The organism is Janthinobacterium sp. PSRC1-1 (genome assembly GCF_049897525.1).
GTDB lineage: Bacteria > Pseudomonadota > Gammaproteobacteria > Burkholderiales > Burkholderiaceae_D > Janthinobacterium > Janthinobacterium tructae.
In genome coordinates this window covers 1-57,671 of sequence record NZ_JAFCWK010000001.1, presented here as the reverse complement: position 1 = coordinate 57,671, position 57,671 = coordinate 1, and the positions used below count along the sequence as shown (strand labels likewise).

The window sequence follows — 57,671 nt, the reverse complement described above, 5'->3', positions numbered from 1 at the left end:
CTGCGCGTAGTTGCGCAACTGCTCCTGCGACTTGCCTTGCGCGGCCAGCTTCAGGCCACGCTCCAGCGTATCGATGCCCGCCTGGCTGCGCAGGGCCAGGCCCACTTGCAGGAAGGCCGCCAGGTCCATCGCCGCAGGACGCGGCACGGACAGGGCCGGGAACAGGAAGCCGGCGACGACTTCCAGCGCATCGACCGCATCCCACGCCTGCACGAAGGCCGGCGTCAGGCCCGGCACCAGCGCCGCTTCGGACTTGATGCCGACGGCTTGCAGCAGCTCGCGCTTAGATTCCGCGCCAAACAAACGCGTCAGTTCGGCCAGGCCGGCGCCACGCAATTGCTCGGCCGGCACGGACAAGACGCCCGCGATCATCGTTTGCTGCAGCACGCGCGTTTGCGCGTCGACCTTGATCGACACGGCACGCGGAATCGTCAAGGCATCCGCATCAAGCGCGTCGAACACGGGCGCCAGATTCAGCGCCACCCAGGCCTGGCCCCATGCCAGAATCACGGCCGACTCGTCCACGCCATGTTCCGCCGCCAGGTTGCGGATCATCAGCGGGCCGCAGCGGTTGATCACTTCATTGGCCAGCACGGTGGCCAGGATGGCGTTGGCCAGCGGGTGGTCGAGCGCCGAACGCGTTTCCACCAGCAGCGACGGGAAATACGGTTTGAGCACCGGCTCGGCCCAGGTTTCATCCGTCAACGGCAGCGCGGACAGGATGCGCTTGAAGCGGTTCTTCACGTTGGCAATCACCACCGCCAGTTCCGGCGTGGTCAGGCCACGACCGTCGCTCTTGCGGCGTGCCAGTTCGGCCACCGACGGCAGTTGCTCCAGCTCGCGCGACAGGGCGCCCTCTTCTTCCAGGCTGGCGATCAGCGCGGCATAGCCATCCTGCACGGCGCTCTCGCTTTGCGCCTGCAACTCGCGCACCAGCAAATGCGTCTGCTGCGTGTTGTCGCGCAAGACCAGGCGCTCGACGTCGTCCGTCATCGCATACAGCTCGCGATTGCGTTCCGCTTCCGTCAGCTTGCCCGCATTGACTTCCACGTCCAGCCAGATTTTCACGTTCACTTCATGGTCCGAGCAATCCACGCCGGCCGAATTGTCGATCGCATCGGTGAAGATGCGCCCACCCGCCAGCGCGAACTCGATGCGGCCGGCCTGCGTCGCACCCAGATTGCCGCCCTCGGCGACGACCTTCACGCGCAGCTCATTGCCGCTGACGCGGATATGGTCGTTGGCGCGGTCCTTCACCTGGGCGTGCGTCTCGGTCGATGCCTTGATATAGGTGCCGATGCCGCCGTTGTAGAACAGGTCCACCGGCGACTTCAGGATGCGGTGCATCAGTTCTTCCGGCGCCAGCGAGGTCTCGGCAATATCGAGCGCGGCGCGGATCTGCGGCGACAGCTCGATCGTGCGGCTTGAACGCGGATACACGCCGCCGCCGGCCGAGATCAGCTCCTTGTTGTAGTCATCCCACGAAGAGCGCGGCAAGGCGAACAGGCGCGCGCGTTCGTCGAACGACACAGCGACGTCCGGTGTCGGATCGAGGAAGATGTGGCGATGGTCGAAGGCGGCCACCAGTTTCAGCTGGCGCGACAGCAGTACGCCGTTACCGAACACGTCGCCCGACATGTCGCCCACGCCGACCATGGTGATCGGGGTGGTGTTCAAGTCGTGGTCCATTTCATAGAAATGGCGCTTCACGGCTTCGAATGCGCCCTTGGCGGTGATGCCCAGTTTCTTGTGGTCGTAGCCGTTCGAGCCACCCGAGGCAAACGCGTCACCGAGCCAGAAACCGCGCTGCACGGCGATGCCGTTGGCGATGTCCGAGAACGTGGCCGTGCCCTTGTCGGCAGCGACCACCAGGTACGGATCGGCTTCATCGAAGCAGACGGTGTCGACCGGCGGCACGATATTGCCCAGCGAACGGTTGTCCGTCACTTCCAGCAGGCTGGAAATGAACAGGCGGTACACGGCTTCGCCTTCGGCCGCGATGGTTTCGCGCACGGCGTCCTTCGGCATCATCTTGCAGACAAAACCGCCTTTCGCGCCAGCTGGCACGATGACGGCATTTTTGACCATCTGCGCCTTCACCAGGCCCAGCACTTCGGTGCGGTAGTCTTCCATGCGGTCGGACCAGCGCAAGCCGCCACGGGCGACAGGGCCGCCGCGCAGGTGCACGCCTTCGAAGCGGCGCGAGAAGACGAAAATCTCACGGTAAGGACGCGGTTCCGGCACCAGCGCCAGGCTGCTGGTGTCGAACTTGAAGATGATCTTGTCGCCTTGTTGATTGTTCTGGAAGTAGCTGGTGCGCAGGGTGGCGGCCATCAGGTCGGCCAGCGCACCGAGGATTTCCTCGGTATCGGCGTGATTCACCGATGGCAGGCCGGCCTTGATGGTGGCGATCGCCTCCAGGGCGGCCGCGTGCTGCGCGTCGGACAGCGAAGGATCGAAGCGCTGCAGGAAGGCGTCGACCAGGGCTTTCACGTGAGCCGGCTGCTTGCGCAGGCTTTCGGCAATGTAGCGCACCGAGAAGCGGCTGCCCGTCTGGCGCCAGTAGCTGGTGTAGGCGCGCACCAGTTGCACTTCGCGCGTCGACAGGCCGCCTTCGATGACCAGGCCATTCAGGCGGCCATCTTCCGCTTCATCGTTGAACAGGGCGGCAAACAGTTCCTGCGCCACGGCGACGACCGATGGCTGCGCCAGTTTCGCCGCGCTGGCGGCATCGACCGTCAGGCTGGTGACGAAATAGCGCGTGCCGTCCGGAGGCGAAATCGAGAAGGCCTGCTCGCGGTCGATCGCCACGCCCGCGTTATGCAGGGCCGGCAGGATGGCCGACAGCGGCGGCACCTTGTTGGCCGAATGCAGGCGGATGGTGGTGACGGCACCCGTCTCGATGCGCACGGCCACCTGCGATGGATCGGTGTTGCGCAGGATGGTGTCGAGGTCGCGGAAGGCGACGGCCGGCGCGGTGGCGGCCACGTAATCGAGCGGCAAGGTGGCGCACAGCTTGCGCAGGCTGGTGCGCAGGGCCACGTCGGGCACGGCGTCGGCCACGGCGGCAAAGCCGTTATGCCAGCCATCGAGCACGCCCAGCAGCGGCTGTTCGATATCCGTTTCCAGGTCCAGCGGGTAACGGGCGGCATGCGCGATCAGGTAGACGCGCGCCAGGGGACCGTCGGCCACCAGGGTTTGCGTGCTCACGTGCGTGGCGCCGGAACTGGCTTGCAGGGCTTTTGCCAGGCTCGATGCCACGCTGGCGCTGTAGCGCTCGCGCGGCAGGTAGACCAGCACGTTCAGGTGGCGCGCATACACGTCGCGGCGCGCAAAGACCTTGGTGCGCGGCTGCTTGTACAGCGAGACGACGGCGCCGCACACTTGCGCCAGCCAGTCGAGGTCCGCTTCCAGCGCTTCGGTGCGCGGCAAGGACTCAAGGATTTCGCGGAATTTCTCGGCGCGGAAGCCTTGCTGGCGCACGCCGGCCAGGCTCAATACCTTGGCCACGCGGCCGCGCGCAAACGGCAGCGCCGCCAGCGGGGTGGAGTTGCCGGCACGGGTAAACAGGCCGACAAAGCAATGCTCGCCCAGGATCGCGCCTTGCGCATCCATGTCGCGCACGCCGATGAAATCGAGCTGCTGGTCGCGGTGCAACGTGCCTGCCACGTCGGCCTTGACGATGGACAGCGCCGAGTCGCGCTTGGCCAGGGTGTCGAAATCACCGGGAATATTCGCCAGGCAGGTGCCGTAGACCGGGTGCGCCGTATCCTGCAGCACGCCGACGCGGCTCGGGATGTCGCGTTCGAGTTCGCGCACGCCCGGCTTGACGCGGTAATAGGCGTAGCCGAACACTTCAAAGCCGCCGTTGCGGGCCCATTCCAGGAAGGCGGCCACTTCCGCGCCTTCTTCGCCATGCTGGGCGGCAGCCACGGCGACAGCGGCCAGGCGCTCGCCCATGGCGGCGGCATCGCGGCGCACGACAGAGGCGTCACGCGCGACCATCTCCAGGGCGGCGACCAGCGCGGCCAGGGCTTCCGGCGCCAGCTCTTCGTCGAGCAGTACCAGCACATACGATTCGAGCGGGTCGCCCGGCTGGCGTACCGCTTCGACGCTGCCGTCAGCGGCGCGGCGCACGGGCAACACGGTGTTCATCACGCCGCGCACGGCCAGGTGCTGGCGGCGCATGGCCATGACGATGGAGTCGACCAGGTAAGGCATGTCTTCGTTCAGGATCAGCAAGGCGCTCGCCATGCCGCCACGGCCATCGGCATAACGCAGGGTGGCGATCTGGCAGCCGCTGCCGGTGCGCTTGGCCGCTTGCGTGAAACCGTCGACCAGCACGGGCGCCAGGCTGTCGGGCGCGATGTCGGCCAGGTCTTCGGCGTCGAGCGAGTCCAGCCATGCCTGCACCAGTTGTACGACAGGCGCTGCCGCCTTGTTCGCATTGCCAGCCGCGTTAATCAGCTCCAGCGTTTGTGTGCGCAAATCTTGTGGCGTGTGATTCATCTTGCATCTCCATTACGGTAATGTGAATGTCCAACGCTGTCGTTCGGGCTTGTGGCTGGGCGGCAGCGGTGTCAAGAGACGGGGGTCGCCCGTCCAATTCTGTCTGTGCTACGGATAGTCTGTCTCGGATTTTTTCTGTGTTTTTTCTATCGCCTACAAGTCGTACAATCCAGGTAAGTTGAGGATGATTGTCAATTCTTCAAGCGCCGCATGTACTTCCAGCGCCAGTTGCGGGTCGGCCAGGTCGGCCGGCTCCAGATGGTCGCGGTAGTGCTTCTCCACCCACTGTACCAGCCGATGGTACAGCGTTTCCGTCATGATCACGCCCTGGTGCATGGCGCGCGCTTCGGTTTGCGTCAGCGCCACGCGCAAACGCAGGCAGGCAGGCCCGCCGCCGTTGCGCATGCTCTGGCGCAGGTCGAAATGAATCAGTTCGTCGATGGGTCCACCGCTGGCCACCAGGCCTTCCAGATAGCGCGACACGGCGCGGTTTTCCTGGCACTCCTGCGGTATCACCAGCGCCATCTTGCCGCCCTCTTTCGTCAGCAACTGGCTGTTGAACAGATAGCTGGTCACCGCATCCTGGATCGGCACCTGGCCCGTGTCCACGCGCAGTGCGTGCAGTTGCGCACCCGTGGCGGCGACGGCGCGATGCAGCTGCGACAGGCTTTCCCCTTCATCGGCAAATGCCTGCTCGTGATAGAACAGCACATTGCCATTGCCTACGGCGATGACGTCGTTATGGAACACGCCCTGGTCGATCACGTCCGGGTTCTGCTGCACGTACACGGTGCGTTTGGCGTCCAGGCCATGCAATCGCGCCACGGCTTGCGACGCTTCCAGGGTCTGGCGCGCCGGGTAGCGCTTCGGCGACGGCGCGGAAGGATCGAACTCCACCCGGCCATACACGAACAATTCAACGGATGGCGCGCCGTGGCTGGCGCCCAGACGCGTGTGGTTGGCCGCGCCTTCGTCGCCAAAAGCGGGCGTGGACGGCAGCGCGTCATGCACGGCGAAGTGCTGGTCGTCGCTGAAGATGGCGCGCAGGCTGCGCGCCGACTGCGCGTGCTCAAAGGCCCGATGCAGCTTGTTATTCAGGTTGGCGGCCGTGAAATGCACGCGGCCGTCCTGCGTATCGGCCGACGGGCTGACCGTGGCGGCATTCGCCGTCCACATGGGCGAGGCGGAATAGGCGCAGGCCAGAATCACAGGGGATTCCTTGTAGGCGCGCGCCAGCACCTCGGCATCCGTGCCCGTGAAACCGATGGAGCGCAGCAGGCGGAAATTGGGCCGGTCTTGCGGCGGCAGCAACGCTTGCGCAAAGCCGCGCGCGGCCAGCGCACGCATCTTGGCCAGGCCCTGCAAGGCGGCCTGCTTCGGATTCGAAGCGCTTTTCACATTGCTGAACGAGGCCACGTTGCCGAACGACAGTCCGGCATAGTTATGCGATGGCCCGACCAGGCCGTCAAAATTGTATTCGCGCGTGCTGTGCATGGGATTTCCTTAAAAATTCAGGCCGGGCGACAGCTTGGCCGGCATTTCCAGCGCGCTGTTTTCGATCGAGGCGACCGGGTAGGCGCAGTAATCGGCCGCGTAATAGGCGCTCGGACGGTGGTTGCCCGACTTGCCGATGCCGCCGAACGGCGCCGTGCTGGCCGCGCCCGTGGTCGGGCGGTTCCAGTTGATGATGCCGGCGCGCGCACGCGTTTGAAACAGCTGCCACAGCGCCGCATCGTCGGACAGGAGCGCGGCGGCCAGGCCGAATTCGGTGGCGTTGGCAACCTTCAGGGCCGCATCGAAATCGGCCACGCGGATCACCTGCAGCAGCGGGCCGAACCATTCCTCGTCGGGGATGCCGGTAGCAGCGGTGACATCGACGATGCCGGCCGTGACAAAGCCCGCCTCGGGATTCAATTGGCGCATCTGCAGCAGGGTGGTACCACCCTTGGCCACCATGTCCGCCTGCGCCTGCACCAGGCGCGCGGCCACGGCAGCCGACACTACTGGGCCCATGAAAGGCTGCGGCTGCGCGTCGGACGCGCCGATGCCCAGTTTCGCCGCCACTTCCACCAGGCGCGCCACGAAGGCAGACCCCGCTGCGCTATCTTGCACTACCAGGCGGCGCGCGCAGGTGCAGCGCTGGCCGGCCGACACAAAAGCGGAGAAGATCGCGTGGTGCACGGCCGCGTCCACGTCCTGCACATCCCACACGACCAGGGCGTTGTTGCCGCCCATTTCCAGCGCCAGCATCTTGCCCGGCTGGCCGCCGAACTGGCGGTGCAGGCTGATACCCGTCTGGCACGAACCCGTAAACAGCACGCCGTCGAGGTGCGCATTGGCACCCAGCGCCACGCCCGTGTCGCGCCCGCCGTTGACGAGGTTGACGACGCCATTGGGCAAGCCGGCCTGCTGCCACAGCTGCACGGTTTTCACGGCCGTGCGCGGCGCATATTCGCTGGGCTTGAAGACGATGGTGTTACCGGCGATCAGGGCCGGCACGATGTGGCCGTTGGGCAGGTGGCCGGGGAAATTGTAGGGGCCGAAGACGCCGAACACGCCATGCGGACGGTGGCGCAGCACGGCGTCGCCATCGGCGATCTTGCTTTGCGTGATGCCCGTGCGCGCGTGGTAGGACTGCACCGAGATATCGATCTTGTTGGCCATGGTGGCCACTTCCGTGCGCGACTCCCACAAGGGCTTGCCCACTTCTTCCGAGATCAGGAGCGCCAGCGCTTCCGCATGCTCCTTGAGCAGTTCGCGAAAGCGCACGCAGATGGCGATGCGTTCCTCGACGGGCGTATCGGCCCATGCTTCGAACGCCGCGCGGGCGGCCTGGCAAGCCTGTTCGACTTCGCGCTCCGTCGCTTCCAGGCTGGCCCAGGTTTGCTTGCCGTTCGATGGGTCGATGGTGACCAGTTCACGGCCCGTGCCCGGCAGCCAGGCGCCGTTGATGAAGTTCGATGCTGCGGTAGACGAATGAAATACGTTAGACATGGGGATGCTTCCTCGGGTTGAGTGACAAGGTGCGCACGGTATCGCCGTGATGGCAGCGCAGCAAATGCAGTTCAGCGTCATCGAGCGCGATCTTGCCGCCGTGCGGATTGGCGCTGGTGACGATCATGCGGAAATCTTTCAGGTCGGTGTTCGACACCAGGTAAGGCTCGGCCTGGACGGCGTCGCCGCCCACTTCCGGCGCAGCGTCGGCGTCCAGCACGGCCGGCATGCTGTCGCGCATGGCGCGCAACTCGGACACGCGCGCCTGCAGCACGGGACCGGCGTCGAAAATGTCGACATAGCCTTCGAAGTGCAAGCCTTCCTGTTCCAGCAGGCGGCGCGCGGGCGCCGTGCTCAGATGCACCTTGCCGATGACTTCCTGCGCTTCGTCGGGCAGGTAGGCCACGTACATGGGCTGGCGCGGCATCAGTTCGGCGATGAACGATTTTTTACCGAGGCTCGTCAAGTCGTCGACGTGGTGGAAATCCATCTTGAAGAAGTGGCGGCCCAGGCCTTCATAGAACGGCGAGCTGCCGTCCGGCGCCTGGTAGCCGCGCATTTCGGCGATCAGCTTTTCCGTGAACAGGTGCGGGAACTGGGCGATGAACAGGAAGCGGCTTTTCGACAGCAGCTTGCCGTTGTTGCCGCTGCGGTAATCGGGGTGCAAAAACAGCGAACACAGTTCCGTGCTGCCCGTCAGGTCGTTCGACAGGTACAGGGTTTCCATGCGCGTAAACACGTCGAGCTCGCGGCTGGAATGGACCAGAGTGCCGATACGGTAGTTATAGAACGGTTCTTCCAGGCCCACGGCGCCCTTGATGGCGCACACCCCGGCCAGGCGGCCCGTGTCGGTATCCTCCATGACGAACATGTAGTCGCGCTTTTCGGGCGCGATGGTTTCGGCGAACGAGGCGCAGGCGATGGCCAGGCGGTCGCCCAGCATTTTCATGTCCGGCTTGAGGGTGGTCATGCCGGTGCCGACCTGGCTGGCCAAGCCGTACAGGGCGTCCAGGTCAGAAGCGTTGATGGCGCGTACTACTAGCATAATGTTCTCTCGGTTAGATGCGCACGCAAATGACGCTGTCGCCTTCGGCCACGGCCAGCGCTTCGAGCAGCTCGGGCGGCAAGCCGACGGTGTCCTGCGCTTCGAGCGCATCGCAGGTGAAGGTGACGGCGCGGAAGTTGCGCTCCGCGCCCGAAGCGACCGCGTAATGCACTTTCAGGCCCGTGCGGCTGGGAGTGACGCCGGCGACGACGCGGCGCGTGAGCGAACCCGTAAACGAGCGCAGCGCATGCTTGTGCGCCTGCAAAATGGGGCCGCCATCGAAGATGTCGATGTAATCGTCCGCTTCAAAGCCTTCTTCCGTCAGCAAATTGAACGCCAGTTCGCCGCTCGGGTGGATCTGGCCCATGGCCGCCTGCGCGTCGCCCGGCAGCAGCGGCACGTACACGGGGTAGTGCGGCATCAGTTCGACGATCAGGGTGCGGTTGCGCGCGCCGCCGATGACTTTTTCGGCATCGAGGAAATCCATCTGGAAGAACTTGCGGCCCAGCGCATCCCAGAACGGCGACTGGCCGTTGGCGTCCGTGATGCCGGCCAGCGGCACGAAGAAACGGTCGCCGAAACGGTGCGGTGCCAGTACGGCAAACAGCAGCCGCGCGCGCGACAGCAGGGCCGCTTCCAGGCCCGCCTGCTCCATGTTGCGCACGTAAAAGCCGGACAGCTGCGAATACGCCGTCAGCTCCGAACACAGGGTCAGCGCATGCACGCTGTGGCTGATGTTCAGGTCGCGCGAGACTTGCTGGATGACGTCGTTGCGAAAGGAAAAATAGGTGCCGTTCGATCCGGCCGAGGCGAAGATGGCGGCCGTACCAAAGATGCTCTTGTCGAGCAGGGATTCAAGCACGAAGAGATACGACTCTTCGCTGGGGATGTCGACATGGGCGGCAAACGAGGCGATGGAGCGCTCGACGGAGGCGGCGATTTTTTCGCGCGTCCTCGGCAGGGTATGGACACCCGGCATGGTTACCGCGGCCAACGCTTCGAGGGCGGCGATATCCGCAATTTCTACCGGACGGACAACATACATGGGTACTCCTTCAATGCTGACGATACTTGGGCTGAATACCCGGGTAGAACCAAGCCGGCCCGCAGCAAAGCGGCGGGCCGGTGATCAAACAGGGAGCGAGGCTAGCCTCAGGCTTTCAGCATGCCGTCGATGGCGACGCGCAGCAGACGGCCCGCTTCGGCGATCTGTTCGTCCGAGACGATCAGGGCCGGCGCCAGGCGCACCACGTCCATGCCGGCGATCAGCACCATCAAGCCTTGCGCTTCTGCCGCCTTCTGGATGTCTTTCGCGCGGCCCTTCCAGGCATCGCTGACTACCAGGCCCAGCAGCAAACCGCTGCCGCGCACGACGGAGAACACTTGCGGGTAATCCGTGATCAAGCCTTGCAGCATGGCGATGGTGCTGACGCTCGCTTCTTTCACACGCGCCAGGAACGCTGGCGTGTTGATGGTTTCCAGTACGCTCAAGGCCACGGTAGCGGCCAGCGGGTTGCCGCCGTAGGTGGTGCCGTGGGTACCGACGGACAGGGTTTGCGCCAGTTCATGCGTGGTCAGCATGGCGCCGATCGGGTAGCCGTTGCCCAGGGCCTTGGCTGCCGTCAGGACGTCCGGTGTGACGCCGTAGCCCATGTAGGCAAACAACGCGCCAGTGCGGCCCATGCCGCTCTGGACTTCGTCGAAAATCAGCAGGGCGCCCGTCTTGTCGCACAGGGCGCGCAGCTCTTTGAGGAATTCAGGATTGCCCGGCACCACGCCGCCTTCGCCTTGTACCGGCTCGACGATCACGGCGCACACGTCATCGCCGATGGCGGCGCGCGCCGCTTCGATGTCGTTGTAGGCGATGTGGTCGATCGACGGTGGCAGCGGCTCGAAGCCTTCCGTATACTTGGCCTGGCCGCCGACGGAGACCGTGAACAGGGTGCGGCCGTGGAAGGAGCTCAAGCACGAAATGATGCGCGACTTGTGCGCGCCGAATTTGGTGTGCGCGTACTTGCGCGCCAGTTTCAGGGCCGCTTCGTTGGCTTCCGCGCCCGAGTTGCAGAAGAAAGCGCGGTCAGCGAAAGTCGCTTCCGTCAGCGCCAGCGCCAGGCGCAGCACCGGCTCGTTGGTGTAGCCGTTGCCCAAATGCCACAAATTATTGATTTGCTTGGTCAGCACGTCGACCAGCACAGGATGGCAGTGGCCCAGGCTGTTGACGGCGATGCCGGAGGTGAAATCGAGGTAATGCTTGCCGGTCTGGTCCCACAGATCCAGTCCGGAACCGCGCACGGGTACCATCGCTGCAGGGGCGTAGGTAGGAACGAGGACCTGGTCAAAGGTATCCCGGGTGACTGGACGAGCCGTTACGGTCGAATCAAGCTTGGCATTCATAGCATTTCCCCATCAATATGTTAGGTACTCCGCAGCTACGACAGCTACGTGTGTACTGCATTATAAAAAGCGGGATGCTAAAACTCTTTTGAATCTGCGACAAGGATTTTCACAATTCATCACAGCCGGACTTGCCTTGATCAAGCCGGGGGCATGAGCTTTCTTTGCCGCTCTTCGCGCGGGGTATTGCCAAACAGGGTGCCAAACGCCGTGGAAAAGTGCGAACCGGAGGAAAAGCCGCACATCAGGCCTACTTGCACGATGGAATAATGTGTATCGAGCAATAGTTGCCGCGAGCGCTGCAGGCGCAGCTCCAGGTAGTAGCGCGACGGCAAGCTGCCCAGGTATTGCTTGAACAGCCGTTCCAGCTGGCGCCGCGACAGGCCCACCAGGCTGGCGATGTCATCGGTCGACAGCGGCTCCTCGATATTGGCTTCCATCAAGGTGACCGCTTCGGACAATTTCGGCTGCAGCACGCCGAAACGCGCCTGCAAGGCCACGCGCTGGCGTTCTTCCTTGCCGCGCACCTTGTCCACGCACAACGCTTCCTTGACGAGCGCCTGCACGTCGGCGCCAAAGATGGTCTCGATCAGGGTCAGCGAAAAATCGATGCTGGCCGCGCCGCCGCAGCAGGTAATGTGGGGGCCGTCGATGTCGAACAGGTGCGGCGTCAGGATGGCCCGTTCGGCCTTCGCTTCCGCATCGGCGTACAGGGCCCACGGCAAGGCGATGCGCACGCCATCCATGACGCCCGCGTCGGCCAGCCACAGCACGGCCGCGCCCACGCCGCCCCAGAATGGCGCCGAACGGCAGCGTTCGATCACGGCCCGGCACAGCTCGGCGCGCAGCGGCGCCTGCGTTTCATCGGCCACCAGCAGCGCGATATGCCAGTTGCCGCCCTGCTGGGCCACTTGCTCGGGCGTGCGCACGTCCAGTTGCAGCGCGTCCGGCCCCAGCGCCCGCGCGCACAGGCGCAGCGGTTGCACCAGGCCCGCCCAGGTAATCGACTCGGCATCGCCGGCATGGACCAACAGCAGGCGCAGCGGTTTGTCGAGGCCGATACGGGAAAGATTAGCGAAAGACATCGGCGGGGCGGACCAGGGGCAAGGGCTGAGTTGCCCACATGATACCGGAGTTCCGCCCCATCGAACCCTTCACGCAATAACGCCGCTGCCCCGGCGGAAAAAAGCGGGATGGAAGGATATAATCACACCCCATGGGTGAACGATATTTAAAAAGTATCCGGCTGCTGGCCGAATGCATGCAAGGCTTCGAGCGGTTTTCAGGCGACTTCGTGCGCCAGTACGGCTTGACGCATGCGCAATTCGACATCATTGCCACGCTCGGCAACACCTGCGGCATGTCCTACAAGGAGCTGGGCCAGAAAACCCTGATTACCAAGGGCACCTTGACGGGCGTGGTGGACCGGCTGGAGCAAAAGGGGCTGGTGGTACGCGAACGTTGCAACAAAGACAAGCGCTCCTACTTCGTGCGCTTGAGCTGCGAGGGTGAACAGGTGTTCCATGACGTGTTCCCCAAGCTGACAAAGCAGGGACAGCGCTTGTTTGACGGCTATACCGAAGACGATTTCATGCGCTTGGAAACCACCCTGGCCAGCCTGAAACACGCCATCGCCAACGGCCACAGTTGATCATTCACCAAGCACAGACATTCAAACAAGACAAAGGAAACCAAGTTGAAAACCACACTGCTCGACGGCAAAAAGCCCGCTCATTTCGATAAACACATCATCGGCAACCTGCTGCTCAACGCCAGCACGCCGGAACTGGTACGCCAGGAAAAACTGATCATCGGCGTGCGCAACGAAGACGGCGAAATCTACCGCCTGATCGGCGCCACCAAGCACAACAGCTTCATGAACGCCGTCGAGGAACTCTTCGACCTGGGCTTGACGGATGAGCTGGAAGACAGCGACGAGTTGGTTGAAGGCTGTGACGCCATCTTCAGCGAATCGCTGTAGTCGCGCTGTCGTTAGAAAAAAGGCATGCCACCTGCATAGGGGCATGCCTTTTTTCGTTTCCGGGGCATTTGCTTGCCTTTTGCCAAGCTGTTTGCGAAAAGATCACAGTTAAAAAGTTCCGTACGGAAATATTGCGAGTATAATTTTTTCAATGAACAGACTCGACGCCTTTAAAAGCATCGCCGCACAAGCCGCTCGTGGCGAGCTGACCTTTCCTGCCAATGTGAACGCTTCGCTCAAGCTGCAAGAGGCGCTGGCCGATCCCGACTGCCATATCGAGGCCGCTGCCAAGCTGGTGCAAGCCGACCCGCTGCTGGCCGCGCGCACGGTGGCCATCGCCAATTCGGTGGCGTTCAACCGTTCCGGCAACGAAATCACCAGCGTGCGCAATGCCGTACAGCGGCTCGGCGTGCGTACCCTGCAGTCGGTGGTAGCGTCGCTGATCGTGCGCCAGCTGGGCAGCACCATTACCGATCCCGTGCTGCAGGCGAAGGCCAAGCAGCTGTGGGAACATACGGCCCACGTGGCGGCCCTGTCGCAGGTACTGGCTCGCCGCGTCACCAGGGTGGACCCCGATACGGCCCTGTTTGCCGGCATCATGCATGAAGTGGGCGGCTTTTATCTGCTGTCACGCGCAGCCGAATTCCCCGGCATCCTCGACGGCGAACCGGAGGACTGGGTCGAACATGGCGAACAAGCGATCGGCCATGGCGTATTGACCAAACTGAAGGTGCCGGAAGCGGTGATGGGCGCCATCGCTGCGCTGTGGGAAGGCTTGCGCGCCATCCCGCCCGAATCGCTGGGCGACACCTTGCTGCTGGCGAATGACCTGGCGCCGGTCTCGTCCCCCCTCAACGAAAGCCCGGCCGCCATCGCCGTGCGCGCCGCCCGCGCCGCCGGCAGCATCGATTGCGTGATCGGCGATGCGACCCTGTCGAGCATCATGGAAGAATCGGACGATGAAGTGCAGTCGCTGCTGAAGGTGCTCGTGCATTAATCCTGTTTTACCGGCACCGGCGGCATGATCGGCACGCCTGGCGCCGGCTTCGGCACGTCGACGATCAGCACATGCTTGTCCATGGCCTGCGTTCCCTGCTTCTGCTGGGCGACTTGCGTGGCGACCGCCCGGGTACTCAAGAGTGGCTTCGGATGGCGTGGCATGAACATGGCGTACCTGCTGGCAGTGGGAGACGCCGCATCTGTGCGGCGACGCTCCAATTATCAAGCTCCAGACAAAAAAAACCCGCTCGAAAGCGGGTAAAGTCCAAAGCTAGGGATGTCCTGAAAGAGACAGCCCTATCTTATGCGTGCCGCCGTGCCGGCTCCGTGCGCTGGCACACGTAGTGCGTACATTATCCCGGCAGCAGTTGCACGTCCGTTTCCTGCCAGGCGCGCAGCTGCCGCACACGGGCAAACCACGCCTCGATATGCTGGTACTGCGCCAGCGGCAGCCGCACGGCGTCGCGGTACATCAGCGGCGCGGCCACGGCGAAATCGGCCAGGGTCAAGGCATCGCCGCAAAGCCAGTCGCGCTGCGCCAGATGCGCGTCCAGCACCACGGCGCACGCATGCAGATCGCGCTCGCCGCGCGCCTCTTCCAGCGGGTCCGCCGGACCATTGCCCGTCATGCCCTTCCAGGCGCGTTCCCAGGCCAGCACGCTGATGGCCGGCGCGAAATGCTGCGCGGCCCAGAACAGCCAGCGGTTGACGTCGGCGCGCGCTTGCGGCGCCTGTGGATAAATCGTCTGGCCCGGCACCTGCTCGGCCAGGTATTGCATGATGGCGCACGATTCCCACAGCAGGAAATCGCCATCGGCCAGCACGGGCACCTTGCCGTTCGGGTTCAGTTCGGCCAGGCGGCGGCGGTCGTCCGCATTCATCAGGTCGACTTCGGCCAGTTCCAGAGGCAGGCCGAGGTGGATCGCCGTCATCAGGGCACGGCGGGCATTCGAAGACATGGGGTGGTGGTACAGGCGCATGGTGCGTAACTCCGGTGAGTGAGGAAGCCACCATCGTAGAACCAGTCACTGACAGTTTTTGTCAGGAGCGCATCTCACGATTCCGGATCAATCTCATGCGCCTTGCGCCAGGTATCCAACAGCACATGGCGCCGCGTGGGATAGCGCTCCTCGTGCCGCTGCACGTCGGCGATGCGGTCGATGCGGAAATGCCGGTAATCGCCGCGCAGCTCGCACCAGGCGGCCAGCAGGCGCTTGCCTTCAAAAAAGGCCAGGGCAAACGGCCACACCGTGCGCGAGGTGGCGCTGCCATGCTCATCCTGATAGGCCAGCGTGAGCTTCTGTTCGTAGCGGATGGCCTCGCGCACCGGCTGCACGTAGCGGTCGGCCGGCTGCGTGCCATCGGCGGGACTGCCCAGCGGCACCCACAAGCTGGTCTCGGCCATGCTGTCGCGCAGGTCGCGCGGCGAAGCGGCCGCGATCTTCGCCAGGGCATTGCTGGCCGCCTGCGCCAGGCCCGCATCGCCCTGCCGGCGCACCCAGCGCGCGCCCAGCACCAGCGCTTCCAGTTCATCGGGTCCGAACATCAGCGGCGGCAGAAAGGCGCCGCGGCGCAGCACATAGCCGATGCCGGCCTCACCCTGCAGGGGCGCGCCCAGTTCGGCCAGGGTCTGGATGTCGCGGTAAATCGTGCGCTCCGATACCCCCAGTTGCTGCGCCAGCTGGGCCGCCGTGACGGGCACGCGTTTGGCGCGCATGGCGTCCATCAGCAGGAACAAACGGCCGCTGCGGCTCATGGACAAGCCTGCAAAGCCTGGTCGCCCATCACCAGGGCAGACAGGGCCGGCACGTACAGATAGCCGTCGGGCGCCAGGCGCGCCGCGCGCGTCCCCTCCTGCACGCCGGCGATGCCGTAGCAGCGCTGCAGCCGTGCCGCCCCCGGCCACCAGTAGACGGCCGCCTCCTGGTCGGGAAAGCGCTGGCGCACGCCATCGGCCTGCGCCGCCACCTGTCGGAAATCGCGGTAGAAGGCGGGGGCGATGCCCAGCTCCGCGGCAAACGCCGCTTCCAGCGCCGCCACCTGCGCCAGTTGCACGGCCAGCGCCGCAGTGTCACGCTCCAGCTCATCGGCCGGTACGCCCGCCTCGATCAGGCTGCGGCGCATGTGCTGCGGGCCTTCCTGCGCGCGCAGAAAGGCCGACTCCTGCAGTGCCAGCACGGCGGTGTCTGGAATGCTTGTATGTTGCGCGGCCGGGAAAACGTACAGGGCACAGCTGCCGGCACACACGGTATCGATGGCGAGGCGCCATTGCCGCTGGCGCAGGTAGCGCCCCAGCAGCATGGCCGCCTGCGGGTCGCCGCCTGCGCTATTGATGCGCAGCACGGTGGTCGCTGGCGTGGCCAGCTGCCGCAGCTGGTCCACGTCGCCCTCGGCGATGGCACCGCGCAGGGCGATGGTATCGCCGCCTACGCGACGCAATTCCGCGGCACTGCCCAGCGTGCCGATGCCCGCCATGAGGCCCATCACGATCAAACGCTTCATCGTCATCCGTTACAAAAAAAAACGACCACCGCGCGGGTGATCGTTCTTGAATTCGTCATGCAACAAACTGCGCTTACACCACGGTGCGCTTACACCACGGCGCCGTCGGTTTCGTCTTTTTCCTTGACCGGCTTGATCAAGTCTTCGCGCTTGACGCCCAGCCACATGGCGATCGAGGCCGCGACGAACACGGACGAGTAAATACCGAAGCAGATACCGATGGTCAGCGCGAGTGCGAAGTGGTGCAGGGTCTGGCCGCCGAAGACCAGCATCGACAGCACCATCATCTGGGTCGAACCGTGGGTGATGATGGTACGCGAAATGGTGCTGGTGATCGCGCTGTCGATCACTTCATGCACGGAAGCCTTGCGCTGCTTGCGGAAGTTTTCGCGGATACGGTCAAAGATCACCACCGATTCGTTGACCGAGTAACCGAGCACCGCCAGGATCGCCGCCAGCACCGTCAGCGAGAATTCCCACTGGAAGAAGGCAAAGAAGCCCAGGATGATGACCACGTCATGCAAGTTGGCGATAATGGCCGACACGGCGTATTTCCACTCGAAGCGCACGGCCAGGTAAGCCATCACGCCCAGGATCACCACCACCAGCGCGTTCAGACCGTTCTGCGTCAGTTCCTCGCCCACTTGCGGGCCGACGAATTCAACCTTTTGCAGCACAAGCGCTTCGTTGCCGGCAGCGTCCAGGCAGGCAGTCTTGATGACGTGCTCGCCCTTGTCGGTGACGGTATCGATGCCCTTGGTCGTGCCTTGCTCGGCCTTGCACAGCGTTTCAAACACGCGCTGCGAGGTGTTCGCGGCAGTCACGCCCTTTTCCACCGGCAGGCGGATCATCACGTCGCGCGCCGTATCGAAGCTGGTCACGCCCGGCTCTTCATAGCCGAGGCCGATCAGGGTGCCGCGTATGCCCTCAAGGTTGGCCGCTTTCGGGTATTTGACCTCCATCACGGTACCGCCCTTGAATTCCACGGACAGGTGCAAGCCCTTGTGGAACAGGAAGAAGACGGCGGCAAGGAAGGTCACGGCCGAAATCACGTTGAAAATCAACGCATGGCGCATGAAGGGAATATCTTTTTTGATCCGGAAAAATTCCATGAAATCCTCTGAGTTCTATTCTGTGCGTCCGGCGGCTGTGCCACCGGACGCGATCGCTGTTGTCGCTATTGGGTGAGTACGGGCCGCCGCTTATTTGCTCGTGCCCGGCACCCACACCGTGCCGATCGACAAAGTCGTCAGCTTTTTCTTGCGGCCATACCAGAGGTTGACCACGCCACGCGAGACGAAGACGGAGGAGAACATCGAGGTCAGGATGCCCAGGCAATGCACGACGGCAAAGCCGCGCACGGGACCGCTGCCGAAGGCCAGCAGCGCCAGGCCGACGATCAGGGTGGTCACGTTCGAATCGAGAATCGTGGCCCAGGCGCGGTCGAAGCCGGCCGCGATCGCCGCTTGCGGTGTATTGCCGGCGCGCAACTCTTCGCGGATACGTTCATTGATCAGCACGTTGGCGTCAATCGCCATGCCCAGCGCCAGCGCGATCGCGGCGATACCGGGCAAGGTCAAGGTCACCTGGATCATCGACAGCAAGCCGACCAGCAACAGCAGGTTGGTGGCCAGGGCCAGCACGCTGAAGGCGCCGAACAGCATGTAGTAGGCGATCATGAAGATGGCGATGGCGATGAAGCCATACAGGGTCGAATGGAAGCCCTTGGCGATGTTTTCCGCGCCCAGCTGCGGTCCGATCGTGCGTTCCTCGATGACGGTCATCGGTGCCGACAGGGCGCCCGAGCGCAACAGCAAGGCCAGTTCATTCGCGTTTTCCGCGCCGCCCATGCCCGTGATCTGGAAGCGCGAGCCGAGTTCCTGCTGAATGGTCGCCACCGACAGCACTTCCGGCTTGCCCTTTTCAAACAGCACGATGGCCATGCGCTTGCCGACGCGCTCACGCGTCGCTTCGCGCATCTTGCGTCCGCCGTCGCCGTTCAGGTCGATCGACACGGCCGCTTGCTGGTTCTGGTCGAAGCTGGCCGTGGCGCTGGAGATATAGTCGCCCGTCAGGATCACGTCTTTCGACAGGACGACAGGCACGCCCTTGCCAACCGTAAACAGTTCCGAGTTGAACGGAATGGCGCTCGACAGTTCCGTGCCAGGCACGATGCCTTCGTCGACCAGGCGCACTTCCAGCGTCGCCGTGCGGCCGATGATGGCTTTCGCGCGGGCCACGTCCTGCACGCCCGGCAGTTGCACCACGATACGGTCAGAACCTTGCTGCTGGATCAGCGGCTCGGCCACGCCCAGCTCGTTGACGCGCTTGGACAGGGTGGAGATATTCTGTTTCACGCCTTCGTCGATGGTCGCTTTCAGGGCCGCCGGCTTCAGGGTGATGTTCAGTTTCAAATCGCTGCCTTCGCCCGCATCGGCGAAAGCCAGTTCCGTCATCTGGTCGGACAGCACATTTTTGGCTTTCAGGCGCGTATCGGCGTCGCGGAAGTTGATCTGCACGCTGTCGCCCACGCGCTCGATGCCGGCGTGGCGGATATTTTTGTCGCGCAACACGCTACGCGCGGCGGACTGGACGCCCTGGATTTTCTTGTTCAGTACGGCTTTCGCATCGACCTGCATCAGGAAGTGCACGCCGCCGCGCAAGTCCAGGCCCAGGAACATGGGCAAGGCATGCAATTTTTGCATCCACAATGGGGTATTGGCTTGCAGATTGACCGTCACGATATACGCAGGGTCGCTGGCATCCGTATTCAGGTCCTTTTCCAGCACCAGTTTTGCCTTGAACTGGGTATCGGGATCGGCGAAACGCACGCGCACGGAGGCGAGGTTGCCAGCGCCATCCATGGTGACACCTTCCGACTTGACGTTTTCTTTCGTCAATATTTGCTCGACTTGCGTCATCAGCTCGCCCGTCACTTTGACGGTCGACTTGCCGCTGGTTACTTGCAGCGCCGGTGATTCACCGAAATAATTGGGCGCCGTATAGAGTGCGCCCAGCAATAAGGCGACGACGATGATGATGTATTTCCAGGCAGGATAGCGATTCATATTGATTCAGCGTTCAGTGTTGAGCGTCGGAGGCGTCGCGAGGGGCGGCGGGTAGCCGCCCCGGTCATCATTGACTAGGCAATGACAGCGAGGAATTACAGCGCCTTCAGGGTGCCTTTAGGCAGCAGGGTGGTGATGGCGCTCTTTTGCACCGTGATTTCGGTGCCGGTCGCCACTTCGATGGTGACGTAAGCGTCCACTACCTTGACAACACGGCCCAGCATGCCGCCAGCGGTGACGACTTCGTCACCCTTGGCCAGCGCATCCATCATCGCCCGTTGTTCTTTGGCGCGTTTTTGCTGTGGACGGATCATCAGGAAATACATGACCACGAACATCAATACCAGCGGCAGGAAGCTGGTCAGGTTGCCGCCGAAGCCCAGGGCGTCGGTTGGGGCTTGCGCATAAGCGTTGGAAATGAAAAACACGGTGACTCCAGTTCTAATCAGTTTGAAAAAATAGCGCTGTATTCTAGCATTGGCTATACGTCGTAACCCGAATTGCAGGCATGGCAACTTTAAATGGGGCTAAAAAGGCATTATGCAATGCTTTATCGCCCCAGTCCAAGCACCAATCCACAAAACTTCCAGCCTGGCTGCCGCCAGGGCGCAAGCTAAGCTTTTCTTAAGTTCCGCGTGCGCGTTCCGCATGGAATTGCAGGGTAAACGCGTGGAAACGGTCTTCGTCCAGCGCTTCACGCATCTGGCGCATCAAGTCCAGGTAGTAATGCAGGTTGTGGATGGTGTTCAGGCGCGCGCCGAGGATTTCCTTGGAGCGGTGCAAATGGTGCAGGTAGGCGCGCGAAAAGTTGCGGCAGGCGTAGCAGCTGCAGGTTTCGTCGAGCGGCGCCTGGTCTTCCTTGTACTTGGCGTTCTTGATCTTGATGTCGCCAAAACGGGTGAACAGCCAGCCATTGCGGGCGTTACGCGTCGGCATGACGCAGTCGAACATGTCGATGCCGTTCGACACGCCCGCCACCAGGTCTTCCGGCGTGCCCACGCCCATCAGGTAATGCGGCTTGTTGGCCGGCAGGCGCGGGCCCACGTGGGCCAGCATGCGCATCATGTCTTCCTTCGGCTCGCCGACGGACAGGCCGCCGATGGCGATGCCGGGGAAATCGATCTCTTCGAGCTTGGCCAGCGACTCGTCGCGCAGCATTTCGAACATGCCGCCCTGCACGATGCCGAACAGCGCGTTCGGGTTCTCGCCGCGGTGGAACTCGTCCTTCGAGCGCTGCGCCCAGCGCAAGGACATGCGCATCGACTTGGCCGCTTCCTCGAGGGTGGCCGGACGGCCTTCGATTTCGTACGGCGTGCATTCGTCGAACTGCATCACGATGTCGGAATTGAGGACGCGCTGCACCTGCATCGACACTTCCGGCGAGAGGAACAGTTTATCGCCGTTGATCGGCGAATTGAAATGCACGCCCTCTTCCGTGATCTTGCGCATGGCGCCCAGCGAAAACACCTGGAAGCCGCCCGAATCGGTCAGGATCGGCTTGTTCCAGCCCATGAAACCGTGCAAGCCGCCGAATTTCTCCATGACGGTGTTGCCAGGGCGCAACCACAAGTGAAAGGTGTTGCCCAGGATGATCTGCGCATCGATCTCGTTCAGTTCCAGCGGCGACATCGCCTTGACGGTGCCATAAGTGCCCACTGGCATGAAGATCGGCGTCTGCACGACGCCATGGTTGAGTTTCAAGGTGCCGCGGCGTGCCTTGGTCAGGCCGCTCGTGTCGGTCTTGAGTAGTGTAAATTCCAGCATGGTCAGTCTTTCACGGGAGTATCAAGGTTCAGTGCAGCGCGCGATTGCGTGGTCAGCAGCATCGCATCGCCATAGCTGAAGAAACGGTAGTTCTGCGCGATCGCATGCGCGTAGGCGTTGCGGATCGGCGCATAGCCGGCAAAGGCCGACACCAGCATCAGCAGGGTCGACTTCGGCAAATGGAAGTTGGTGATCAGCCGCGTCACCGTTTTAAACGCATAGCCGGGCGTGATGAACAGGGCCGTATCGGCGCTGCCCGCCACCAGTTGGCCGCTTTGCGAGGCCGACTCCAGCGCGCGCAAGCTGGTCGTGCCGACGGCGACCACGTCGCGCCCGGAAAGTTGGGCGGCGCGCACGGCATCGACCGTGTCCTGCGGCATGGTGTACCACTCGGTGTGCATCTTGTGTTCGGCCAGCACTTCCGTGCGCACGGGCTGGAAGGTGCCGGCGCCCACGTGCAGGGTCACATAAGCAAAGTTGACGCCCTTGGCCTTCAATTGATCGAGCAGGGCCTGGTCGAAATGCAGGCCCGCCGTCGGCGCGGCGACGGCGCCGGGCACCTTGTTGAAGACGGTCTGGTAGCGCGTCTCGTCAAATTCGTCCGCATCGTGCTCGATGTAGGGCGGCAGCGGCAAGCGGCCATGCGCCTCGATCAGCTCGAACACGTCGGCCTCGAAGTGCAAAGTAAAGAATTCGCCGGCGCGCTGGCCGACCGTCACGTCAAACGCGTCGGCCAGGCGGATGCGGCAGCCGGGCGGCGGCGACTTCGAGGCGCGCACCTGGGCCAGCACGGTGCGCTCGTCCAAGACACGCTCGACCAGCGCCTCGATCTTGCCGCCGCTTTCCTTCACGCCAAAGAAGCGCGCCTTGAGTACGCGCGTATCGTTCATCACCAGCAGGTCGCCCGCGGCTAGCTGTCCGACGATGTCGGCGAAGCTGCGGTCGACCAGGGTGTCGCCGTCCAGATGCAACAGGCGCGAGGCGCTGCGCTCGGCCAACGGAGTTTGCGCAATGTTTTCTTGCGGCAAATTAAAATCGAAATCGGAAAGCGAATACATGCGTTTTGCTTCAAAAGTACGTCAAAAATGATTAGGAGTGCGCAATGGAACATCTGGCACTATACTGTGCGCCTATACAGGCATTACAATAATCCGCCGCAACAATTTACGACTGCGGTACGCACAGGGTGTGCCGGACAACCCTCTATTTTACGCTAGCGGCACAAAAATCTCCGATATGTCCGAACCCAAGCCCGATCTTCCTCCCGCAGCCAAGCCGGCCGCGAAGCCGAAAGCCGCCAAAAAAGTGGTCAGCACGGAAAGCCGGCTGGCCAAACTGGGCTTGCGCACGGATATGGATCTGGTGCTGCACTTGCCGATGCGCTACGAGGATGAGACGAAAGTCTACACGATACGCGATGCCTGCCTGCGTGGCGGCGAGTCGTGGCAAGTGGAAGGCGTCGTCACCAAATGCGAAGTCAATTTCAAGCCGCGCAAGCAATTGCTGGTGACGATCGCCGACGAAACGGGCAATTTGCTGCTGCGTTTCATGAATTTCTACGGCAGCCAGGTCAAGCAGCTGGCCGAAGGCACGCGGGTGCGCGCGCGTGCCGAACTCAAACACGGCTTTTTCGGCGCCGAGATGGTGCACCCGACGTATAAAGTGGTCAACGAGGGCGCGCCCCTGCCCACGGCGCTGACGCCCGTGTATCCGTCCGGCGAAGGCTTGTCGCAGCACGTGCTGCGGCGCGAGATCGCCGACGCCATGCGCCGCATCGACTGGCACGACACCTTGCCTGACGAGCTGTTGCACCAGATGCAGCTGTCGCCGTTCCGCGCCGCCGTGCACCTGCTGCACTATCCGCCGCAGGACATCGATGAAAGCGCGCTGATGGACCGCTCGCACCCGGCCTGGGTGCGCATGAAATTCGATGAGCTGCTGGCGCAGCAGCTGTCGCTGAAACGCGCCCAGCGCGCGCGCCGCTCGAAAGGCGCGGCGTCCTTGCCCATCGTCGGCAAACTCTCGGCATCCTTTGCCGCCGCCCTGCCCTTCAAGCTGACGGGCGCGCAGGCGCGCGTGCTAGAGGAAATCCGCGCCGACCTGCACCAGCCGTATCCGATGCAGCGCCTGCTGCAAGGCGACGTCGGCAGCGGCAAGACGGTCGTCGCCGCCTTGTCCGCCACGCAGGCGATCGACAGCGGCTACCAGGCCGCGCTGATGGCGCCCACGGAGATCCTGGCCGAGCAGCACTTCCGCAAGATCGCCGCCTGGATGGAGCCGCTGGGCGTGAAGGTGGCCTGGCTGACGGGCAGCCTGAAGAAAAAGGAAAAGACGGCCGCGCTGGCCCTGATCGAATCGGGCGAAGCCCAGCTGGTGATCGGCACGCATGCGCTGATCCAGGACAATGTGCTGTTTGCCAAACTGGGCCTGGTGATCGTCGACGAGCAGCACCGCTTCGGCGTGGGCCAGCGCCTGACCCTGCGCAACAAGGGCGACAGCGCGGCCGTGCCGCACCAGCTGATGATGTCGGCCACGCCGATCCCGCGCACCCTGGCCATGACGTATTACGCCGACCTGGAAGTGTCGGTGATCGACGAGCTGCCGCCCGGACGCAGCCCCATCGTCACGCGCGCCATCGACCAGAACCGGCGCGACGAAGTCATCGCCCGCGTGTATGCGGCCGCGCTGGAAGGCCGGCAAGTGTACTGGGTCTGTCCCCTGATAGAGGAATCGGAAGCGCTGCAGCTGCAGACGGCCACCGACACCTACATGATGCTGGCCGAAGCGCTGCCCGCGCTGCAGGTGGGCCTGGTACACGGCCGCATGAAGCCGGCGGAAAAGCAGGCAGTGATGGACGCCTTCATCGCCGGCCAGATCCACGTGCTGGTGGCCACCACCGTCATCGAGGTGGGCGTCGACGTGCCGAACGCCTCGCTGATGGTGATCGAGCACGCCGAGCGTTTTGGCTTGTCGCAGCTGCACCAGCTGCGCGGCCGCGTGGGGCGCGGCACGGCGGCCAGCGTCTGCCTGCTGCTCTATCAAGGTCCGTTGGGCGGCGTGGCGCGCCAGCGCCTGATGACCATGCGCGAGACGACGGACGGTTTTGAAATCGCCCGCCGCGACCTGGAAATCCGCGGCCCCGGGGAGTTTCTTGGCGCGCGCCAGTCCGGCCAGGCCATGCTGCGCTTCGCCGACCTGGAAACGGATCAATGGCTGGTCGATCAGGCGCGCGACGTGGCGCACGATCTGCTGCACGCCACCACGGCAGCGGCAGCGGCCACCGTGGAAGCGCATCTGGCGCGCTGGCTAGGTGGGAAAGAAGAATTTTTGAAGGTGTAAATCTGGTATTGCTGGCTTTTAGGTGTTGTCGGATTACGCGATAGACGTGGCGCAAGTCGGGTAGGTCGGATTAGCGTAGCGTAATCCGACTTCTGACGTAATCCGACAACATTGTTAGCGCTCCTCACTCCCGTCCAACACCCTCAATCGCCACACCGTCCCCGCCCCAATCCTCTGCGCACAAGCCGTGCTTTACATACCGGTGAAAACTGGAATACGGCCAATCGATAACTTTACCCACCAAACCATGTTTGACAGGGTTGTAATGGATATAATCGACATGGTTGGCGAAGTCGCGCTCGTCGCGCAAGACATGCTCCCAATACCGCTGCTGCCAGACATTTTTAAGATTGCTGTGCTTGCTGAACCATGTCTTGATCAAGCGCCAGCGCGTCATGAAATCGGTATCGCCGGCAGGCAAGGTCCAGATGCAGTGCAGGTGATCGGGCAGGATGACAATGGCCACGATATCGAATGGCCGTTTCTGGCGCACGGCGCGAAAAGCATCCCGCAGCACGTCCACGGCAGTGGCGGTAGCAAAAACGGGCCGGCGACGGGCAGTCACCACCGTGAAGAAAAAGCTGCCGCCTGGCTGGTATGCGCGTCGGTATCGCATGGTTTCAGGGTGATGTCGGATCACGGCCTGCGGCCCCGACGCCGTCGGTATTGTTTATTCTCGGGTGATGTCGGATTACGGCCTGCGGCCTAGACGCCATCGGAATTGTTTATTTTCGGGTGATGTCGGATTACGGCCTGCGGCCTAATCCGACCTACGCAAATACCCTGACGGCAGGTCGGGTAGGTCGGATTAGCGTAGCGTAATCCGACTTCCAGCGTAATCCGACTTTTCGCAAACTACCTTGCGCCCGCGCAGCCTACATGCACATCCAGAAGCGGTTCGCCAGGTCGAGCATGAAGTCGGGCCGCAGATAGGCCAGGAAGACGAGGGCCAGCAGCGCGGCGCCAGCCAGGCGCCACAGCCACGTGCGCCAGCTGGCCATCACGCGGCCACCGCCACGCGCTTGACGGCGCGCTCGTCGATGGGCAGGTTGATCAGCGCGGCCAGCAAACCCAGGCCGATGGTGATCATCCAGACGATGTGGTAACTGCCCTGGTGCTCGTACAGATAGCCGCCCAGCCAGGCGCCCAGAAAACTGCCCACCTGGTGCGAGAAGAACACCATCCCGGCCAGCATCGACAGGTGCTTGACGCCGAAGATGCCGGCGATGATGCCGTTCGTCAGCGGCACCGTCGACAGCCACAGCACGCCCATGCCGGCGGCAAACAGGTACACCGACCACGCCGACAATGGCGCCAGCAGGAACACGGTGATGACCACGGCGCGCGTCACGTAGATGGCCGACAGCAGATAGCGCTTGGCGATCTTGCCGCCGAGTTTGCCCGCGTAATAGGAGCCGACGATGTTGAACAGGCCGATCAGCGCCAGCGCCGTGACGGCGATGTTCGGATTCATCAGGCCCTGGTCCTTCAGGTAGGCCGGCAAATGCACGCCGATGAAGACCAGCTGGAAACCGCAGACGAAATACCCTGCCAGCAGCAGCCAGAACGAGCGGCTGGCGATGGCTTCGCTGAAGGCCGCGCCCACGCTTTGCTGCGGACCGCCGGCGTGCGAGACGGGTGGCTCGCGCAAATAAAAGGCCATCGGGATCATGGCCAGCAGCACCAGCGCGGCCAGCACATAAAAGGCGTTTTGCCAGCCCACGGCGGAGATCAGCTGCTGCTCCACCGGCATCATCAGGAACTGGCCGAAGGAGCCGGCCGCCGACGAAATGCCGAAGGCCCACGAGCGCTGCTCGGGCGGCGCGCTGCGGCCGATGATGCCGCTGATGGCGCCGAAGGCCGTGCAGGCCAGCGCCAGGCCGATGAAGATGCCGGAACCGGCGATGAACAGGGCCGGTTGCATCACGAGCGCCATCCACACCAGGCCCGCCATGTAGCTGATGGCGCCGACGATGACGACGCGCATGGTGCCGAAACGGTCGGCCGCCATGCCGGCGAACGGACCGAAGACGCCCCACATCAGGTTTTGCATGGCCAGCGCCAGCGAATACGTTTCGCGCGTCCAGCCATTCGCTTGCGAGATCGGCTGCATCCAGAAGCCCAGGCCGTGGCGCACGCCCATCGCCAGGGTCAGGACGACGCCGCTGGCGATGAGGACGGTTTTCAGGCTGGGGCGGGATGAGGGCGATGTCATGGGGTTCCTGTTCACGCCTGCTCGGCGCTGTGGTCAGAGCGATACACGAGACCGATCTGGCCACGCATGGTGTCAAGGTTATGCATCAGGGCCACGCTGTCGGCGTGCGGCATGACGGGACTTTCCAGCAGGCCGGCGCGGATGCAGCGCATCGCTTCGATGGCCTCGTGCGCGTAGCCATTGCCCAGGTGCGGTGCGGCGACGACGCGGCGCACGCCATCCATCGTTTCGACGATCAGATGATCGGGTTTGTAAAAACGGTTGGGCAGGCGAATCCGCCCCAGGCTGCCGGAAATGGTCATTTCAGTCGGCGTTTGCGCGCGCAGGCTGCAGGCGCAGGACGAGGTGCCACCGCCCGCGTGCAGCAGGGAAAACACGACCTGCTCATCGACGCCGGTGGCGCCCATTTCAGCGAGCGCCTGTACCTGCGATACCGGACCGAGGAAAAACGCCGCCATCGACAGCGGATAGATGCCCACGTCGAGCAGCGCGCCACCTCCCAGCTCCGGATTGAACATGCGGTGCTCGGGCGGGAAATTGGCGACAAAACCGATATCGGCCTGCACTTGCCGCAGCACGCCGATTTCGCCGCTGGCGATGATGCGCTGCGCTTCCTGCACGGCGGGCAGGAAACGGCTCCACATGGCTTCCATCAAAAACAGTTTTTTATCGCGTGCCAGGTCGACCACGGCCTGCGCTTCGCGCGCGTTCATGGTGAACGGTTTTTCGCACACGACGTGCTTGCCTGCGGCCAGGCACAGCAAGGCGTTTTCCGCATGCAGGGTGTGCGGCGTGGCGATGTAGATCACGTCCACGCCGGGGTCCATGGCCAGCGCCTGGTAGGAACCGTGGCAACGTTCGATGCCGAATTCGGCGCCGAAGGCCTGTGCGCCGGCATCGCTGCGCGAAGCGACCGCCACCAGCTGCGCGCCGGGCGCATCGCGCAAGCCATGGGCCATCGCGCGCGCGATCTTGCCGGTGCCGAGGATGCCCCAGCGGACGGTCTTTTCCATGCTCTACTCTCTTTCTGCGCCAGCTGCCTTGCGCTTCGGGCGGAACACCGCCGCGTCATTGTAAAAATCGTCGTCCTGCCCCTCGCACCAGCCGGGTAAACCCAGCACGGGCAGCGGCGTGAAGTCCGCCGTGGTGAGACCTTGCTGGGCCAGATCCTGCGCCACGCGCTCGTCGAGCCAGGTGCGGCGTGCCGCATCGTCCAGGGTGAAATAGGCGTCACCGGCAAAGATCACGCGCGTGTGCGCCGTGATGGCCTTGCGCGGCACCACCAGTTTTTCCATCAGCGCGTGGCCGAACAGCCAGACTTCGGCGTCGCCGCCCGCGCCAAATTTATCGCGCTGCGCAATGAACGCGCTGCGCCAGTCGTGCCCGCGCAGCGCCGCTTCCAGCGCGCGTCCGGCATCGCTGTCGCGCAGCACCAGCAAGGCGCAATTTTCATCGAAAATCGTCGCGCCATCGCGCGCGGGACCGCGCGATTTTCCGACGCCGGACAGGGCGATCTGCGCCGCCTGCAGCGCGTTCAATTGCCGCTTGATGCGGGGGAAGGTGAGCCACACGAGCGCGTTGAAAAAATCGTGCAGATTGTCGCGCGTGGGCACGCCGCCCGTCGCGCCGATGAACTCTTCATAGGCCACGCCTTCGGGCAGGTCCGCTTGCGGCACGAAGGCCAGCGGCAGGCCGGTGGGATTGCGCAAGTCCAGCGCCCGCGCCCGGGCGTTCAGCGCGGCAATTACCGTATCGCGCTGCAGATCCAGCTGCCGCCGCGCCGGCAGCACCGTGGCAAACCAGGGACGGCTCCAGTCTATCGATGGCAGCATGAACGCTTAGACCATTTTCCAGTTGATCTGCTCGCCCGCGTTGAGCGGAATCACGTGGCTGTCACCCAGCGGCAGCGAAGCCGGCAAGGTCCAGCTTTCGCGGCGCAAGGTGATGCTGTCCGTGTTGCGCGGCACGCCGTAGAAGGCCGGGCCGTGGAAGCTGGCGAACGCTTCCAGTTTATCGAGCGCGCCGGCCCGTTCGAACGCTTCGGCATACATTTCCATCGCGTGCAGGGCCGTGTAGCAACCGGCGCAGCCGCAAGCCATTTCCTTGGCGCCTTGCGCGTGCGGCGCCGAGTCGGTGCCGAGGAAAAAACGCTCGTCGCCGCTGGCGGCGGCCGTCATCAGCGCCAGGCGGTGCTCTTCGCGCTTGAGGATGGGCAGGCAGTAGTAATGCGGACGGATGCCGCCCTTGAAAATCTCGTTGCGGTTGTACAGCAGATGATGCGCCGTGATGGTGGCGGCGATCGGGCCTTCCGCTTCGGCCACGTACTGCGCCGCATCCTTGGTGGTGATGTGTTCGAACACGACGGACAGGGCCGGGAAGGCGCTGCGCAGCGGACGCATCACGCGCTCGATGAAGACGGCTTCGCGGTCGAAGATGTCGATTTCCGGGTCCGTCACTTCGCCGTGCACGAGGAAGGGCATGCCCACTTCCTGCATCACTTCGAGCACCTTGTAGCAATTCTTCAAATCCGTCACGCCCAGGTCGGAATTCGTCGTGGCGCCAGCCGGATACAATTTGACGGCCTGCACGATGCCGCTGTCCTGCGCGCGGCGGATTTCGTCGGGTGAGGTGTTGTTCGTCAGGTACAGCACCATCAGCGGATCGAAGTTCACGCCTTGCGGCACGGCGGCCAGGATGCGCTCGCGGTAGGCGGCGGCATCGGCCGTGGTGGTGACGGGCGGCTTCAGGTTCGGCATGACGATGGCGCGGCCGAACTGGCGCGCGCTGTGCGGCAGCACGCTGGCCATGACGGCGCCATCGCGCAGGTGCAGATGCCAGTCGTCAGGACGGGTGATGGTGATGGAGGATGGAACGGCGGCTGGGGTGTGATCGAGTGTGGACATGGCGGCTGCTCTCAGGCGGTCATTGCGAATAACGCCATTTTACCAGCCGCGGGGCAGCCTTTGCAGGCCAGTCACCCGCCTGGGCGATAAGCAGTTTCAGGTGCCTGATCGCTTGATTGTCAGGCTTGAGTCTCAAGGGTGGCAAGCACGCCGGCCGCGAGCACGGCAATCCTGGCGCCAATCGCGAGGTCATTTTCCTTGTCTGCAAACGCCTGCTGCAAGGACGACAACTCCTGCCGCAGATCCGCCACCATTTGCTGCTCCAGCGAGGCACGAACGCCATCGAGCTGCTGACACAACTGCGCTACGCCAAGCTCAAAAGCACTACCAATATCCTGGAAGACATCCTGCAAGGCTTGGGCCAGCGACGCCCTCAAGCGCGCCATGTGCTCGGGGTCACGTATTTCACCCTTGAAACGGCTACCGATACCGGCACCGATACCGCTGACCTCCAGTTGCAGCTCGGGTAACACCAGGCGCTCCATCGATGCTTGCAAGGTCCGGCGAAAGTGACCTGGATCGAAAGCGGCATCATCGGTATCGAGGGCGCGCAACAATGCGCTGCGCAAGGCAGCCAGCAGTTCCCCGCGGTTGACGACGCGGGCGAAAGCGTGCTCGATATCGGCGGCGCTGGTGCGGCCATACGTCAACACTTGCTCCACAGCATCGGCCGCAGCCATATATGTATAGCTGCTGGTATAGCTGCGATAAACAGTCTCGGTATTGCCCCAGGAAAAGGGGTTATACCAGCGCGAGGTGCTCACTTCATGCGATGAGGTATGGGTTTCCGTTCCCGATTTTTCTTTCAGGTTGGAAAAGTCGGCCATGGCGCCTTTCAATTGCGCCAGCATGGTGTCTCTGGTGCGCCATGCGGCCTGTGTATGCTGGTCAATTTCCCGTGTCAGGCAGGTGACGATATCGGCGATACGGTGCTCACAGGCCTGGCGCTGGCGCTCCAAGGTGGCAAGATCGCCTGTTTGTAGTTGCTGGGCGCGCCGTTGCACCGCATCCGTCAATTCACGCAAACACAGGCCGAGTTCACGCCGTGCGCGCGGCAAGACGTCCTGGCGCTGCTGCTCCAGCAGGTCGTGCTTGTCGAGCCGTGCCTGCTCATATGCGGCCTTGAGCGCATCAAAGTTGGCCAACCGGGCCCAGTCTTCGTTGCTGATGACTGCGCCATTCCAGCATTGCCTTGCCATCGCCTGCATCTGGCCATGCACATGATGCATGTTCTTGTTCCAGCGATGCTCCGGCCAACTGGCAAAGCCATGCGCAAAGGTACTGGCAAAGACGGGCGCACGCAGGCCATGGAGCATGGCCGCCAGTTCGCCACGGCCTTGCGCCTGGCGTTCATTGGCAAGCTTGTCCATTGCCTGCGCCGCACGCCGCGACAGCCGCGACTTGATATTATCTTCGGTGGCGGCGAGCGAGCTGCGGTCATAACCATCATCGAGCAGCACGGAATCATATTGCCCGGCGACCAGTACGATGCGCTTGACACCTTTGCCTGGCAATTGCAGATGCAGCAGATCGGTATCGGACTGATCCAGGAACTGGCTGCAGCGCGACAGGAAAAACACCACGTCACACTGCGCCATGTATTCCTTGGTCTTTTGCGTGCGGCTGATCACCGGATCATTCATGCCCGGCGTGTCGACGAGATCGAGCCCGCGCAGTTCCTCCATGGGCAGTTCAAGGCTGGTGGCCTTGACCAGGGCCGTATAGCGGCCGTTCTCGCCTGCGTAGTCATTGAGCGGCAGCTGTTCCGCATGCGTGGCGACCAGCCGCTCGCTGCCCTTGGCCAGGGTGGCGGCGATATCGACACCACTGTCACGGGCCATGCTGACCAGTTCACGCGCGACCCTGGCGCCATCGTCTTGCGCCACGCCTGCCGCCATGTCAACGATACCTGCCCATTCCTGCGGGCTGTAGTATTCCACCGTCAGCACCGGCGCCGGGCCATGCGCGATGCGCGTCAGATTGGCCGTCTTCGGCGTGGCAGCTTCGGGCAGCACGGGGCGGCCATCAAACAGCAAGGCATTCAGAAAGCTGCTTTTCCCCGCCTTGACCTGGCCGATGATGCCGATGCTTAAATGCTGCCGTGCCTCGTCGAAGCGTGTCATTTGCGTCAGGAAATCCTGGCGCTGCACGCCAAGCGCACTGATTTCGTGCTGAAAATGCGTGCTGCGCCAGGCTTCCAGCGCTGCGCACAGGCCGTTGAGCTGGCGCTCGAAATCCATCAATTGATGATTCATTCAATTCTTCCTGCGATGATTGGTATGGGGGAATACTGATGCAGCACCTTACGGTGCGACTGCGGGTATCCCCACGGCCTCGCGCCACACCGCATAGGCTGGAGGAAAAGGCAGGATCAGCGCGCCGGCCTTTCCGACCTCCAGAATCTCGGATTTTTTCAGCAGTATGCGGTGCAAGCAGCCAGCCTGGCTGCTACGCGTTTCTCCCACATAGGCATTTTTATCTTGAAGATTTTCAGCAGAAGTGAGGATCAACTGTCGTTCACTCAGCATATCGCCAGGTTCAGCAAGTTGCTGCTCAACAACAAACGTGAAATTACTCCAGCCTCTGTTAGTTCCAGATGACGTATTAACAACAGAAACCAAGCAACTCTCAGGCAACGCCGTATCAAACGGCAGGCCCAATACTTTCGCGACCCAGAAAGTCAGCACCAGCAATTCATCCTCGGGCAGCTGCAACAATTCGGCCAGCTCTGACAGCAAAGTCAGCTGCGGTTGCGACAGCGGGCCGTCCAGCCGGCACACGACCAGGACGTCGAGCATGAAGCTGGACGCCAGTTGGTGCTGCTGGACCGCCTGCAAGAATTCGCGCAGGCTATCCCGGTTCAGATCGGCGGCCATCTGCCAGACGGTACTTCGCCGCTCAGCCAGCCCCAGCGAGGTCAGCAACATGTCGAACAAGCGGCCTGCCATCTCGCTGATGGGTTGATCGGCCAACAGCGTCGCGGCCACGGCGCTGGCATGGCACAGGCGCGTATACTCATCGCAGGCAATTGCAAAATGCGGCGGCAAGGGAAACATTTCCACTTTGAGGGCATCGGTATCGCGCAGCAATCGCGGCAAGTCAAAATGATGGGAATTCATGATTTTTCCTGAGGGTGTAACGTATTAAAAAGACAGGATGCGCACGCTGGCCGGGCGGCTGCCCTGGTGCAGCAAGCGCGCGGCATTGCTGGCTTCAGCAGCCGCCGAGTAAGGCTGCAGCAGTGGCAGGTAGCGCTGCGATGTACGCCGCAACAGCGACGGCCGCTGTGTCGCGTCAGCCGGACGGCTGAGCAAGGCAAGATGGCGGCGATGCACTTGCGATGCATAGCCTGGTGCATGCAATGCGCGCAACAGGGACAGCAAGTCGAGCGGGGGAAGGCAGCCCTGTCCCGCACCGGCACCGGCACCGGCCGGCACAGCCATGCCGCTGGCCGGCACCAACGTATGCAAGTGAGCAAAAAAGCGCTGCTGGAACGCCTGCAGCTGCGCCGCCTGCCTGAGCGCCCATTCCAGCGCAAGCTGCATCTCGGCAAGCAGCTCGCCGGCATCATGCTGCGCATCCACCTCGGTGGACAAAGCCAGTATCCGCTTCATCAGGCCCAGCTGGCGGCGGCGCTGCTGTGCTTCATGCGCAAGGTAACGCTCATAACGAAAAAACTGGCTTTTGAAGCACTCGGCAGGACCTATTGCCGGCAGCTCATCGTTCCAGCGCTGCAATTGTTCGCGCACGGCTGACAAGGGATAAGCCTGACTGTCCCGCGTGGACACAGGCACCACGGCGAGCACCGCAATGCCGCGTGCCGATACGGCCTCGCCAATACCCTTCACGACCGCCGCCACGGACTGCGGGTCGCGCTTGTCGGCACGGCTGACGACAATCAGGCATGCCATCTCACGGGGCAGCGACGCCAGGAACACCAGGTCTTGTTCCGAGATGGCGCCAGCTTCGACCGACACGACCCAGATCACGGCCTGCGCCGCACTCAGTTGTGCGTGGGCGATCCTGGCATCGGTACGCGCCTTGAGGACGTTGCCATCGGGTTTGGAATAGCCAGGCACGTCGATCAGGGCCAGCGCAGGCCATGGAAATTCCGGTAGCGCATACAGGGCGCTTTGCAACATCGCCCCTGCATTACTGCCGTACGCTTCCTGCTCACCATGCGTCAGGCTGAGAAACTCCGACTTGCTCAGTTCGACCTTCTGCAACAGGCGATTGAGCCCAAGAATCACGCTTTGCTGATGTCGCAACAGATAGGTCGGCAGCGCGGTGGTCGGGTCGACCTCGACGGCCAGCAATTGCTGGCCAAGCAGGGCGTTGATCAGGCTGGATTTGCCGGCGCTGAACGTACCACCGACGCCGACGGTCTTTCTCCCGGTCAGCATGGGAAAGCTGCACAATTGTTGCAACTGTCCCAACCCTTCTTCCAGTGCCGCGACGATCTGGCTGAAATCAGCCGGCGCGCCATGCCGCGCCAGTTCCATCAAATCGTGCCGGACAAGCTGCTGCAGCGCATCGAACTCGTCATTGATGGCGGCCGCGCCTGCGGCGGCTGGCTCACCAGCGGTGACGCGGCATAACAGACGATATCGCGCTTCGATCTCGTCCGGAGACAACAGCACGCTCATGGCTGCTCGCAGGCGTCGATAATGGACTGGACCGCGTGGCGATCAATCTCATACTGCCGGCGCTTCTGCTGGAACGCCGTATCGCCTTGCGCCAGGTCGGCATCAAGCTTGGCCAGCGCTGCCTGGCGCTGGGCCAGTTGCTGTTCTGCTGCTGCAACAATACCGGCTTTGGCCTGCTGCACATGTGCCTGCAACGTCGTTTGCAAGGCGGTGCGCGCGGCCTGCTGTATTTGCGGGAAGACCTGGTTGAGCAGATGCATGCGGATTTCCTCATGACGCTGCGCCTGAGCAACTTCAGCCTTGCCGCGATTGGCAAAGATCCGCTGCAAGATGTCTATCAAACCCAGCAACAAGGGCTTGAGCACTTTTGCAACCGGAAACCGGCTGGCAAGCAAATCGATGGCTTGATCCGCCACCATGTGTATCATCGCGCGATCAATGCCCGCATCGCTGTCTTTCGCCACCGAAGCGCCGCCAGGAATACGCAGGTCTATATCCAGCACGGCCGGCGTAAAATCGCCGACTCGGTCAAAATAGCGGCGCATGGCCACATCAAATTCGGCCTGGATGCCACTGGTCATGCCCAGGCGGATGGCCTGGTCAATCTGCGCGCTCACGTCACGACCGCCCAATGCGGCAACCGTCCATGCCTCGAGCTGCTCGTGCAAACGATTGCGCACATGCAGGAGGATGGCTTCCAGGACGGCCGGCAAGCTGGCATCGAGCTGTGCGGTTTCTTGCCCCAGCCGCGTTTCAAACAGTTTTATTTCCTCTGCAACACGCATCTTTTCGAGAACGATTTTTTCCCGGTCCAGATCTTCTCGATTGAGCAATACATCCAGATACTGGACCAATGGGCGCAGGCGGGCAACGAAGGGCCTGGTGACCGAATGCAGGAACAATGGCTCGGCCAATGCCTCGAGTTCCTGCAGCGCATCATCGAGCTCGCGCACCATATGCGTGCGCGCTGAAACTGTCACTACCCGTAAAGGTGCCCGTCCAGAAATGCCCTCAATCTCCCGGGCCACCTGGCGCGCCACCTCCTGCACATCGTCAGGCGATTTTTTATCGGCCTTGCTGATGACCGCGATCACCGGCATGTCATGCAGCTGCAACTCCGCCAGGGCAGCACGGATACTTGCATGCAGACCACCTTCCTCCGCGCTGACCACGATGCAATAAGCCAGGCTGCGCTCGACGTAATCGTCGATGGCGCGTCCGTGCTGGCCATTGCCCGAGTCCCAGCCTGGCATGTCGACCAGTTTCAAATGGGGCAGCCGAGCCAAGGTATCGCATTCCACATGCAAGTCCAGCCAGGCGCCTGCCGGTGCCTGGCCAGCTTGCAGTTCCAATACCTGGCTGCGCGCCAATGGCCTGACTGTGTCATCAGGAAGACATAAGGTAAAACGTTCCGGCTTGCCATATGCGAGCTCCGCAGGAATCGAGGTTTGCGGATCGACATTCGTCGACAGCAAGCTTTCCCCCATCAAGGCATTCAACAAGCTCGATTTTCCGCTACTGAACGCCCCCACGAAAGGTACACGCACCAGGAAATGGCGCGTTTGCTGTTCCACGCCGGCCAACCACTCTTGCGGCTGCTGATAAGTCTGGAGCAATTGCCTGATAGCCGGCAGTACCTCAAGAAGATGGATTTGCGGTGAAAACATGTAATGATCCCGTTCAGATGAAATGAAAAAAGTAGCGCGGCATGACGCGCACATTGAAATTTCTTCAATGCAACTAATTTAACATGGGGATACGACAAGATGTGTCGCTGGAGACATATCTCCAGCGACGGACAGAAGAAACGCAGGTACGATCAGGGCCGCCGGTAGCGGACCTGGCTCAATCTGCTAAGTAATCCTCAGGAAATTATTGTGAATTTATGAAGAACAGAACCGGATGCTATGCAAGGCGTCCGCTGCGACGCAGTGCGGGCACTGCTAGCAGAGGGCAACGCCGCAGAGCGCCGGTTATGGCAGTCAGAAATCACAATAATTTATTGGGGGTTACTTAGCTGGACTTTATCCAATTTTGAATCTGGATAGTGGGAACGTAAGCCCTGGATGCACTGTCATTGATTGACCAACTCCACCACGAGAGGTTCATCATGGCAGTTTTACCATCCGGGCTTACGCAGTCCATTGTAGGATTTTCCGATCTGTTTTCCAAGCGAGCCTGGCCGCTGGCGCAGGTGTTGCTGGCCGGTGCCATCCTGGCCGTTGGTCCGCGCACGGTCACCGCCGTGCTGCGCGTCATGGGCATGGCCGAAGAGAAACAATTTCAGAAGTATCACCGGGTGCTGAACCGTGTCAAATGGTCGGCGCTGGCCGCCAGCCGACGCCTGCTGTACTTGCTGCTCCATGCATTCGTGCCGCAGGGACCCGTGCTCATGGCCCTGGACGACACGATTGAACGCCGGCGTGGTGCCAGGATCGCTGCCAAGGGAATCTATCGCGATCCAGTGCGATCGAGCCACAGCCATTTCGTCAAGGCCAGCGGCTTGCGTTGGCTGTGCCTGATGCTGGTGGCGCCGATTCCTTGGGCCGGACGTTGTTGGGCATTACCGTTCTGTTCGGTGCTGGCGCCGTCGGAGCGCTACTACCTCGACCGTAAACGCCACCCCAACAAGCTCACCGACCGGGCTCGGCAATTACTATGGATGGTCAAACGATGGCTGCCAGAGCGGTCCATCGTGGTCGTCGCCGACAGCAGCTTTGCGGCATTGAACCTGCTTGCCGCCGTGCGCGAACAGCTGTGCGTGGTCACCCGCCTGCGTCTTGATGCCGCCTTGTACGATCCCGCGCCAGCCAGAGCGCCGGACACGCGTGGACGGCCGCCGTTGAAAGGGGCGCGCCAACCGACGCTCAAGGAGGTGCTCGCTTCCGACACCACGCTCTGGCGCGATGCGACGCTGTCGCAATGGTATGGGCAGGCCAATAAAACCATCGAGTTCGCCACCGGCACCGCTGTGTGGTACAGCGCCACTTTGCCTGTCGTGCCGTTGCGCTGGGTGCTGGTGCGCGATCCGTGCAACACCTTCCAGGGGCAGGCCTTTCTGTGTACCGACCTGGGAGCCAGGCCGGAACAAATACTGGCCTGGTTCATCCGTCGCTGGCAAATCGAAGTCACGTTCGAGGAAGCGCGCGCCCATCTGGGAATGGAGACGCAGCGGCAATGGTCCGCACCGGCTATCGCGCGTACGACGCCGGCACTACTGGGGCTGTACTCGATCGTCACGCTGGCCGCCAACGCGTTGTTGGCGGGACAAACAATGCCGACCCGCCACGCTGCCTGGTACGCCAAGGACAGCCCGACCTTCTCCGACACCATTGCCTTGGTACGACGGTCCCTATGGGGCGCGCGGATTTTTTGCGGGTCGGGGCAGCAAGCCGATACCGTAAAAATTCCCCGCGCATTATTCGAGCGCCTGACGGAGACCGTCTGTTACGCAGTCTGAATGGATAAAGTCCAGCTTAGTGAATGATCTTGGCCAGGAAATCGCGCGCGCGGTCCGAGCGCGTGGTGTTGAAGAAGTCATCCTTGCTGCAATCCTCGATGATCTTGCCCTGGTCCATGAAGACGATGCGGTTGGCCACGCGCTTGGCAAAGCCCATTTCATGCGTGACGACCATCATCGTCATGCCTTCCTGCGCCAGGCCCACCATCACGTCGAGCACCTCGTTGATCATTTCCGGATCGAGCGCCGAAGTGGGCTCGTCGAACAGCATGGCGATCGGGTCCATCGACAGCGCACGGGCGATCGCCACGCGCTGCTGCTGGCCGCCCGACAACTGGCCGGGGAATTTGTCCTGCTGCGACAGCAGGCCCACGCGGTCCAGGTATTTCAAGCCCTTGGCATTGGCTTCGTCGGCGCTGCGACCGAGCACCTTGATCTGGCCGATGGTCAGGTTTTCGCGGATGGACAGGTGCGGAAACAGCTCGAAATTCTGGAACACCATGCCGATGCGCGCGCGCAGTTTCGACAAATTCGTCTTCGGATCGTTGACGCTGATGCCGTCGACGATGATCTGCCCCTGCTGTATCGGTTCGAGGCCGTTGACGGTCTTGATCAGGGTCGACTTGCCGGAGCCGGACGGGCCGCAAATGACCATCACGTCGCCCTTGGCGACCTTGGTGGTGCAGTCGGTCAGTACCTGGAACTGGCCATACCATTTGCTGACGTTATTGAGTTCGATCATCTTGTTCTTTCTTTTTCGGTTAGCGAATGATGGCGACGCGTTTCTGCAGGCGTTTTACCAGGAACGACAAGGCATAGCACAGCACGAAATACACGACGGCGACAAACACATACATTTCCACCAGGCGGCCGTCGCGCTGCGCGATTTTCGAGGCGGCGCCGACGAAATCGGGGATCGACAGCACGTACACGAGCGACACGTCCTGAAACAGCACGATGGTCTGCGTCAGCAGCACGGGGATCATGTTGCGGAAGGCCTGCGGCAGCACGATGCTGCCCATGGTCTGCCGGTAATTCATGCCCAGCGCCTGCCCGGCCCACACCTGGCCGCGGGGAATCGACTGTATGCCACTGCGCATGATCTCGCAATAGTAGGCTGCCTCGAACATGATGAAGGTGATCAGCGCGGAAGAAAATGCGCCCACTTTCACGGGTTCGTTGGCGCCGATGACCCAGGCGGCGATGTACGGCACCAGGAAGTAGAACCAGAAGATCACCAGCACCAGCGGGATCGAGCGTATCAGGTTGACGTAGCTCGATGCCACGCCCGAGATGAGGCGGTTGCTGGACAGGCGCATCAGCGCCAGCACAGTGCCCAGCACGATGCCGCCCACCATGGCCAGCGCCGTCAGTTTCAGGGTGAAGACCATGCCGGTCTGGAACAGGTAAACCCACGAGCGGGAGATGACATCGAAGTCGAAATTACCGAACATATCAATGTCCTCCCGTCTTGGCGCCGGCGACGATGAAGCCCGGGATGGCGACCTTTTTCTCGATCAGGTGCATCAGCACCACCACCAGCAGATTGACGACGACATAAATGATGGTGGCAGCCGAAAACGCCTCGAACACCTGGAAGGAAAACTCCTGGATGGCGCGCGCGCTGGCCGTCAGTTCGATCAGGCCGATGGTCAGCGCCACGGAACTGTTCTTGATGATGTTCAAAAATTCGCTGGTCAGCGGCGGCATGATGACGCGCGCGGCCATCGGCAGCAAGATGAAACGGTAAGTTTGCGGCAGGGTCAGGCCCAGCGCCGTGCCGGCCAGTTTCTGCCCGCGCGGCAGCGCCTCGATACCCGTCGTGACCTGCACGGCCACGCGCGAGGAGGTAAAGAATCCCAGGCACAGCACAGCCGTGATGAACGGCGCGTTCGGCAGCGACTTGACCCAGGCGCCCAGATCCGGCGGCAGCAATTCCGGCATGACGAAATACCAGAGGAACATCTGCACCAGCAGCGGCACATTGCGGAACAATTCCACGTACGCATTGGCCAGGCCCACCAGCCATTTGTTCGGCAGGGTACGGACGGTGCCGATCACCAGGCCGAGGATCAAGGCCATGATCCAGGCAGCACCGGCCGTGGCCAGGGTCCACACCAGGCCGGACCACAGGGTATCCATATACGTGCCCACGCCATCGGGGGACATCTCCCAGAAGATGCGCCAATTCCAGTTGTAATTCATGATCATCCTTCCGATGCAGCCCAAGGGCAGCGGCCAGCCGCCTACCCCGCAAATAAAACCGGGAGGCTTGCGCCCCCCGATTTGTTACGCACTCTTGTTATTTTTTCCGTTTGTCCGAAGTCTTCTGCGCCTCAGGCACGGCCGCGTAGGCGGCCGGATCACCGGAGTCGGTCGGATTCGCAAACACGGCCTTCAATTGCGCCGGCATGGGGAATTTCAGGTTGATGTTTTTCGGCGGAATCGGCGAGGTAAACCATTTCGCATAAATACGGTTGATGTCGTCGCTCTTGTACAGGCGGGTCAAGGCTTCGTCGACCACTTTCTTGAAGGCCGGATCGCCCTTGCGCAGCATGATGCCGTACGGCTCGACCGACAGCGCTTCCTTGGTGATTTCGTAGTCGTTCGGGTTTTTCGAGTTGGCCACTTGCGACGCCAGCAAAATATCGTCGTTGGCTTCGGCCACCGCGCGGCCCGTTTCCAGCATCAGGAACGACTCAGGATGATCCTTGCCGACGGCAATCGTCATGCCCAGGTTCTTTTCCTTGTTCAAAATCGTCATCTGCTTGATGGTCGACGTGCCGGCCGTGGCCACCAGGGTCTTGCCGCGCAAGTCTTCCAGCGTCTTGATGTTCGAGGATTTTTTCGCCAGGATGCGGTTGCCGATGACGAACATGGTGGGCGCGAACGCCACCTGCTGCTGGCGCTCCAGGTTGTTCGTGGTCGAGCCGCATTCGAGGTCGATGGTGCCGTTGGCCATCAGCGGGATGCGGTTGGCCGAGGTGACGGGGCTCATCACCACTTTCAGTTCGGTCAGGCCCAGATGCTTTTGCAGGGCCGTGACGACTTTCATGCACAGGTCGATCGAATAACCCTGGTATTGCTGCTTGTCATCGAGATAGGAGAAGGGCACGGAGCCGTCGCGCACGCCGAGGGTGACGGAACCTGCTTTCTTGATCTTGGCCAAGGTGCCGGTCAATTCCTGAGCCTGGACTGGCGACATGCTGCTGATGACGCCGACGCTGAGCAGCGTGGCGATAATTTTGGTCAATTTCATAAATTCTCCTGGACGGACAAACCGGATACAAAGCCGGACGAAACAACTGTGGTGCAAACGCCACCAATGGAATTAATTTTATTTCATTTTCAGCGCCGAACTAGCCGTTTTCTGCGATTGCCGTCAAATAGGCGCTATACGCGCGCCGGAATCAGCGCGGCTGTAGCATTTTTCCTACTGATTGTCCCCCGCCGATTTATTTTGCCGGCGCCAGCCCCGCCAGCGCGTCGTCCTCTTCCGCCTCATCGTCCCGATTCGCCTGCTGGCGTTGCCACATTTGCGCATACAAGCCGTCAAGCACCAGCAATTGCGGATGCGTGCCCCGCTCGACGATGCGGCCATGGTCGAGCACCAGGATTTGCTGGGCGTCGGCCACCGTCGACAGCCGGTGCGCAATGACCAGGGTGGTGCGGTTTTTGGCGATTTCCTTCAGTTGCGACTGGATCGCCTGTTCGGCCTTGGAATCGAGCGCCGACGTCGCTTCGTCGAAGATCAGGATGGCCGGGTCCTTCAGCAAGGTGCGGGCGATGGCCACGCGCTGCTTTTCGCCGCCCGACAGCTTCAAGCCCCGCTCGCCCACCATAGAGTTGTAGCCATCTGGCAAGCTTTCAATAAAATCATGGATCGACGCCGCTTTCGCCGCCGCCACGATGGCATCCTTGCTGGCACCGGGCTTACCGTAGGCGATGTTGTATTCGATGGTGTCGTTGAACAGCACCGTGTCCTGCGGCACGATGCCGATGGCGGCGCGCAGCGAGTCCTGCGTGATGGCCCGCAAATCCTGGCCATCGATGGTGATGCTGCCGCCATCGACTTCATAGAAGCGGAACAGCAAGCGCGACAGGGTCGACTTGCCCGAGCCGCTGTGGCCCACCACGGCCGTCGTGGTGCCGGCGGGAATCTGGAAGTCCACGTCGAACAGGATTTGCCGCTTGGCTTCATAGCTGAAATCCACATGATTGAAACGCACGGCCGCGCCCCGCGTGACGAGCGGCTGGGCGTCCGGCGTATCGGCGATTTCGCGGTTCTCGTTCAGCAAGGAAAACAGGCGTTCCATGTCGGCCAGGCTTTGCTTGATTTCGCGGTAAATGACGCCCAGAAAATTGAGCGGGATGTACAGCTGGATCATGAAGGCGTTCACCAGCACCAGATCGCCCAGGGTCATGCTGCCATTGATCACCCCCACCGTGGCGCGCCACAGGATCAAGGTGACGGCCGTGGCGATGATCAAGGACTGGCCCGTATTGAGCAGGGACAAGGAAGTCTGCGATTTCACGGCCGCCGACTCATAGCGCTGCAAGCCTTCGTCGTAGCGCTTCGCCTCGTAATCCTCGTTGCCGAAATATTTCACGGTTTCATAGTTGATCAGCGAATCGATGGCCTTGGTATTCGCCTTCGAGTCGAGGTCGTTCATGGTGCGGCGGAAATGCGTGCGCCAGTTCGTCACCAAGACGGTAAACGCGATGTAGGACACCAGCGCCACCGCCGTAATCACGGTAAACCAGATGTCGTAATGCAAGACCAGATAGCCGAGCACGAGGGTGATTTCCACCAGGGTCGGCAGGATGTTGAACAAGGTATAGGAAATGAGCGAGCCGACGCTGCGCGTGCCCCGTTCGATATCGCGCGTCATGCCGCCCGTCTGGCGGTTCAGGTGAAAGCGCAAGGACAAGGCATGCAGGTGGCGGAACACTTGCAGCGCGATGGTGCGCACGGCCCGCTGCGTGACCCTGGCGAACAGGAATTCGCGCAATTCCGTAAACAAGGTTGTCGACAGGCGCAGCAAGCCATACGCCACCAGCAAGCCGACCGGCAGCACCAGCAGCGCTTGTGGATGCGCCGCCGTGATCGTCATGGCGTCGACGAGTTTTTTCAGGATCAGGGGCACGCCTACGTTGGCCAGCTTGGCGCCCACCAGGCATAGCAGCGCCAGCAATACTCTCCATTTGTAGACCCATAGATACGGCAGCAAGGTCTTGATGGTGGCGAAATCGCTGTGGCTGGCGGAGGCTGGCGAGCGGGGCGGAGGGGGAGTCTGGGAACGGCGCATGGCGAAGGTCGGCTTTTTATGGTTCAATCGGGGCAATTGTAGCCTTTCATGAGAATAAAAGATGAGCACCTCCCCCGACCGTCCCGATAACTGCCTCGCCTCCGGCCTGCCCGCCGGAAAAATGCCGGAATTGCGCATGATGCCCGCGCCGTCCGACGCCAATGTGTACGGCGACGTCTTCGGCGGCTGGATCATGGCGCAAGTCGATATCGCCGGTTCGCTGCCGGCCACGCGGCGCGCCAACGGCCGCGTCGCCACCATCGCGGTCAATTCCTTCATCTTCAAAAACCCCGTCTTCGTCGGCGATCTACTCTCCTTCTACGCCGAAATCGTCAAGGTGGGCAATACCTCGATCACCGTCAATGTCGAGGTGTATGCCGAGCGCAACCGCCTGCAGGCGTGCATCGTGAAAGTCACGGAAGCGACCCTGATCTACGTGGCGACGGACTCCGACCGCAAGCCGCGCAAGGTGCCGCCGATCGAGACCTTATTGTCGCAATAATCCTACGTTTTATTTTCAGACGGCATGGATAGCCAGCGCCGCATCTTCCTGCACAGCGCTGCGCGCATCACGGCGCTGGCCGCCGCCGGCAGCGTGCTGTCCGGCTCGGGCGCGCGCGCCGCCACGCGCCTGAACGGCAACGGCTATCCGTTTGCGCTCGGCGTCGCCTCCGGTTCACCGTTACCCGATGCGGTGGTGCTGTGGACGCGCATCTGTTACGACCCGCTGCAGGCAGACGCCACGCCCGCCATCGCCCTGAACGTGCGCTGGGAAGTGGCCGAAGACGAGGCTTTTCGGCGCATCGCCGCCAAGGGACAAGCCACGGCCACGCCCGCCCTCGCGCACAGCGTGCACGTCGACGTGGGCGGCCTGGCGCCCGGACGCTGGTACTGGTACCGTTTTATCTTTGGCGACGCCGTCAGTCCCGTGGGCCGCACGCGCACAGCGCCCGAGCCCGGCTCCATGCCGGCCTCGCTGAAACTGGCCGTCGCCTCGTGCCAGCATTGGGAATTCGGCGCGTATGCGGCGCACCGGCACATCGCGGCGGCCGCGCCCGACCTGGTGGCCTTTCTCGGTGATTACATTTATGAGTGGGGACCGTACCAGCTGCAGCACCCGAGCCGGGCCATGCGCACGCACGAAAGCTTTAGCCTGGACGAGTACCGCGCCCGCTATGCGCAATACAAGAGCGACCTGGATTTGCAGGGCGCGCACCTGGCCGCGCCGTGGATCGTGACCTGGGATGACCATGAAGTGGCCAACGATTACGGCAACGACCGCGACGAATTGCTCACACCCACCTTCTTGCAGCGCCGCGCGGCCGCCTACCAGGCGTTTTATGAACACATGCCGCTGCGGCTGCTACCGCTGGGGCGACGCGGCTTTGCCGACATGCGCATCTACCAGCGCTATGACTGGGGCCGGCTGGCGCGCTTCCACGTGCTCGATGACCGGCAATACCGCGCCTATCACGCGTGCGCCAAACCGGGCCGCGGCGGCTCCAATTCCGTCACCACGCGCAACTGTCCCGACTTGCTCAAACCCGGCCGCAGCATGCTGGGCGAGGAGCAGCAGCGCTGGCTGCAAACTGGTCTCGATACGTCTCCGGCGCGCTGGAATATCCTGGCTCAGCAAACGCTGATGGCGCAAGCCAGCCAGGTGCCCATCCTGCGCCCCGGCGACGAGCGCGTCTGGACCGATGGCTGGGACGGTTACCCGCTGGCGCGCCAGCACCTGCTCGACGCCCTGCGCAGCAGCAAGGCCAGCAACCCGCTGGTGCTGTCGGGCGACGTACACACGTTTTATGCCACGGAACTGAGCCGCAACGCCATGCGCCCCACCAGCAAGGATAATCCCGTGCTGGCGACCGAGTTTTGCGGCACGTCCATCACGTCGAGCTCCCGCCCGCAGGCGCGCACCGAGCAGTATGTAGCGATGAACCCGCACATCCGCTACGGACGCAGCGACAAGCGCGGCTATATGTTGATGGAAATCACTCCAGAGAAAACGACGACCCTGTTCCAGGGCCTGGAGAATGTGCGCGACAGCGCATCGGGCATCGCGACACTGGCCCGCTTTACCGTCCAGGACGGCAAGGCGGGCTTGCAGCCCACTTAGCAGGTACTTTTCAAGGCATCGCGGTAGCGCCGGCTGACGGGCACATCCCCGCCCGTGGATAGCACGGCACGCGCATCGCCCGATTCCAACGGCACGATGCTCTGCACGAAATCGAGGTTGACGATATAGCTGCGGTGCACGCGCACAAAGCGCTTGCCGTCGAGGCGGCGCTCGATGGCGGCCATGGTCGAGCGCAGCGGATAATCGTGCCCGCGCACATGCAGGTTCACATAATTTCCCCAGGCCTGTATCCACTCGATATCGGCAGCCGGCAACAGAAAATCCTTGCCCAGCTTGCGTACCAGGAAGCGTTCCGGCTGCTGCACCGGCTCCACGGCTGGGCCTTCATCGGGTTCGCCCAGCAGTGTCGCCTCGCCTTGCCAGCGCATCAGCAGCAACTGGTAAAACCCCACCGCCAACAAGACGAGGAAGTAAGCACGCACATCTTTCAGGTATTCATACGGCAACTCGCGCCACCAGTCGCCAAAATCATAGTGGCTGCCCTGGCTCCAATAGGCAACTTTGCGCAAGGCCACCATGGCCGCCACATGCACCAGGCTATAGACGACCGACGCAGCCAGGTGCCAGCGCAGGTTCTGGCGCTGGAACACCAGGTGTAGCGGCCGGTACTGTCCCGCCAGCACGACCACGGGCACCAGCGCCAGCAGCACCAGATTGCTGCTCCACTCCCACACGGCCACTTCCCAGTATGGCGTAGCGAGCCCGGCGCGCCGCAGGTCAAGCCAGGCCAGCCAGCTGTTGACGCTGGCCTGCAGCAGAGTCAGCACGATCCAGAATCCCGGCTCGGCCACGCGGCGCCAGCGTTGATAACGTTGCAACATGTCGGTGGAAGAGACGCGCATGGCTTCAGTAGGTAAATTAGTTGCACGATTGTAACGTCCCACACCCGTCCCAGGCGATCCATTCGTCCCAGCCAGCCGTCCGCTGGTCACTTCGCGCTGGCTGCCAGCCCCGCCGCTGCCTATGCTGGGCCTTCCTTGACCACTTGCCCACCGATCATGCGCCATGACATACGCCGTCACGATATCGACGCCTTGCGCTTTCTCGTCTTCAGCCTGCTGATTGTCTATCACACTGCCTTGCTGTACATGGATGGATGGAACTTTCACATGCACAGCAGTTACGCCACCGATGCCTTGAACATGCCGCTGGTCTTCATTAACCGCTGGCGCATGGAAATCGTCTTCCTCATTTCCGGCGTGTCGTGCGCCATGATGACGCTGACCTCGCGCGGGGCCTTCCTCTGGCGCAGGATCAAGCGCTTGCTGCTGCCGCTGCTGTTCGGCATGGCCATCGTCATTCCCATCCAGCCGTATTGCGAAGGGGTCAGCAACGGCCTGGTCGAACCCGGCTATGGACAGTTCCTGCTGCATTACTTTGGCGGCCATGCCTGGCCGGCCGGCGCATTTGCAGGCTGGCAATATGGTTTTACGTGGAATCACTTGTGGTATCTGGTGTACTTGCTGCTGTACATCACCGTGCTGGTGGCGCTGCAGCCGCTGCTGGCGGCGCTGCGCCCCCTGTTCCAGCACTTGCGCGGCTGGCGTTTGCTGGTCTTGCCGGCGCTACCCACCTTGACCGCCACGGTGTTCCTGAAAATGCGCTATCCGGAAACCCATGCGGTGGTGCACGACTGGTATGCGCACAGCATCTATTTCACGCTGTTCGTGTATGGCTGGTGGCTGGGCAATGACAGGGGATTGTGGGCGGAACTGACGCGCCTGCGCTGGCAGACTCTATGGCTGGGTCTGGGCGCGTTTGCCGTGTACATGGTATTTGACCAGATGTATTCGGAAAACCTGCTGACCTGGGCATCGGCCGGCTCCTGGCCCATGCGCAACCTGTACATGTGGCTGGCCATCTGCGCCATCCTGGGCTGGTCGCATACCTTATTGAACCGCCCCTTGGCCTGGCTGCCTTGGGCCCGCCAGGCCGTCTTTCCCTGGTACATACTGCACCAGAGCGCGATCGTGCTGCTGGCCTACTGGCTGGTGCCCCTGAAGCTGGGCCCCGTGCTCGAACCGCTGCTGATATTGGCTGGCACGCTGGCGACCTGCTGGCTGGGAACCTCGCTGCTGATCAGCAAGGTGAACTGGCTGCGCCCCTGCTTCGGCTTGCCCGCCCGCCCAGGCCGGAACCTGGCGGCGGACACAGCCATAGAGGCAAACTAAGCCACCTTCTTCTCGTCGCGCAATTGACGGCGCAAGATCTTGCCGACGTTGGTTTTCGGCAATTCATCGCGGAACTCGATGTATTTCGGTTTCTTGTAGGCCGTCAATTCATGCTTGCAATGCTCGCGGATCTGTTCCACCGTCAGGTTTGGATCCTTGCGCACGACAAACACTTTCACGGCTTCGCCCGCGTTGGCGTCGGGCACGCCGATGCACGCGCATTCGAGCACGCCCGGACACGATGAAACCACGTCTTCCACTTCATTCGGATACACGTTGAAGCCGGAGACGATGATCATGTCTTTCTTGCGGTCCACGATTTTGACGTAGCCGCGCTCGTCCATGACGCCCACGTCGCCCGTCTTGAAGTAGCCGTCGGCCGTCATCGACTTGGCCGTTTCGTCCGGACGCTGCCAGTAGCCGGCCATCACTTGCGGGCCGCGCACGGCGATTTCGCCCGGCTCGCCCAGCGGCACTTCCACGCCGTCATCGTTGAGAATCGCCACTTCCGTCGAGGGGAAAGGCAAGCCGATGGTACCCGTGAATTCCGTGATGTCGACACGGTTGCCCGTCACCACGGGCGATGTTTCCGACATGCCATAGCCTTCGATCAGCGGACAGCCCGTCAGTTTCAGCCAGCGTTCGGCCACGTTGCGCTGCAAGGCCATGCCGCCGCCATTGCACACCTTGTAGCTGGAGAAATCGAGCTTGGCAAACTCGGCATTATTCAGCAGCGCGTTGTACAGGGTATTGACGGCCGGGAAGACGACGATCTTGTGCTTGGCCAATTCCTTGACGAAACCGGGAATGTCGCGCGGATTGGGAATCAGCACGCTCATGCCGCCCAGGCGCATGCCCATCAGGGCGCTGACCGTCAGCGAATAAATGTGATACAGGGGCAAGGCGCACATGAATCCCATCGAGGTGGCGCGCATTTCAGGCGTCATCACGGGCGACATCCACGCCTCGTTTTGCAATACGTTGGCAATCACATTACGGTGCAACAACATCGCGCCTTTTGAGACGCCCGTCGTGCCACCAGTGTATTGCAGGAAGACAATATCGTCATGCCCCTGCTGCACGGGCTGCAAGGTCAGACGCGCACCTTCGGCCAGCATCTTGTTGAAACTGATGGCGCCCGGCAAGGAAAACGCGGGCACCATTTTCTTGATCTTGCGCACGACGAAATTAACAATCGTGCCCTTCAAGCCACCGAGCAAATCACCCATGGTGGCCACGATCACATGCTTGACCTGGGTATGCGGCAACACCTGCTCCACCGTGGTGGCGAAGTTTTCCAGCACGATGATCGCTTCACTGCCCGAATCGATCAGCTGGTGCTGCAATTCACGCGGCGTGTACAGCGGGTTGACGTTCACCACCGTATAGCCGGCGCGCAAAATCGCCGCCATCGCCACCGGATATTGCAGCACGTTCGGCAGCATGATCGCCACGCGCGCCCCCCGTTGCAGGCCCTTGCTTTGCAGCCAGGCACCCATCTGCCGCGACAGCTGGTCGAGCTCGCGATAGGTCATGAATTTATCCATGCACACGAAAGCGTTGCGGTCCGCATATTTCTGGAACGACTCTTCCAGCAAATGGGTCACGGAACGGTATTGCGTGCAATCTATCTCTGCGGGAACGCTGTCCGGGTATGACTTCAACCAAATCTTGTCCATCTCGCCTCATCTTTATCTGTAAAAGGGATGCGCCTCCTGGCGCATCCACATTGTTTATGCTGCTATCTTTTTCTCGTCACGCAGGGCGCGACGCAAAATCTTGCCGACGTTGGTTTTCGGCAGTTCATCGCGGAACTCGATGTATTTCGGCCGCTTGTAGCCCGTGAATTGCTCCTTGCAATACGCGGCCAGCACGGCCTGGGTCAGGTTCGGGTCCTTGCGTACCACAAACACTTTCACGGCTTCACCCGAATGCTCATCGGGCACGCCCACGCAGGCGCACTCGAGCACGCCCGGATGGGCTGCGATAACGGCTTCGACTTCGTTCGGATACACGTTGAAGCCGGAGACGAGAATCATGTCTTTCTTGCGGTCCACAATCTTCACGTAGCCGCGCTCATCCATGATGCCCACGTCGCCCGATTTGAAATAGCCGTCGGACGTCATGACCTTGGCCGTCTCATCGGGACGGTTCCAGTAGCCCGTCATCACTTGCGGGCCACGGATGGCGATCTCGCCCGTCTGCCCCAGCGGCACTTCCTTGCCGTCATCGTCGAGAATCGCGATCTCGGTCGACGGAATCGGCAAGCCGATGGTGCCGGAAAACACCGTGCTGTCGGCGCGGTTGCAGGTGGCGACGGGCGACGTTTCCGACAGGCCATAACCCTCGATGATGGACACGCCCGTCGCTTGCAGCCACTTGTCATTGACGGCTTGCTGCACCGCCATGCCGCCGCCATTGGCGATCTTCAAGCCCGAGAAGTCGAGCTTGGCAAAGTCGGGGTGATTCACCAGCGCGTTATACAGCGTATTGACCGCTGGCAGCAGGTTGAACTTGTACTTGCCCAGTTCCTTGATCAGGCCAGGGATATCGCGCGGATTCGGGATCAGGATATTCAGCGCGCCCACGCGCGTGCCCCACATCGCGCACGCCGTCAGGGCAAAGATATGGTACAGCGGCAAGGCGCAAACGATGATCAGCTGCTCGCGGCTGTTCGGATCGAGCGCCGCGCCCGACCACGCTTCGCTCTGCAGCACATTGGCGATCACGTTGCGGTGGCTCAAGGTCGCACCTTTCGACACGCCCGTGGTGCCGCCCGTGTATTGCAGGAAAGCGGCGTCGTTGATGCTCAGCTCGACGGGCGTGAGTTTCATGCGGCTGCCCAGCGTCAGCGCCTGCTTGAAACGCATGGCGTTCGGCAAGGAATACGCGGGCACCATCTTCTTGACGTTGCGCACGACAAAATTGACGAGCATGCCCTTCAAACCGCCCAGCATCTCGCCCATGCTGGCGACGACGATGTGCTTGACGGCCGTCTTGCTCAACACTTGTTCGAGTGTATGGGCGAAGTTTTCCAGCACGATGATCGCTTCGCTGCCCGAATCATTGAGCTGGTGCTCGAGTTCGCGCGGCGTGTACAGCGGGTTGACGTTGACCACCGTGTAGCCGGCGCGCAGCACGGCGGCGATCGCCACCGGATACTGCAGCACGTTCGGCATCATCAGGGCGACCCGGGCGCCCTTCTTCAGGCCACGGCTTTGCAGCCAGGCACCGAGCTGGCGCGAATAAGTATCGAGTTCGGCATAGGTGAGAAATTTGTCCATGCAGACATAGGCATTGCGATCCGCATATTTTTGAAACGCCTCTTCCAGCAGATGCACCAGCGAACGATATTGATCAGGATCGATGTCGGCGGGAACGCCGGGAGGGTATGACTTCAGCCAAATTTTTTCCATCCTGTGCCTCTTGTCTCGAATAATCGGGGGGGAGCCGGCGCAGCCTGCCGGCGCGGATCATTGCTGCGGATTCTGTCGTCCTGCAGTCAGTTTGAGCATTCTGACGAGCAATTGCTCTATGCTACTAATGCGATGCTATCGGGCGCCGCGCTTCCATGCAAGCGCTTTCAACAGTATTCGAGCAGCAACTCTAGGAGCATTTTGTGCTGCACTGCAGCATGATAAATACACTGTTACCGAATCGCTTGCCTCGCCGTACGGGACAATCTTTACGGGTCAGGGGCTGGACAATTGTTCCAGCGCATGCCTGCGCTCAGGCTTCTTGATCTGGGCCATTGTGTGCACTGCAGCATAAAAAGCACGAAAGTTCTTTTTTTCTTCCAGCAATTTTTTGAAGGCAGGCAAAAATTCATTGTAGGTCGACACGGAAGCGAGGTGCGCATTGCTCAATGGCTGCTCGAACCAGCGGTCGTAACCGGCAAAACCGCCCCAGTCTTGCTTCAATACCTGATACGCGTCTTGCAATGCCGCAAACACCTGCGCCTTGCGCGCGCGCTTGTCCGCCTCGCTGGCGTCGCTCGCATACACGGTCTCCAGCTTGCCCCGGTATGTCAGCAGCAAGGCCAGAAAATCCTGGCGCCGCGCCGCATACTGGGCGTATGACGCGCGCATGGCGTCATTGCCCTCGCGCGCCAGCCAGCGCTGCACGCCCGCCTCTTCCACGGCACTGGCAAACGATTCGTTGAAGGCCGAATCGCCGGGCACGTACACCACCTGGTGCGCCAGTTCATGGAAAATCAGCCGCGCCAGTTCCGCGTCGTTGTAGTTGATAAAGGTCGACAGCAGGGGATCATCGAACCAGCCCAGGGTGGAATACGCGGGCACGCCGCCCACCTGCACGTCGTAATGCTGGGCGCGCAACGCGTCGGCATACGCGAGCGCCTCGTCCTTGCTGTAATAGCCACGATAGCTGACGCAGCCGGCGATGGGAAAACACCATTGCAGCGGCTGCAGCGACAGTTCCGGCGTGGCCACCACGTTCCACAGCACAAACGGGCGCCGCAGGGACGCGTAGTTCTTGTAGCTGCCATTGTCGGGCAAGTCCAGCTCGCTGACGGCAAAGCGGCGAATCTGCTGCGCCCTGGCCAGGCGCACTTTCAGGCGCGGCTCGGTGGCCGGGTCCTCCAGCCAGTCACCGACGGGCCGCGCGCCCGACCACAATGCATATTGCCCCTGTGCCGCCTGCGTGTAGTAGCGCAGCTGCGTGCAGCCGCCCAGCAGCAGACACAGCGTGCCGACAAGCAAGCAGGCCGGCCAGCGCAGCATGTCAGGCAACCTTTTCCACTTCGACCAGCGTATCGTAGAAGGTCGGTGCGCGGCCCATGTCCGTCAGGCGCTGGCTGGTCACTTCATTGGCGTTCTTGCCATCGCTGGCGAGTTTTTTCCACCACACGGACAAGCCGACCACCAGGCCTTTTCTCGCCTTGTCCGTGACCCTGGCCTTGGCAACAAAGCTGCCACGGTCATTGAAGATGCGTACCATGTCGCCGGCGGCGATGCCGCGGGCGGCGCCATCATCGGGATGGATATCGAGGTGCGGCTCGCCTTCGGCCGCGCGCAGGCTTTTCACGTTGACGAACGTGGAATTGAGGAAATTGCGCGCCGGCGGCGAAATCATGGCCAGCGGGAAACGCGCCGCCAGCGCGGGATTGCTGGCCTGCGATTCGTGCGGCGCAATATACGTCGGCAAGGGATCGAGCCCCGCCTGCGCCATGGCTTCCGAATACAACTCGCACTTGCCCGATGGCGTGGGGAAACCACCCTCGGCAAATGGCGCCTCGGGCATGGCCAGCTTTTGCCAGCCCGTACGTTTCAGCGATTCCCAGTCGAAATGCACGGCGCGCGCATCGGTCGCATCGAAGGCCTTGGCCGCCAGCGCATCGTCGCTTTCCTGGAAGCACGGATCATCAAAGCCCATGTATTGGGCCAGCAGGCGGAAGATTTCCGTATTCGCCTTCGCTTCGCCCAGCGGCGCCACGGCCGCATTGTTCGCCATCATGTACAAATGGCCGTAGGTGGCATGCGCATCGACATGTTCAAGCTGCGTGGTGGCGGGCAGCACGATGTCGGCGTAGTCAACGGTATCGGTCTGGAAGTGTTCGAGCACGACCGTAAACAAGTCTTCGCGGGCAAAGCCCTGCGCCACTTTCGAGGAATCGGGCGCCACCGCCAGCGGGTTCGAGTTGTAGACGATCACGGCTTCCACTTGCGGGCCGAACTCGGCGGAGCTTTCTTTCAATAAATCGTCGCCGATGGTGCTCATGTTGATGGTGCGCGGCGTGCCTTTGAGCAAATCCGGGCGCTGCAGGGCCTTGCGGTTGACGGGGAATGAACCCGAGCTCGACAGCTGCATGCCGCCGGCAGGATGGCGCCAGGCACCCGTCAGCGCGGGCAGGCAGGCGATATTGCGCACCGCCGTGCCGCCCCCATGCACGCGCTGCACGCCGTAGTTGGCACGGATGGCGGCGCCCTCGCCAGAACGGCATGCCTGGCCGTACAGGCGCGCCAAGTCCACCACTTCCGTCGTGGTGATGCCGCACACCTCGGCCACGCGTGCGGGCGGCCATTCCAGCGCGCGCTGTTTGAGTTCCGCATAGCCCACGGTGTAGCGGTCGACATAGTCCTGGTCAACCAGGTTTTCCGTGATCAGGACATGCATCAAGCCCAGCGCCAGGGCCGCATCGGTGCCCGGCAGCAAGGCGATATGCTGGTGGCATTTTTCGGCCGTCAGCGAGCGATACGGGTCGATGGCGATCAGGGTCGCGCCATGGCGCTTGGCTTCCTGGGCACGCATCCAGAAATGCAGGTTCGAGGCGATTGGGTTGCCGCCCCAGATGATGATCAATTTCGCGTTCTGGAATTGTTCCAGGTCCGTGCCGATGCTGGCGCCCACCGTGTAGCGGTAACCGGTGGCGCCGGCCGAGGCGCAAATGGTGCGGTCCAGCAGCGAGGCACCGAGCTGGTTGAAGAAACGCGACGACATCGACTCGCCCTGCACCAGGCCCATGGTGCCGCAGTAGCTGTACGGCAAGATCGCCTCCGGATCGCGCGCGGCGATCGGTTTCAAGCGGGCCGCGATGGTCTGCAATGCCTCTTCCCAGCTGATGCGCTCGAACTTGCCTTCGCCCTTCTTGCCCACGCGGCGCAGCGGATGCAGCAGCCGGTCCGCATGGTAGGTCCGCTCCGTGAAGCGCGACACCTTGGTGCACAGCACGCCCGCCGTGGTCGGGTGATCAGGATCGCCCTTGACGGCTGTTGCCACCCCATCGGTCACGGTGACCAGGAGGGCGCAGGTATCGGGGCAGTCGAGCGGGCAGGCGGCGCGCACTTGGGTGGTGGTCATGGTGCAATCCAAAAACGTTGGGGGAAGGCGATACTGTAAACCATTCCGCGTGCTTGCTGTTGGCGCCATGGCAAGCTGGTCCGTGCGCTGGATTTACCCGGCAAACAAGGGCTACAATGCACCATTAGCCGCGTCTGTTTTTGATCAAACAGCCGCGGTCCGGCGCGCCATACATTGCTGCGTGCCAGCATCCACAGGAGAGTTCCATGAAACTAGTTGATCCGATCTTGGCGTTTCAATCCGAGCTGCAAGCTATCCGCCGCGACCTGCACGCGCATCCCGAGCTGTGCTACGAAGAACAACGCACCTCGGACGTGGTCGCCGCCAAACTGACGCAATGGGGCATTCCCGTGGTACGCGGCCTGGGCCGCACTGGCGTGGTCGGCATCATCCAGCAGGGCACCTCCACACGCGCCATCGGCCTGCGCGCCGACATGGATGCCTTGCCGATGCAGGAAATGAATACCTTCGAGCATGCTTCACGCCACCCGGGCAAGATGCACGCCTGCGGCCACGACGGCCACACGGCCATGCTGCTCGGTGCCGCCCATTACCTGGCGCAGCACCGCCATTTCGACGGCACCGTGTACCTGATCTTCCAGCCGGCCGAAGAAGGCGGCGCCGGCGCGCGCGAAATGATCGCAGACGGCTTGTTTAGCCGCTTTCCCATGGATGCCATCTACGGCATGCACAATTGGCCAGGCGCCGAAACGGGCACGCTGAGCGTGGTGGAAGGGCCGATGATGGCGTCCAGCAATGAATTCCACGTCACCGTCAAGGGCAAGGGCGCCCACGCGGCCCAGCCCCACAAGGGCATCGATCCCGTGATGGTGGCCGTGCAAATCGCGCAAAGCTGGCAAACAATCATCACGCGCAACAAGAGCCCGCTCGATACGGCCGTGCTGTCGATCACGCAAATCCATGCGGGCAGCGCCACCAATGTGATCCCCGATGACGCCAGCCTGGTTGGCACCGTGCGCACCTTCACCACGCCCGTGCTGGACCTGATCGAAGAACGCATGCGCGACATCGCCGTGCACACGGCCGCCGCCTTTGGCGCAGAAGTCGAGTTCCACTTCAAGCGCAACTATCCACCGCTGGTCAACCACGCGAAAGAAACAGCGTTTGCCGTCGACGTCATGAAAAGCGTGGTGGGCGCCGACAAGGTCAACGCGAATGTCGAACCGACGATGGGCGCGGAAGATTTCGCCTTCTTCCTGCAGGAAAAAGCCGGCTGCTACATCTTCATCGGCAATGGTGATGGCGAGCATCGCGATGGCGGCCACGGCCTGGGCCCGTGCGTCTTGCACAATGGCAGCTACGACTTCAACGATGATCTGTTGCCGATCGGCGCCAGCTTCTGGGTCAAGTTGGCCGAGACGAGCCTGCCCGTCGCCTGAATCAGCTCAATTTGTCCGGGCCGCTTCCCAGACGCTGGCCCGGATTCAACGCTTCCAGGGCCAGCAAGGCCGCCGCATGGTCGGCCGTCGGGTGGCTGGTGGCGAGGGTTTCATAGCGCTGCGTCACCAGTTGCGTCACCGGCAAGGTGACGTGGGCAGCTTCGGCCGCCGCCAGGATGTTGTGCATATCCTTGATCTGGCTTTTCACCTGCCCGCCAGCAACAAAATTGCGCTCCAACATGCGCTGGCCATGTACCTCCAAAATCTTGCTCTCGGCAAAACCACCGCGGATGGCCGCCCGTACGGCAGCCGCATCGGCGCCGGCCGCCTGGGCCAGCAACAGCGCTTCGGCCACGATGGTCAATGTCGCGCCGACGATCAGCTGATTGCACAGCTTGGCGACCTGGCCACTGCCCGGCGCCCCCACCAGGGTCGGGCGGCCCATTGCCGTCAAAATAGCTTCCACGCGCGCGTAATCGCTGGTGCTGGCGCCAGCCATGATGGCCAGGGTGCCCGCCTGTGCCCCGCCGACGCCACCCGACACGGGCGCATCGATGAAGGAATGGCCTGCCGCCTGCAAGACGGCATGAAATTGCCGGGCTTCTGATTGTTGCGTGGAGCTCATATCGATCCACAGCGCCCCTGCGGGCAGGGCCGGCAGCGCCTCCTGCAGCACCTGCGCCACGATGGGACCGGCTTCCAGCATCGAGATGACGACGTCCGCGCCATTGACCGCCTCAGCGATGGAAACGGCCGGCTGCGCCCCTGCCGCACGCAGGACTTGGGCCTTGCTGTACGTGCGATTCCAAATTGTGACAGAATATCCAGCGCGTAGCAGGCACCGGACCATCGGATCCCCCATCAGACCGATACCGAGAAATGCGATTTTTGTAGAGAATGTCAATTGAACCCCTGAGATCAACAAGTGGCGAGAGCGGCATCAATGCAAGATGCCTGTACAACAATAGCCTATCGGCCAATTTTACGATGAAAGCCTCTATGTTCTTCAAGAAGAATCTCCTCACATCCATCGCCGCCGTTGCCGCGCTGATGGCGGCCAACGTCGGCTTTGCCGCCGACGACAAACTGATCGACTCCGTCTACGGCGAATATGCCAAGGGCGTGAAGGTACAAATGGTACGCGCCGGCGTGACCTCGAGCTGGGATAAGGCCTGGTTTGTATCGAATGGCACGCAGCTGAGCGGTTACTGGGATGCCAGCATCGGCGGTTGGGATGGCAAGAGCTATCGCAACGTCCCTGGCCAGCATCAAAAACTGTGGGATCTGGGTTTTACTCCCGTGTTCCGCTTTGAAAACACAAACAAGCTGGGTTTCTATGCAGAAGGCGGTATTGGCGTACACATGCTGTCCAAGCTGTACGACAACGACGATAACCGTCTGTCGACCCACTTCCAGTTCGGCGACCATATCGGCGTCGGCTATATCTTCAATAACAAATGGGAAGTCGCTGCGAAGATCCAGCATTTCTCGAATGGCGGCTACAAGAAGCCTAACAGTGGCGTCAATTACATGAACGTCAAAGTCGCTTATCACTTTTAATGGGTTTGATAAATGACAAAGGCAGCGCGTAGCGCTGCTTTTTTATGTCCGCACGCGGTTATTGGAAAAAGCGCCAGACGTAAAAAAACCCCCACCGGATCACCGATGGGGGTTTTTTCGAATAACAAGCCTGACGATAACCTACTTTCACACTGGTTGCAGCACTATCATCGGCGCAAAGTTGTTTCACGGTCCTGTTCGGGATGGGAAGGGGTGGGACCAACTTGCTATGGTCATCAGGCATAACTTGTACCGGCATTTGTCCTCAGTGGAGCGACAAAGCCATGAATCTGGAAGAAGCAAAGATTGGGGTAATGACTGGTAGTATCAACACACACGCAACGTTGTACCGTCTTATCCTCTGTACCTGCTAAGGTTATAGGGACAAGCCGTACGGGCAATTAGTACTGGTTAGCTTAATGCATTACTGCACTTCCACACCCAGCCTATCAA

At 62.0% G+C, this 57,671-nt stretch carries 47 protein-coding genes and 2 rRNA genes (1 of these 49 running past the window's edge); 10 read left to right on the top strand and 39 right to left on the bottom strand.

What is annotated here, in order from left to right; genetic code table 11:
- The 7 genes from ACP7DW_RS00245 to ACP7DW_RS00215 form a co-directional block, all read right to left on the bottom strand.
- A protein-coding gene (locus ACP7DW_RS00245) for an NAD-glutamate dehydrogenase domain-containing protein (protein WP_426053878.1) crosses the window boundary here: on the bottom strand, nucleotides 1-4,509 show its 5' portion. 219 nt of this gene lie to the left of the window's left edge; 4,509 of the gene's 4,728 nt are visible here — the first part of the coding sequence; the start codon lies at nucleotides 4,507-4,509; the stop codon falls past the left edge of the window.
- 153 nt (nucleotides 4,510-4,662) lie between these two features.
- Nucleotides 4,663-6,003 carry an N-succinylarginine dihydrolase gene (astB, locus tag ACP7DW_RS00240; RefSeq protein WP_426053879.1) on the bottom strand — a complete coding sequence of 447 codons (1,341 nt, stop codon included), beginning with the start codon at nucleotides 6,001-6,003 and terminating at the stop codon, nucleotides 4,663-4,665.
- Between the two features lie 9 nt (nucleotides 6,004-6,012).
- Entirely contained in the window at nucleotides 6,013-7,503 is a 1,491-nt protein-coding gene (astD, locus tag ACP7DW_RS00235; RefSeq protein ID WP_426053880.1) for a succinylglutamate-semialdehyde dehydrogenase, read from the bottom strand.
- Nucleotides 7,496-8,548 carry an arginine N-succinyltransferase gene (gene astA, locus ACP7DW_RS00230; protein WP_426053881.1) on the bottom strand — a complete coding sequence of 351 codons (1,053 nt, stop codon included), beginning with the start codon at nucleotides 8,546-8,548 and terminating at the stop codon, nucleotides 7,496-7,498. Before astA ends, astD begins: the two co-directional genes overlap by 8 nt.
- A 13-nt stretch (nucleotides 8,549-8,561) precedes the next feature.
- On the bottom strand, nucleotides 8,562-9,593 hold the full coding sequence (locus ACP7DW_RS00225) for an arginine N-succinyltransferase (protein ID WP_215403549.1): 1,032 nt from the start codon (nucleotides 9,591-9,593) through the stop codon (nucleotides 8,562-8,564).
- A 107-nt stretch (nucleotides 9,594-9,700) separates the two neighbouring features.
- Nucleotides 9,701-10,942: an acetylornithine/succinylornithine family transaminase gene (astC, locus tag ACP7DW_RS00220; protein ID WP_426053882.1), complete on the bottom strand. Its 1,242-nt coding sequence runs from the start codon at nucleotides 10,940-10,942 to the stop codon at nucleotides 9,701-9,703.
- A gap of 140 nt (nucleotides 10,943-11,082) precedes the next feature.
- Complete coding sequence (locus ACP7DW_RS00215) at nucleotides 11,083-12,027, bottom strand: GlxA family transcriptional regulator (protein WP_071075181.1); 945 nt, start codon at nucleotides 12,025-12,027, stop codon at nucleotides 11,083-11,085.
- Between the two features lie 131 nt (nucleotides 12,028-12,158).
- Between ACP7DW_RS00215 and ACP7DW_RS00210 the strand changes: the two genes are divergently transcribed.
- From ACP7DW_RS00210 to ACP7DW_RS00200, 3 genes are all read left to right on the top strand, one after another.
- Nucleotides 12,159-12,593: a MarR family winged helix-turn-helix transcriptional regulator gene (locus ACP7DW_RS00210; RefSeq protein ID WP_165829557.1), complete on the top strand. Its 435-nt coding sequence runs from the start codon at nucleotides 12,159-12,161 to the stop codon at nucleotides 12,591-12,593.
- A 45-nt stretch (nucleotides 12,594-12,638) separates the two neighbouring features.
- Nucleotides 12,639-12,923 carry a hypothetical protein gene (locus ACP7DW_RS00205; RefSeq protein ID WP_219132418.1) on the top strand — a complete coding sequence of 95 codons (285 nt, stop codon included), beginning with the start codon at nucleotides 12,639-12,641 and terminating at the stop codon, nucleotides 12,921-12,923.
- A 151-nt stretch (nucleotides 12,924-13,074) separates the two neighbouring features.
- Nucleotides 13,075-13,920, top strand: a complete 846-nt coding sequence (locus tag ACP7DW_RS00200) for an HDOD domain-containing protein (RefSeq protein ID WP_099761863.1) — start codon at nucleotides 13,075-13,077, stop codon at nucleotides 13,918-13,920.
- Here ACP7DW_RS00200 and ACP7DW_RS00195 read toward each other — a convergent pair.
- From ACP7DW_RS00195 to queA, 9 genes are all read right to left on the bottom strand, one after another.
- Nucleotides 13,917-14,090, bottom strand: a complete 174-nt coding sequence (locus ACP7DW_RS00195) for a hypothetical protein (protein ID WP_165829558.1) — start codon at nucleotides 14,088-14,090, stop codon at nucleotides 13,917-13,919. The genes ACP7DW_RS00200 and ACP7DW_RS00195 overlap by 4 nt on opposite strands.
- 185 nt (nucleotides 14,091-14,275) lie before the next feature.
- Nucleotides 14,276-14,902 carry a glutathione S-transferase family protein gene (locus tag ACP7DW_RS00190; RefSeq protein ID WP_426053883.1) on the bottom strand — a complete coding sequence of 209 codons (627 nt, stop codon included), beginning with the start codon at nucleotides 14,900-14,902 and terminating at the stop codon, nucleotides 14,276-14,278.
- Between the two features lie 74 nt (nucleotides 14,903-14,976).
- The gene (locus ACP7DW_RS00185; protein WP_071075176.1) at nucleotides 14,977-15,678 is read right to left on the bottom strand and encodes a helix-turn-helix transcriptional regulator; all 702 of its coding nucleotides are present in this window, start codon (nucleotides 15,676-15,678) and stop codon (nucleotides 14,977-14,979) included.
- Nucleotides 15,675-16,424 carry a hypothetical protein gene (locus ACP7DW_RS00180; RefSeq protein ID WP_426053884.1) on the bottom strand — a complete coding sequence of 250 codons (750 nt, stop codon included), beginning with the start codon at nucleotides 16,422-16,424 and terminating at the stop codon, nucleotides 15,675-15,677. The genes ACP7DW_RS00185 and ACP7DW_RS00180 overlap by 4 nt, the downstream gene beginning before the upstream one ends.
- An 89-nt stretch (nucleotides 16,425-16,513) precedes the next feature.
- On the bottom strand, nucleotides 16,514-17,536 hold the full coding sequence (gene secF, locus ACP7DW_RS00175; protein WP_426053885.1) for a protein translocase subunit SecF: 1,023 nt from the start codon (nucleotides 17,534-17,536) through the stop codon (nucleotides 16,514-16,516).
- Nucleotides 17,537-17,626: 90 nt separating this feature from the next.
- Nucleotides 17,627-19,492: a protein translocase subunit SecD gene (gene secD / locus ACP7DW_RS00170; protein ID WP_426053886.1), complete on the bottom strand. Its 1,866-nt coding sequence runs from the start codon at nucleotides 19,490-19,492 to the stop codon at nucleotides 17,627-17,629.
- A 95-nt stretch (nucleotides 19,493-19,587) separates the two neighbouring features.
- Entirely contained in the window at nucleotides 19,588-19,920 is a 333-nt protein-coding gene (gene yajC, locus ACP7DW_RS00165; RefSeq protein WP_071075172.1) for a preprotein translocase subunit YajC, read from the bottom strand.
- Nucleotides 19,921-20,116: 196 nt separating this feature from the next.
- Entirely contained in the window at nucleotides 20,117-21,256 is a 1,140-nt protein-coding gene (gene tgt / locus ACP7DW_RS00160) for a tRNA guanosine(34) transglycosylase Tgt (RefSeq protein ID WP_289946715.1), read from the bottom strand.
- Nucleotides 21,257-21,258: 2 nt separating this feature from the next.
- Nucleotides 21,259-22,314, bottom strand: a complete 1,056-nt coding sequence (queA, locus tag ACP7DW_RS00155) for a tRNA preQ1(34) S-adenosylmethionine ribosyltransferase-isomerase QueA (RefSeq protein WP_426053887.1) — start codon at nucleotides 22,312-22,314, stop codon at nucleotides 21,259-21,261.
- 178 nt (nucleotides 22,315-22,492) lie between these two features.
- Here queA and recG point away from each other — a divergent pair, with 178 nt between their 5' ends.
- Entirely contained in the window at nucleotides 22,493-24,595 is a 2,103-nt protein-coding gene (gene recG / locus ACP7DW_RS00150) for an ATP-dependent DNA helicase RecG (RefSeq protein WP_426053888.1), read from the top strand.
- A gap of 124 nt (nucleotides 24,596-24,719) precedes the next feature.
- On the opposite strand, the gene ACP7DW_RS00145 is transcribed toward recG, so the two are convergent.
- From ACP7DW_RS00145 to ACP7DW_RS00100, 10 genes are all read right to left on the bottom strand, one after another.
- Entirely contained in the window at nucleotides 24,720-25,211 is a 492-nt protein-coding gene (locus ACP7DW_RS00145; protein ID WP_426053889.1) for an REP-associated tyrosine transposase, read from the bottom strand.
- 259 nt (nucleotides 25,212-25,470) lie between these two features.
- Nucleotides 25,471-25,596, bottom strand: a complete 126-nt coding sequence (locus ACP7DW_RS00140) for a hypothetical protein (protein WP_255206293.1) — start codon at nucleotides 25,594-25,596, stop codon at nucleotides 25,471-25,473.
- On the bottom strand, nucleotides 25,596-26,810 hold the full coding sequence (locus tag ACP7DW_RS00135) for an MFS transporter (RefSeq protein ID WP_426053890.1): 1,215 nt from the start codon (nucleotides 26,808-26,810) through the stop codon (nucleotides 25,596-25,598). Before ACP7DW_RS00135 ends, ACP7DW_RS00140 begins: the two co-directional genes overlap by 1 nt.
- Nucleotides 26,811-26,821: 11 nt before the next feature.
- Entirely contained in the window at nucleotides 26,822-27,823 is a 1,002-nt protein-coding gene (locus tag ACP7DW_RS00130; RefSeq protein WP_426053891.1) for a Gfo/Idh/MocA family protein, read from the bottom strand.
- A gap of 3 nt (nucleotides 27,824-27,826) precedes the next feature.
- Entirely contained in the window at nucleotides 27,827-28,642 is an 816-nt protein-coding gene (locus ACP7DW_RS00125; RefSeq protein WP_426053892.1) for a DUF3025 domain-containing protein, read from the bottom strand.
- A 6-nt stretch (nucleotides 28,643-28,648) separates the two neighbouring features.
- The gene (gene pyrC / locus ACP7DW_RS00120) at nucleotides 28,649-29,713 is read right to left on the bottom strand and encodes a dihydroorotase (RefSeq protein ID WP_426053893.1); all 1,065 of its coding nucleotides are present in this window, start codon (nucleotides 29,711-29,713) and stop codon (nucleotides 28,649-28,651) included.
- A gap of 119 nt (nucleotides 29,714-29,832) precedes the next feature.
- Nucleotides 29,833-31,968, bottom strand: a complete 2,136-nt coding sequence (locus tag ACP7DW_RS00115) for a dynamin family protein (RefSeq protein WP_426053894.1) — start codon at nucleotides 31,966-31,968, stop codon at nucleotides 29,833-29,835.
- A 48-nt stretch (nucleotides 31,969-32,016) separates the two neighbouring features.
- Complete coding sequence (locus ACP7DW_RS00110; RefSeq protein ID WP_426053895.1) at nucleotides 32,017-32,832, bottom strand: hypothetical protein; 816 nt, start codon at nucleotides 32,830-32,832, stop codon at nucleotides 32,017-32,019.
- Between the two features lie 24 nt (nucleotides 32,833-32,856).
- Complete coding sequence (locus ACP7DW_RS00105) at nucleotides 32,857-34,359, bottom strand: dynamin family protein (protein WP_426053896.1); 1,503 nt, start codon at nucleotides 34,357-34,359, stop codon at nucleotides 32,857-32,859.
- Nucleotides 34,356-36,026, bottom strand: coding sequence for a dynamin family protein (locus tag ACP7DW_RS00100; protein ID WP_426053897.1), 1,671 nt, complete (start codon nucleotides 36,024-36,026; stop codon nucleotides 34,356-34,358). Before ACP7DW_RS00100 ends, ACP7DW_RS00105 begins: the two co-directional genes overlap by 4 nt.
- 410 nt (nucleotides 36,027-36,436) lie before the next feature.
- On the opposite strand from ACP7DW_RS00100, the gene ACP7DW_RS00095 reads away from it, so the two are divergent.
- On the top strand, nucleotides 36,437-37,819 hold the full coding sequence (locus ACP7DW_RS00095) for an IS701 family transposase (RefSeq protein WP_426053898.1): 1,383 nt from the start codon (nucleotides 36,437-36,439) through the stop codon (nucleotides 37,817-37,819).
- 16 nt (nucleotides 37,820-37,835) lie between these two features.
- Here ACP7DW_RS00095 and ACP7DW_RS00090 read toward each other — a convergent pair whose 3' ends face one another.
- From ACP7DW_RS00090 to ACP7DW_RS00070, 5 genes are all read right to left on the bottom strand, one after another.
- Nucleotides 37,836-38,561, bottom strand: a complete 726-nt coding sequence (locus tag ACP7DW_RS00090) for an amino acid ABC transporter ATP-binding protein (protein ID WP_099376217.1) — start codon at nucleotides 38,559-38,561, stop codon at nucleotides 37,836-37,838.
- Between the two features lie 19 nt (nucleotides 38,562-38,580).
- Complete coding sequence (locus ACP7DW_RS00085) at nucleotides 38,581-39,273, bottom strand: amino acid ABC transporter permease (RefSeq protein ID WP_298403047.1); 693 nt, start codon at nucleotides 39,271-39,273, stop codon at nucleotides 38,581-38,583.
- Between the two features lies 1 nt (nucleotide 39,274).
- Nucleotides 39,275-40,024 (bottom strand): amino acid ABC transporter permease, encoded by a 750-nt coding sequence (locus ACP7DW_RS00080; RefSeq protein ID WP_099764374.1) that lies wholly within the window; start codon nucleotides 40,022-40,024, stop codon nucleotides 39,275-39,277.
- A 97-nt stretch (nucleotides 40,025-40,121) separates the two neighbouring features.
- Nucleotides 40,122-41,078 carry an amino acid ABC transporter substrate-binding protein gene (locus ACP7DW_RS00075; protein ID WP_426053899.1) on the bottom strand — a complete coding sequence of 319 codons (957 nt, stop codon included), beginning with the start codon at nucleotides 41,076-41,078 and terminating at the stop codon, nucleotides 40,122-40,124.
- Between the two features lie 196 nt (nucleotides 41,079-41,274).
- A complete protein-coding gene (locus tag ACP7DW_RS00070; protein ID WP_426053900.1) occupies nucleotides 41,275-43,128 on the bottom strand; it encodes an ABCB family ABC transporter ATP-binding protein/permease in 1,854 nt (617 codons plus the stop codon).
- Nucleotides 43,129-43,264: 136 nt separating this feature from the next.
- Here ACP7DW_RS00070 and ACP7DW_RS00065 point away from each other — a divergent pair, with 136 nt between their 5' ends.
- Together ACP7DW_RS00065 and ACP7DW_RS00060 are read left to right on the top strand one after the other, a co-directional pair.
- Nucleotides 43,265-43,630: an acyl-CoA thioesterase gene (locus tag ACP7DW_RS00065; RefSeq protein ID WP_243420446.1), complete on the top strand. Its 366-nt coding sequence runs from the start codon at nucleotides 43,265-43,267 to the stop codon at nucleotides 43,628-43,630.
- A 24-nt stretch (nucleotides 43,631-43,654) separates the two neighbouring features.
- Nucleotides 43,655-45,247 (top strand): alkaline phosphatase D family protein, encoded by a 1,593-nt coding sequence (locus ACP7DW_RS00060; RefSeq protein WP_426053901.1) that lies wholly within the window; start codon nucleotides 43,655-43,657, stop codon nucleotides 45,245-45,247.
- Here ACP7DW_RS00060 and ACP7DW_RS00055 read toward each other — a convergent pair.
- The gene (locus ACP7DW_RS00055; protein WP_426053902.1) at nucleotides 45,244-46,110 is read right to left on the bottom strand and encodes a LytTR family DNA-binding domain-containing protein; all 867 of its coding nucleotides are present in this window, start codon (nucleotides 46,108-46,110) and stop codon (nucleotides 45,244-45,246) included. The genes ACP7DW_RS00060 and ACP7DW_RS00055 overlap by 4 nt on opposite strands.
- Nucleotides 46,111-46,266: 156 nt before the next feature.
- Here ACP7DW_RS00055 and ACP7DW_RS00050 point away from each other — a divergent pair, with 156 nt between their 5' ends.
- Nucleotides 46,267-47,439 carry an acyltransferase family protein gene (locus ACP7DW_RS00050; RefSeq protein ID WP_426053903.1) on the top strand — a complete coding sequence of 391 codons (1,173 nt, stop codon included), beginning with the start codon at nucleotides 46,267-46,269 and terminating at the stop codon, nucleotides 47,437-47,439.
- On the opposite strand, the gene ACP7DW_RS00045 is transcribed toward ACP7DW_RS00050, so the two are convergent.
- The 4 genes from ACP7DW_RS00045 to ACP7DW_RS00030 form a co-directional block, all read right to left on the bottom strand.
- Nucleotides 47,436-49,118, bottom strand: a complete 1,683-nt coding sequence (locus tag ACP7DW_RS00045; protein ID WP_071075159.1) for a long-chain-fatty-acid--CoA ligase — start codon at nucleotides 49,116-49,118, stop codon at nucleotides 47,436-47,438. The two genes, ACP7DW_RS00050 and ACP7DW_RS00045, sit on opposite strands and share 4 nt — an antisense overlap.
- 54 nt (nucleotides 49,119-49,172) lie before the next feature.
- Nucleotides 49,173-50,855, bottom strand: coding sequence for a long-chain fatty acid--CoA ligase (locus ACP7DW_RS00040; RefSeq protein WP_426053904.1), 1,683 nt, complete (start codon nucleotides 50,853-50,855; stop codon nucleotides 49,173-49,175).
- Nucleotides 50,856-51,131: 276 nt separating this feature from the next.
- Nucleotides 51,132-52,181: an aminopeptidase gene (locus ACP7DW_RS00035; protein ID WP_298403061.1), complete on the bottom strand. Its 1,050-nt coding sequence runs from the start codon at nucleotides 52,179-52,181 to the stop codon at nucleotides 51,132-51,134.
- 1 nt (nucleotide 52,182) lies between these two features.
- Nucleotides 52,183-54,258 carry a molybdopterin-containing oxidoreductase family protein gene (locus tag ACP7DW_RS00030; RefSeq protein WP_426053905.1) on the bottom strand — a complete coding sequence of 692 codons (2,076 nt, stop codon included), beginning with the start codon at nucleotides 54,256-54,258 and terminating at the stop codon, nucleotides 52,183-52,185.
- A 206-nt stretch (nucleotides 54,259-54,464) separates the two neighbouring features.
- Here ACP7DW_RS00030 and ACP7DW_RS00025 point away from each other — a divergent pair, with 206 nt between their 5' ends.
- The gene (locus ACP7DW_RS00025) at nucleotides 54,465-55,658 is read left to right on the top strand and encodes a M20 aminoacylase family protein (RefSeq protein WP_426053906.1); all 1,194 of its coding nucleotides are present in this window, start codon (nucleotides 54,465-54,467) and stop codon (nucleotides 55,656-55,658) included.
- Nucleotide 55,659: 1 nt separating this feature from the next.
- Here the strand turns inward: ACP7DW_RS00025 and ACP7DW_RS00020 are convergent, their stop codons facing one another.
- On the bottom strand, nucleotides 55,660-56,562 hold the full coding sequence (locus tag ACP7DW_RS00020; protein WP_426053907.1) for an NAD(P)-dependent oxidoreductase: 903 nt from the start codon (nucleotides 56,560-56,562) through the stop codon (nucleotides 55,660-55,662).
- Between the two features lie 83 nt (nucleotides 56,563-56,645).
- On the opposite strand from ACP7DW_RS00020, the gene ACP7DW_RS00015 reads away from it, so the two are divergent.
- Nucleotides 56,646-57,218: an acyloxyacyl hydrolase gene (locus ACP7DW_RS00015; RefSeq protein ID WP_426053908.1), complete on the top strand. Its 573-nt coding sequence runs from the start codon at nucleotides 56,646-56,648 to the stop codon at nucleotides 57,216-57,218.
- 128 nt (nucleotides 57,219-57,346) lie between these two features.
- Here the strand turns inward: ACP7DW_RS00015 and rrf are convergent.
- A 5S ribosomal RNA gene (gene rrf / locus ACP7DW_RS00010) occupies nucleotides 57,347-57,459 on the bottom strand.
- A 139-nt stretch (nucleotides 57,460-57,598) separates the two neighbouring features.
- Nucleotides 57,599-57,671 (bottom strand): 23S ribosomal RNA (locus ACP7DW_RS00005); the annotation flags it as partial.

Bases quoted from the DNA above. Each gene is read 5' to 3' on its own strand.
- astD (WP_426053880.1), bottom strand. From the start codon at position 7,503: ATGTCTAACGTATTTCATTCGTCTACCGCAGCATCGAACTTCATCAAC.
- ACP7DW_RS00135 (WP_426053890.1), bottom strand. From the start codon at position 26,810: ATGACATCGCCCTCATCCCGCCCCAGCCTGAAAACCGTCCTCATCGCC.
- ACP7DW_RS00025 (WP_426053906.1), top strand. From the start codon at position 54,465: ATGAAACTAGTTGATCCGATCTTGGCGTTTCAATCCGAGCTGCAAGCT.
- ACP7DW_RS00190 (WP_426053883.1), bottom strand. From the start codon at position 14,902: ATGCGCCTGTACCACCACCCCATGTCTTCGAATGCCCGCCGTGCCCTG.
- ACP7DW_RS00115 (WP_426053894.1), bottom strand. From the start codon at position 31,968: ATGAATCATCAATTGATGGATTTCGAGCGCCAGCTCAACGGCCTGTGC.
- recG (WP_426053888.1), top strand. From the start codon at position 22,493: ATGTCCGAACCCAAGCCCGATCTTCCTCCCGCAGCCAAGCCGGCCGCG.
- tgt (WP_289946715.1), bottom strand. From the start codon at position 21,256: ATGCTGGAATTTACACTACTCAAGACCGACACGAGCGGCCTGACCAAG.
- ACP7DW_RS00185 (WP_071075176.1), bottom strand. From the start codon at position 15,678: ATGAGCCGCAGCGGCCGTTTGTTCCTGCTGATGGACGCCATGCGCGCC.
- ACP7DW_RS00100 (WP_426053897.1), bottom strand. From the start codon at position 36,026: ATGTTTTCACCGCAAATCCATCTTCTTGAGGTACTGCCGGCTATCAGG.
- ACP7DW_RS00225 (WP_215403549.1), bottom strand. From the start codon at position 9,593: ATGTATGTTGTCCGTCCGGTAGAAATTGCGGATATCGCCGCCCTCGAA.
- astA (WP_426053881.1), bottom strand. From the start codon at position 8,548: ATGCTAGTAGTACGCGCCATCAACGCTTCTGACCTGGACGCCCTGTAC.
- ACP7DW_RS00080 (WP_099764374.1), bottom strand. From the start codon at position 40,024: ATGAATTACAACTGGAATTGGCGCATCTTCTGGGAGATGTCCCCCGAT.
- astC (WP_426053882.1), bottom strand. From the start codon at position 10,942: ATGAATGCCAAGCTTGATTCGACCGTAACGGCTCGTCCAGTCACCCGG.
- ACP7DW_RS00210 (WP_165829557.1), top strand. From the start codon at position 12,159: ATGGGTGAACGATATTTAAAAAGTATCCGGCTGCTGGCCGAATGCATG.
- pyrC (WP_426053893.1), bottom strand. From the start codon at position 29,713: ATGTCCACACTCGATCACACCCCAGCCGCCGTTCCATCCTCCATCACC.
- ACP7DW_RS00085 (WP_298403047.1), bottom strand. From the start codon at position 39,273: ATGTTCGGTAATTTCGACTTCGATGTCATCTCCCGCTCGTGGGTTTAC.
- ACP7DW_RS00090 (WP_099376217.1), bottom strand. From the start codon at position 38,561: ATGATCGAACTCAATAACGTCAGCAAATGGTATGGCCAGTTCCAGGTA.
- ACP7DW_RS00035 (WP_298403061.1), bottom strand. From the start codon at position 52,181: ATGCTGCGCTGGCCGGCCTGCTTGCTTGTCGGCACGCTGTGTCTGCTG.
- ACP7DW_RS00040 (WP_426053904.1), bottom strand. From the start codon at position 50,855: ATGGAAAAAATTTGGCTGAAGTCATACCCTCCCGGCGTTCCCGCCGAC.
- ACP7DW_RS00130 (WP_426053891.1), bottom strand. From the start codon at position 27,823: ATGGAAAAGACCGTCCGCTGGGGCATCCTCGGCACCGGCAAGATCGCG.
- ACP7DW_RS00215 (WP_071075181.1), bottom strand. From the start codon at position 12,027: ATGTCTTTCGCTAATCTTTCCCGTATCGGCCTCGACAAACCGCTGCGC.
- ACP7DW_RS00075 (WP_426053899.1), bottom strand. From the start codon at position 41,078: ATGAAATTGACCAAAATTATCGCCACGCTGCTCAGCGTCGGCGTCATC.
- ACP7DW_RS00055 (WP_426053902.1), bottom strand. From the start codon at position 46,110: ATGCGCGTCTCTTCCACCGACATGTTGCAACGTTATCAACGCTGGCGC.
- ACP7DW_RS00070 (WP_426053900.1), bottom strand. From the start codon at position 43,128: ATGCGCCGTTCCCAGACTCCCCCTCCGCCCCGCTCGCCAGCCTCCGCC.
- ACP7DW_RS00110 (WP_426053895.1), bottom strand. From the start codon at position 32,832: ATGAATTCCCATCATTTTGACTTGCCGCGATTGCTGCGCGATACCGAT.
- astB (WP_426053879.1), bottom strand. From the start codon at position 6,003: ATGCACAGCACGCGCGAATACAATTTTGACGGCCTGGTCGGGCCATCG.
- ACP7DW_RS00145 (WP_426053889.1), bottom strand. From the start codon at position 25,211: ATGCGATACCGACGCGCATACCAGCCAGGCGGCAGCTTTTTCTTCACG.
- ACP7DW_RS00030 (WP_426053905.1), bottom strand. From the start codon at position 54,258: ATGACCACCACCCAAGTGCGCGCCGCCTGCCCGCTCGACTGCCCCGAT.
- secD (WP_426053886.1), bottom strand. From the start codon at position 19,492: ATGAATCGCTATCCTGCCTGGAAATACATCATCATCGTCGTCGCCTTA.
- ACP7DW_RS00065 (WP_243420446.1), top strand. From the start codon at position 43,265: ATGATGCCCGCGCCGTCCGACGCCAATGTGTACGGCGACGTCTTCGGC.
- ACP7DW_RS00105 (WP_426053896.1), bottom strand. From the start codon at position 34,359: ATGAGCGTGCTGTTGTCTCCGGACGAGATCGAAGCGCGATATCGTCTG.
- ACP7DW_RS00180 (WP_426053884.1), bottom strand. From the start codon at position 16,424: ATGAAGCGTTTGATCGTGATGGGCCTCATGGCGGGCATCGGCACGCTG.
- queA (WP_426053887.1), bottom strand. From the start codon at position 22,314: ATGTATTCGCTTTCCGATTTCGATTTTAATTTGCCGCAAGAAAACATT.
- ACP7DW_RS00015 (WP_426053908.1), top strand. From the start codon at position 56,646: ATGAAAGCCTCTATGTTCTTCAAGAAGAATCTCCTCACATCCATCGCC.
- secF (WP_426053885.1), bottom strand. From the start codon at position 17,536: ATGGAATTTTTCCGGATCAAAAAAGATATTCCCTTCATGCGCCATGCG.
- ACP7DW_RS00195 (WP_165829558.1), bottom strand. From the start codon at position 14,090: ATGTTCATGCCACGCCATCCGAAGCCACTCTTGAGTACCCGGGCGGTC.
- ACP7DW_RS00045 (WP_071075159.1), bottom strand. From the start codon at position 49,118: ATGGACAAGATTTGGTTGAAGTCATACCCGGACAGCGTTCCCGCAGAG.
- ACP7DW_RS00125 (WP_426053892.1), bottom strand. From the start codon at position 28,642: ATGCTGCCATCGATAGACTGGAGCCGTCCCTGGTTTGCCACGGTGCTG.
- ACP7DW_RS00140 (WP_255206293.1), bottom strand. From the start codon at position 25,596: ATGGCCAGCTGGCGCACGTGGCTGTGGCGCCTGGCTGGCGCCGCGCTG.
- ACP7DW_RS00050 (WP_426053903.1), top strand. From the start codon at position 46,267: ATGCGCCATGACATACGCCGTCACGATATCGACGCCTTGCGCTTTCTC.
- ACP7DW_RS00060 (WP_426053901.1), top strand. From the start codon at position 43,655: ATGGATAGCCAGCGCCGCATCTTCCTGCACAGCGCTGCGCGCATCACG.
- ACP7DW_RS00200 (WP_099761863.1), top strand. From the start codon at position 13,075: ATGAACAGACTCGACGCCTTTAAAAGCATCGCCGCACAAGCCGCTCGT.